33 protein-coding genes (2 of these 33 only partly in view) are annotated in these 57671 nt (G+C 40.8%); 16 read left to right on the top strand and 17 right to left on the bottom strand.

Annotation, left to right across the window (positions count from 1 at the left end):
• From topA to Bovatus_RS14120, 5 genes are all read right to left on the bottom strand, one after another.
• A protein-coding gene (gene topA, locus Bovatus_RS14140; RefSeq protein WP_052587840.1) for a type I DNA topoisomerase crosses the window boundary here: on the bottom strand, positions 1-1846 show its 5' portion. It extends 500 nt beyond the left edge of the window; 1846 of the gene's 2346 nt are visible here — the first part of the coding sequence; its start codon is at positions 1844-1846; its stop codon lies off the left edge, out of view.
• Positions 1847-2118: 272 nt separating this feature from the next.
• Entirely contained in the window at positions 2119-3840 is a 1722-nt protein-coding gene (locus Bovatus_RS14135) for a TonB-dependent receptor (protein ID WP_004296477.1), read from the bottom strand.
• Between the two features lie 20 nt (positions 3841-3860).
• Positions 3861-6878: a tetratricopeptide repeat protein gene (locus Bovatus_RS14130; protein ID WP_004296476.1), complete on the bottom strand. Its 3018-nt coding sequence runs from the start codon at positions 6876-6878 to the stop codon at positions 3861-3863.
• A gap of 23 nt (positions 6879-6901) precedes the next feature.
• The gene (locus Bovatus_RS14125; RefSeq protein WP_004296475.1) at positions 6902-8212 is read right to left on the bottom strand and encodes an ATP-binding protein; all 1311 of its coding nucleotides are present in this window, start codon (positions 8210-8212) and stop codon (positions 6902-6904) included.
• 755 nt (positions 8213-8967) lie between these two features.
• Positions 8968-9492, bottom strand: a complete 525-nt coding sequence (locus tag Bovatus_RS14120) for an NUDIX hydrolase (protein WP_004302478.1) — start codon at positions 9490-9492, stop codon at positions 8968-8970.
• Between the two features lie 213 nt (positions 9493-9705).
• Here Bovatus_RS14120 and ahpC point away from each other — a divergent pair, with 213 nt between their 5' ends.
• Positions 9706-10272 carry an alkyl hydroperoxide reductase subunit C gene (ahpC, locus tag Bovatus_RS14115; protein ID WP_004296472.1) on the top strand — a complete coding sequence of 189 codons (567 nt, stop codon included), beginning with the start codon at positions 9706-9708 and terminating at the stop codon, positions 10270-10272.
• Positions 10273-10356: 84 nt separating this feature from the next.
• Positions 10357-11907 (top strand): alkyl hydroperoxide reductase subunit F, encoded by a 1551-nt coding sequence (gene ahpF, locus Bovatus_RS14110; protein WP_004296471.1) that lies wholly within the window; start codon positions 10357-10359, stop codon positions 11905-11907.
• Positions 11908-12157: 250 nt separating this feature from the next.
• Here ahpF and Bovatus_RS14105 read toward each other — a convergent pair whose 3' ends face one another.
• Both Bovatus_RS14105 and Bovatus_RS14100 read right to left on the bottom strand, forming a co-directional pair.
• Positions 12158-12865 (bottom strand): LamG domain-containing protein, encoded by a 708-nt coding sequence (locus Bovatus_RS14105; protein WP_004296470.1) that lies wholly within the window; start codon positions 12863-12865, stop codon positions 12158-12160.
• Positions 12866-13052: 187 nt separating this feature from the next.
• Positions 13053-17000 carry a hybrid sensor histidine kinase/response regulator transcription factor gene (locus Bovatus_RS14100; RefSeq protein WP_004296469.1) on the bottom strand — a complete coding sequence of 1316 codons (3948 nt, stop codon included), beginning with the start codon at positions 16998-17000 and terminating at the stop codon, positions 13053-13055.
• A 370-nt stretch (positions 17001-17370) separates the two neighbouring features.
• On the opposite strand from Bovatus_RS14100, the gene Bovatus_RS14095 reads away from it, so the two are divergent.
• The 5 genes from Bovatus_RS14095 (at position 17371) to Bovatus_RS14075 (ending at position 26725) form a co-directional block, all read left to right on the top strand.
• Complete coding sequence (locus Bovatus_RS14095; RefSeq protein ID WP_004296468.1) at positions 17371-20331, top strand: SusC/RagA family TonB-linked outer membrane protein; 2961 nt, start codon at positions 17371-17373, stop codon at positions 20329-20331.
• Between the two features lie 20 nt (positions 20332-20351).
• Positions 20352-21986 carry a RagB/SusD family nutrient uptake outer membrane protein gene (locus tag Bovatus_RS14090; RefSeq protein WP_032844229.1) on the top strand — a complete coding sequence of 545 codons (1635 nt, stop codon included), beginning with the start codon at positions 20352-20354 and terminating at the stop codon, positions 21984-21986.
• A gap of 23 nt (positions 21987-22009) precedes the next feature.
• Positions 22010-23683: a BACON domain-containing protein gene (locus Bovatus_RS14085; protein WP_004296466.1), complete on the top strand. Its 1674-nt coding sequence runs from the start codon at positions 22010-22012 to the stop codon at positions 23681-23683.
• A 60-nt stretch (positions 23684-23743) separates the two neighbouring features.
• Positions 23744-24727 carry a glycosyl hydrolase family 18 protein gene (locus tag Bovatus_RS14080; RefSeq protein WP_004296465.1) on the top strand — a complete coding sequence of 328 codons (984 nt, stop codon included), beginning with the start codon at positions 23744-23746 and terminating at the stop codon, positions 24725-24727.
• A gap of 171 nt (positions 24728-24898) precedes the next feature.
• Positions 24899-26725, top strand: a complete 1827-nt coding sequence (locus Bovatus_RS14075; protein WP_004323115.1) for an endonuclease/exonuclease/phosphatase family protein — start codon at positions 24899-24901, stop codon at positions 26723-26725.
• 80 nt (positions 26726-26805) lie between these two features.
• Here the strand turns inward: Bovatus_RS14075 and Bovatus_RS14070 are convergent, their stop codons facing one another.
• The 10 genes from Bovatus_RS14070 to rbsK are packed head-to-tail and all read right to left on the bottom strand — an operon-like array spanning position 26806 to position 42577.
• On the bottom strand, positions 26806-27783 hold the full coding sequence (locus tag Bovatus_RS14070) for a fibronectin type III domain-containing protein (protein ID WP_004296463.1): 978 nt from the start codon (positions 27781-27783) through the stop codon (positions 26806-26808).
• 23 nt (positions 27784-27806) lie between these two features.
• A complete protein-coding gene (locus Bovatus_RS14065; RefSeq protein ID WP_004323116.1) occupies positions 27807-28814 on the bottom strand; it encodes a GRP family sugar transporter in 1008 nt (335 codons plus the stop codon).
• Positions 28815-28832: 18 nt separating this feature from the next.
• Complete coding sequence (locus tag Bovatus_RS14060; protein ID WP_004296461.1) at positions 28833-30353, bottom strand: alpha/beta hydrolase; 1521 nt, start codon at positions 30351-30353, stop codon at positions 28833-28835.
• A gap of 1 nt (position 30354) precedes the next feature.
• A complete protein-coding gene (locus tag Bovatus_RS14055; protein WP_004296460.1) occupies positions 30355-31953 on the bottom strand; it encodes an alpha/beta hydrolase in 1599 nt (532 codons plus the stop codon).
• Between the two features lie 12 nt (positions 31954-31965).
• Positions 31966-33513 carry an ADP-ribosylglycohydrolase family protein gene (locus Bovatus_RS14050; RefSeq protein WP_004296459.1) on the bottom strand — a complete coding sequence of 516 codons (1548 nt, stop codon included), beginning with the start codon at positions 33511-33513 and terminating at the stop codon, positions 31966-31968.
• Between the two features lie 6 nt (positions 33514-33519).
• On the bottom strand, positions 33520-35127 hold the full coding sequence (locus Bovatus_RS14045; protein WP_004296458.1) for an ADP-ribosylglycohydrolase family protein: 1608 nt from the start codon (positions 35125-35127) through the stop codon (positions 33520-33522).
• A gap of 12 nt (positions 35128-35139) precedes the next feature.
• Positions 35140-37104, bottom strand: coding sequence for an ADP-ribosylglycohydrolase family protein (locus Bovatus_RS14040; RefSeq protein ID WP_004296457.1), 1965 nt, complete (start codon positions 37102-37104; stop codon positions 35140-35142).
• A 59-nt stretch (positions 37105-37163) separates the two neighbouring features.
• On the bottom strand, positions 37164-38693 hold the full coding sequence (locus Bovatus_RS14035) for a RagB/SusD family nutrient uptake outer membrane protein (protein WP_004296456.1): 1530 nt from the start codon (positions 38691-38693) through the stop codon (positions 37164-37166).
• A gap of 15 nt (positions 38694-38708) precedes the next feature.
• Positions 38709-41642: a SusC/RagA family TonB-linked outer membrane protein gene (locus Bovatus_RS14030; RefSeq protein WP_052587839.1), complete on the bottom strand. Its 2934-nt coding sequence runs from the start codon at positions 41640-41642 to the stop codon at positions 38709-38711.
• Between the two features lie 20 nt (positions 41643-41662).
• Positions 41663-42577: a ribokinase gene (gene rbsK / locus Bovatus_RS14025; protein ID WP_004296454.1), complete on the bottom strand. Its 915-nt coding sequence runs from the start codon at positions 42575-42577 to the stop codon at positions 41663-41665.
• A 143-nt stretch (positions 42578-42720) separates the two neighbouring features.
• Here rbsK and Bovatus_RS14020 point away from each other — a divergent pair, with 143 nt between their 5' ends.
• The 9 genes from Bovatus_RS14020 to Bovatus_RS13980 form a co-directional block, all read left to right on the top strand.
• Complete coding sequence (locus tag Bovatus_RS14020; RefSeq protein ID WP_004323118.1) at positions 42721-43737, top strand: LacI family DNA-binding transcriptional regulator; 1017 nt, start codon at positions 42721-42723, stop codon at positions 43735-43737.
• A gap of 928 nt (positions 43738-44665) precedes the next feature.
• Positions 44666-48085, top strand: a complete 3420-nt coding sequence (locus Bovatus_RS14015) for a TonB-dependent receptor (RefSeq protein WP_004323120.1) — start codon at positions 44666-44668, stop codon at positions 48083-48085.
• 20 nt (positions 48086-48105) lie between these two features.
• Positions 48106-49839, top strand: a complete 1734-nt coding sequence (locus tag Bovatus_RS14010) for a RagB/SusD family nutrient uptake outer membrane protein (RefSeq protein WP_004296448.1) — start codon at positions 48106-48108, stop codon at positions 49837-49839.
• Between the two features lie 19 nt (positions 49840-49858).
• Positions 49859-50650 (top strand): endonuclease/exonuclease/phosphatase family protein, encoded by a 792-nt coding sequence (locus tag Bovatus_RS14005; protein WP_004310723.1) that lies wholly within the window; start codon positions 49859-49861, stop codon positions 50648-50650.
• A gap of 28 nt (positions 50651-50678) precedes the next feature.
• Positions 50679-52835 carry an alpha-N-acetylglucosaminidase gene (locus Bovatus_RS14000; protein ID WP_004296446.1) on the top strand — a complete coding sequence of 719 codons (2157 nt, stop codon included), beginning with the start codon at positions 50679-50681 and terminating at the stop codon, positions 52833-52835.
• Between the two features lie 8 nt (positions 52836-52843).
• Positions 52844-53986, top strand: coding sequence for a glycerate kinase family protein (locus tag Bovatus_RS13995; RefSeq protein ID WP_004323121.1), 1143 nt, complete (start codon positions 52844-52846; stop codon positions 53984-53986).
• 6 nt (positions 53987-53992) lie between these two features.
• Entirely contained in the window at positions 53993-55249 is a 1257-nt protein-coding gene (locus Bovatus_RS13990) for a GntP family permease (protein WP_004296444.1), read from the top strand.
• 14 nt (positions 55250-55263) lie between these two features.
• Positions 55264-56349: an acyltransferase family protein gene (locus Bovatus_RS13985; protein WP_004296443.1), complete on the top strand. Its 1086-nt coding sequence runs from the start codon at positions 55264-55266 to the stop codon at positions 56347-56349.
• Between the two features lie 6 nt (positions 56350-56355).
• Positions 56356-57671, top strand: partial view of an alpha-N-acetylglucosaminidase gene (locus Bovatus_RS13980; protein WP_004296442.1) — the 5' portion only. 868 nt of this gene lie beyond the right edge of the window; only the first 1316 of its 2184 coding nucleotides appear in the window; the start codon lies at positions 56356-56358; its stop codon lies off the right edge, out of view.

The raw sequence follows: 57671 nt of genomic DNA, 5'->3' as shown, positions 1-57671 counted from the left end.
CAACAGGACCGAAGCGACCAATCTTAACAGAAACAGTCTTGCCTGTTCCCGGTTCTTCTCCCAGAATACGTTCGCCTACTTTATGTTCCGTCTTGATAGCCAATGTGTTTTCTACAGACGGATGGAACTTATCATAGAAATTCTTCATGATAGAAGTCCATTTCACTTCTCCTTCTGCAATCTCGTCAAATTCCTTTTCTACACTGGCGGTAAAGTTGAAATCCAGAATGTCTGGGAAATATTCGGTAAGGAAATCATTTACCACAGTGCCGGTATCCGTTGGGAATAACTTCGCCTTTTCTGCACCGGTAATTTCAGTATGGTTTTCATCCTTAATCTGACAATCTTTCAATGTCATGACATTAAACTGCCGTTCTTCCCCGTCTTTATTACCTTTCTCCACATATTCGCGTTGTTGGATGGTAGAGATAGTAGGTGCATACGTAGACGGACGTCCGATACCCAGTTCTTCCAACTTGCGTACAAGACTTGCTTCAGTATAGCGTGGAGGACGTTGGGTGAAACGTTCGGTTGCGATGATAGGGCCGTGTTCCAACTTCTGACCTTTTTTCAGGGGAGGAAGCAGGTGGCTTTCATCTTCCTGTTCGTTGTCATCATCATAAGATTCACGGTATACACGCAGGAACCCGTCAAACTTAATCACTTCGCCGATGGCTGTAAACACGTCGCTGCTGCCACTTATTGTTATGGTAGCAGTTGTCTTTTCCAGTTCTGCATCTGCCATTTGTGAGGCAATGGTGCGTTTCCATATCAAGTCGTACAGTTTCTTTTCCTGTGCTGTTCCTTCAATGGATTGGTTTTCCATATAGGTAGGGCGGATAGCCTCATGCGCTTCTTGTGCACCCTTAGTCTTTGTTTCGAAATGGCGGGGGTGTACGTAGCGGTCACCCATCATTTTGATGATAGCGTCTTTACTGCCTGCTGTCGCAAATTCCGAGAGGTTGACAGAGTCTGTACGCATATAAGTGATGAATCCCGATTCGTATAAGCGTTGCGCGAGCATCATGGTCTGCGCTACGGTATATCCCAGTTTGCGTGCGGCTTCCTGTTGCAACGTAGATGTTGTGAATGGAGCAGGAGGCGTTTTCTTGACCGGGCGGGTAGTAATATCGTCGATGGCAAAGCTTGCTCCCTGACATGCGTTGAGGAAAGCTTTCGCTTCTTCTTTTGTTTTAATACGGCGAGCCAGTTCAGCTTTCATTTCCACCAGTTTTCCGTCCGTGTCCGGAACGAGGAATACGGCAGTGATGCGATAAGCGGCTTCCGTTTGGAAAGCATGTATTTCACGTTCACGTTCAACGATCAGGCGGACAGCGACAGACTGAACACGTCCGGCAGAAAGTGCCGGTTTCACTTTTCTCCAAAGCACGGGAGAGAGTTCGAAACCTACGATACGGTCCAGAATCCGTCGTGCTTGCTGTGCATTTACGAGGTTGAGGTCAATGTCGCGTGGTTGCTCAATCGCTTTTAAAATAGCGCTTTTCGTAATTTCATGAAATACGATTCGTTTTGTGTTTTCCGGTTTTAGTTTTAAGACCTCATACAGATGCCAGGCAATTGCCTCTCCCTCGCGGTCCTCATCGGATGCGAGCCATACGGTTTCTGCCTCTTTAGCTTCTGTCTTTAGTGTGCTAACCAGCGCCTTTTTGTCTGCCGGGATTTCGTAGCTGGGTTTAAAATCATTATTTACGTCGATACTGAAATCTTTTTTCTTCAGATCGCGTATGTGTCCGTAACTAGAAAGGACTTTGAAATCTTTCCCCAGAAACTTTTCAATCGTTTTTGCTTTTGCCGGAGACTCGACAATGACAAGGTTTTTCTGCATAATTCTTTCTTTTATAATGGCTTGTACCACAATATTCGGGGACAAAAGTAAAAAAAAAGATTCTCCCTACCTTATATTATAAGGAGAATTTAATAAAATCTTGAAATTTACATCTGTGAAGGTAAAGGCTAATATGGTAAATCTTAAAATTTGATTCAGGACGTTCGGTGGTATATATTAAAATGAAATAAGATGATATTTAATGCAATATGCCCATCTCGAATAGTACGGGATGGGCATATTGTGTTTTTATTATATTCTGTCTATTTTCCTTAGAATCGGAAACTCAATCCTCCTAAGAAATTGAATCCTTCCGTAGGATAACCTAAATAATATTGATATTTCTTGTTCAGCAGGTTATGTACTTGAGCATAAACGGATACTCCTTTGAATACATTATAGCTGGCTCCGATATGCAAATCATTAATTGCGGTCATTTTTGCATATTCTTTCACTTCTTTCCGGCTGATGTAATCATAACCTAGATTTATGTTAAGAGCAGAGATCGGATGAATACGTACATTGAAAGACATTTCACTGACTGGTTTCACAGCCAACAGATATTCCTCTGTTTTGCTGTCCCAATTACGGTAAGTATATTTAGCTGATATTCCGAGGATATCTTTGTAATCGTAACTGATTTCACCGCCAAGGTAGAGATTTTCTGTATTATCTTGAGCAAAAGAAAGGTAAGAACCTGAATGAATATTACTTGGGTCAAAACCTAAATAAGATAAGTCGTTCTTTAGATTCTGATAACCACCGAACACGTTGAACCAAAGTCCCGGATAAGGGCTTGCTTTGAATCCGATACTACCGTTGATTTGCTCGTAAGTATCATAAGGACGTTGTACGTATCCCAAAGTGGCAGTGGTATTTGCCTCCGGCAGTTCACCGTAAGGACAGATACTTTCTAATCTGCGGAAATCATTCAATTGCTTACCGCCGGTTGCTTTTGCATAAACAATGTAGCTATCAGAAAAAATATACTGTGCAGTGATATCGGGTGAGATACGGAAAGACTTGTCAAATCCGAAAGATAAATCTACATTGGCTCCGATATGCAGTTTCCAGTCATCATTATCCAGTTCGTAATATGGATTTAAAAGAAGCGTTGTGTAGTTTTTGAAGTATTCATCTCCGGTGGAAACATTCTTTGTATATCCGTTGTAGAGAAGATTGTTCATTTCCAAAGCGATAGTTATTAATTGTTGGTCGCCGATAGCTCCCGTGACATCGCCTTTGGTGCGTATGATTGTTTCCTTGATACCTGTATTGGCTTCAGATTCATTGAACATGTTATGTTGACGTTCATACATCAACAGATTTGTTTCTGCGTTGAAACGCAGTGGTGCAGTCTCATCAGTGAAATGAATGCCCGCATGGAAGTCACCGGATGTGAATTTCTGCTTGCTGTTTACGCTTTCCGGTTGGAAGTTGAAGTTGCTCAATCCGAAGTTTCCGGCAATATTTAAGTCCAGTTTATTAAATTGGTGTGTGTAATCTACATTTGCGCGTGTGCGATAATAAAATGCATTCCATTTTTCTCCATCTGTGAAGGGAAGAGTTAACTTACCATCCATTCCATCCATTTGGAAACGTACATTCAATTTGTCTTTCTGCGACAGACGGAATAGATAATTGGCAAGAATATCCAAATTGCCATAATTACCATATCCGGCACGTACATATCCCGGGGTAGTGCCGGGTTGAACTTCTTTTCCGGTATAGGGGCGCATCAGGCCTGCCGGAACGGAAGTGGCCGGAAAGAATGTTGTAGCATACTCTACTTCTTTCTTGCTCACTGTCGGTTCTTCTACTTTAGGCAGGACGTTTACTTTCGAGGCGTCCATAATGTCCGGGTTATATTCTTGTTCCACAACGACCGTGCGGGTCATTGTTGTATCCTTCGGTTGGGTGGTTTGGGCTTGAAGGCAGGATGGCATTGACATAGCCAATGCGAGTCCTCCTATTATATAATGAGATCGTTTCATACTTTTCTATTTTTTTATTCTCAATTCTCAACTTTCAATTTACTAAGTCTGCTTTCAATCATGCTTTCAATATCGTCATTCCCTTGATAATTCTGTTGCAGACTTAGCAGATATTGGCGTGCGTCCAGATCTTTACCCGTAGCATGATAGACGTCGGATAGAAGGATAAAACTGCGCGCTAGCCAATAAGCATGTGGCGTACTCTGTTCTATATAGTTGAGCAACTCTTTCTCTGCAGCGGCATATTCTTTTGCGTCGTAGAGGGATTGTGCAACCTGATATTTAGCTTCGGCACCGTAAGAGTTACGTGTGTCTTTGGCCAGTTCACGATAGTCTTCCATTGCTTTCTTGTCAGCCTTTTGCTTGGTATAGGCTTTAGCACGGTAATAAAGAGCTTCATTTCTTAGCTCCGGACTAAGTTTGGCTTCTGCAAGCAGGTCGGTAGCTGCATGGATGGTTTCTATGTCATCTCGCAATAGGAAGGCGCAACGCAGAATACCCGTTTCAGCAAGTTGGCGGCGCTCTACGTTGGTTGCTTTTTCTTTCAGCATTTTGTAGCTAGCCAATGCTTCAGCCATATTTTGCTGGTTGAATTGCACTTCAGCACGCAAGATCAGTGCTTCTTCTGCAAACGGATTGTTAGGATATTCCAGCAGTTTACCGGAATGGAGAAGAATCATATCATAATTTTTCTGCTCGTTTCCGATCAGGCAGAGATAATAATGTGCGTTCAGGCTGAAGGCTCCTTCCGGGAAAGTTTGCAGGTATTTGTTGAGGCTTGTTTTGGCTTCTTCCATTCTGCCTCGTGCATAAATCTTTTCTGCGGCGGCATACGTAAGCGAGTCTTGTTCGTTAGCATCGAAACGGATGTGTCCTGGCATGGCATTTGCTAAAGCAGCAAATTCGTCGATGCGGTTGAGATCCACATAAATAGATTTCAAATCACGCATGGCAAGGCGGGCTTCTTCACTACCCGGATATTTTTCGATAACCTGTTTGTAGGCTTCGATTGCTTGGTTGTAATCTCCTTTTTGGTAATATAATAATCCGATTTCGGCGGCAGCTTTCCTGCTGACCGGACTTTCAGGATATTTAGTAAGTAATTCTTTGAAAGAAGTAATGGCTTGATTGTTGTTGTCCATCAAAACATAGGAACGCCCTTTCTCGTAAATAGCGTTTACGGCATAAGGAGAAGCAGGGTACTTTCCTACCAGACGGTTCAGCAAGGTAATCTTACCGGTATAGTCTTTCTGCAGACCGGATACAAGAGCCAGCTGATAGAAAGAATAGTCTCCGGAAGAAGTATTCATCTGTTCGGCTTGCGAATAATACTGTTTGGCTTCTTCAAAGTTACGTACATGCAGGTGGCAGTCACCAATACGATTGTATGCATCGGCAAGTGCGGTTGCATTTTCACCTTTCTCCAGTTGAACGTATTTTTGGAAATAATTGCTTGCTTGCGTATAGTCTTTCCGGTGGAAAGCGATATACCCTAAGTTATAATTGGCAAGCGCATACATTTCGTTATTGGGTTGGGTGGTGAGTTGCAGATAAGCATTAAAATCACGTGCGGCTTCTACCATTCGGCTTAGACGGTAATAGGATTCTCCACACCAATAGTAAGCGTCTGCCTTGGTCTGACGATTGTATTGTCCGATGGCAATGGATTGGTTTAGATATTTCAGAGCTTGTTCGAAGTCGGCGTTAGCGAAAGATTGAGTTCCTAATTGGAACAGTATCTTCTGTTTGGCTTCCAATATTTGTGCGCTTGGTTTGGCAATCCGGTCGATTGATTTCAAAGCTGCATCGTAGCTACGTGTATTCATGTAAACTTCTACCAGGTAGCTGCTGACTTTTTCAGCATAAGGAGAAGTCGGAAATTCATTCAGGAATTTCTCGAAGGCAGTAACTGATTCACCGAAAGCGGAGAAAGAAGTCTCGTGCAGGCAAAGAGCGTAATTGTAAGCTGCCTGTTCCTTGATTTGCATATTAGCATTGGAGGCGGCTGCCTGTTCAAAAGCCATGCGTGCTTTGTTTTTCTCTGCCAGTTGCAGATAAGAGAGTCCCATGTGGAGATATGCATTTTGGGTAAGGGCATCGTTGTCAGTTGTTACCTTACCTAATGTTTCGGCTGCTTTGGAGTATACTTTTGTTTGGTAGTAGGAGAGTCCTAGCATATAAAGGGCATCCCGCCGGGGAGCTGAGCGATCCTTATTCAAGTAATTGTTGAATGCTTCTACGGCTTGGTGATATTGTCCGAAATGGTAATAGACATCTCCCAGAATACGGTACATTTCTGCTGCGTATTCATTATTCGGATAGGCTGACAGATAGTTTTGAGCTACAATCTGTGCTTTATCGTAGTTTTTGAGCTGCACATAAATTTCGGCTATGTAATAGGGGACGAGGGTTTTGTATTTTGAGTCGTCCTGTAAGGGGAGGAAGCCTTTCAACGCTTCAGTATAACGTTTTTGTGTATAGCGGATGTAGGAAAGATAGTAATCACAATCTTTGGCGTATTTGGGGCTGTTGGCACGCAAAGTTTCAAACCAGATGGCTGCTTCTCTTAGATTATCGGTTTTCAGATAACAGGTAGCCAGTTGGTAGGTGCAGTCGTCCCGTTCTTCATTACCTAACAAATCGAGGTCGGCAGAGTTGAAGAGTGCCAGTGCTTCATCATATTTTCCTTCGTAGAAATAGCAGGAGGCTAACAGCGCATAAATGCGGTTAGCGTATGGAGTATCAGGATAACGGTCAAGGTATTTGCGGAGGAGTTCGATGCGGTTTTTGTCTTTCAGTTCGTAAGCCGAACTGACTAGCATATACTCTGCGTCCTGAAGAAGGCTGGCTGCAGGCTTTTGTTTTACAAATGCTTTCAATGCCGGCAGAGCAGCTGCATAATTCTTTTCCTGGAAAAGTTCTTTCCCTTCTTTATAAAGGTTGTCAGTCGAAGTGAACTTGTCACCTGTCTGGGCAAATCCTATAATGGGCGTGCAGCAGATGGCGGCACAAATGAGTCTAGTAATTTCTTTTTTCATAATCGGGTGTTTATGCAAAAGTACTACATATCTTTCAATGAGAATCCTTTGAAAGTTATTTTATAATCATTTAATTCTTTATGTAAAGTTTCTCCTTTCTTTTCCAATGCCGGGATACTTATTTTTCTCGGATTTCTTTTTACTTCTCCGATAAGTGCTGTTTTGTTAAACCGGTTGAGGGCGATCAGGTCTATTTCATTTTCTCCGTTTTTGTCCCAATAGTTACCTACGTCGGTAACTTCTTCTTTTTCAGCGATAAGTTCACGGAAATATTTTTCTAACAATAGGCCGCTGTATTGTTCATAGTTCTTTTCTACATATTCTATCAGTAAATGGTTTTTCCCCATTTCCAGTACTGCGTTGTTTGAGAAAATAAAGCGAAACCAGAATCGTAGAAAATTGTCTTGCAGGCAATAACGGGTAGCACGACTATTAGGTTTAGCGAACATCGGTTTCACTTTTTTGATTAATGAATATTCATCCTCAAGGTTGGCTAAATAGGAACCGGTGTTTTTATTGATGATGGAATCAATCTCTCGTTGTGTTGTTTTTCCTTCTGCAATGAGAGATAGGATAGAAAAATAATTGGCATAGTCTTTCCCGAACTCGGAAATCAACATGTCTTTGCCTTCTGTCAGAAATGGTGAGCCTTCGGAAAGCGCATAATTTATCATGGCAGTTTTATTAAATGCTTTCGCTTCCATCAATAGGGTGATGTATTTGGCTACTCCACCTGTCAGCAAATACAAGCAAAGCAAATCTTCCGATGTGAATTGAGGGGCATGGTCTGCTAGAATCTCTTTGATAACGGTGGTGGTGAATGGATGCAGAGAAATTCGGGCGGTAAGGCGTCCGTATAGTGGCTTCTTGCGGTCTTCGAATATTCTTTTCATCATTGAATAAACGGAACCGCATACAATGAAATTGATTTTGGAAGTCGCGTGATATTGGTCCCAAATACGTTGTATATCACTGGCGATAGACGGATTGATATAGAGAAATTCTTGAAATTCGTCAATGATTAATGTGAAATTTTCCTTTTGGGAATGTTGCATCAGCAGTTCAAAGAGCTGTGCGAACTCTCTGATTTCTCCATAGATACGAATGCCAAGCGTTTCCTGAATGACAGGTTGATATTGTGCGCAAAGCAGGACTTCACTCTTTCTTGCTACAAATATATATACGAATCGGGTGTCTTTGACAGACTCTAAGAGTAGAGCTGTTTTTCCGATTCGTCGGCGTCCGGTCATTACAGTAAAGCAAGCGCTCGTTTGTGATTGCTTTTTAGCTGCATACAGTATCGCCATTTCTTTCTTTCGGTCGTAGAACTTCATATTATTGCTATCTTAATGGCGGTTAATTTAATGGCCATTAAATTAATGGTGGTTACAAAGATAACACAATATGTTGTATTTTGTTCATTTATAGTAATATAATATGATTGTTTAAGATTATGTGATAAATTACTTTGATCTATTTGGTTGAGATGAACTTCTATTTTACAAATACATCAATTGGCTACTGAAAAATGGCCCATCTTAAGAAAAGGAATATTTAAACGAGAATAAAAGGCGTAATTACTGGGAGGGATTGAGAAATATAAAAAAACGCAGAGATTTGTAGGTGCGAAATTCTTTCTTTTTGTTATAGGAGATGTTTGTCGATTAAATTGTAATGCTTTTCTTCTTTTTCACTTGTTGTGTAAACTGAAATGTGGTTAGAAACTGGCATTTTGTTGTTTGTTGCCTTTTCGATATTTGTGATGAAATAGAAGAAAAACGGTCTTAATTTTCCCTTATTTGTCTTCCTCACCGAGCAAAAGCTGCTTCGTCGGTGAGAAAGGAAGCGTTCCTCGGTGGGGAAGAACTCCTTGGTTTTAAACCAACGAATCTTTTCTTGATAGAAAAAGATGCATATTCGACTTGAATTTATACGGTATTAGCCTGTGATTTTGCATACAGTTGCATGTTTTTATGCATTTTATTCTCCAGATCATTATTTTTTTATCTGATGTTTTGGAGGAATATCTTAAAAATGGGACATAACTATAGATGAAATACTCTCAATCTATCAGGCTGATGAGATTATCTTAGCGGCATTGAGCTAGAAACAAGCTAAGTCCGCGACGGATAGAATCCAACCCAAAATCTTCCGGATGAATCTCGGAGAGAGGTAGGAAGAAAGAATCTGCTACATCATCCATGGCGGAGAAATGGCTCATGTCTTCTACAGTGCAGAGGAAAAACATATCGAGAGTATGTACAGGGAAACCTGAATAAACATAAATATTGGGAAGTGTGAACTGGTAAACGGCTTTTTTAACTTTCAGCCCTGTTTCTTCCAGTACTTCGCGAGCAACACCTTCTTCGCCTGTTTCATTCATATCGATGAATCCGCCGGGAAGATCGAGAGTCCCTTTGGCTGGCTCTTTAGCACGCCGGCAGACAAGCAGTTCATTTTTCTCATTCAAGATGAGTGCTACTGTGGCGGCAGAAGGATTGAAATAATAGACAAAGCCGCAATCTGCACATTTTTTAGATTTCTCGTTGTTAATCTCAAAATGAGAGGAACCACATTTAGGGCAATATAAGAATTGGTCAAGAGGATGTTCCATAATCGTATATATTTTCCAGTTTTTTTGTTTATGCATGCAAAGGTATAAAATGCTTTTATTAATTTCATCTATCACCGCATAGAAATATTCGATTGGGCTTTTTTTGCAAAGGCGGGGTTTCTGCCTTTATCTTTGCATCAGAAACAAAAAACAAAACGTTGTTTCTGATGTTATAAGTCAAATCAATTAATAACAATAAAAGCAATAAAGATTATGGAACCAATTTTAAATTCTCAACTTCCTGAATTCAGTGTTCAGGCTTTTCACAACGGAGCTTTCAAGACTGTAACCAACAATGACCTGAAAGGTAAATGGGCGATTCTTTTCTTCTATCCTGCTGACTTTACTTTCGTATGTCCTACTGAATTGGTGGATATGGCTGAAAAGTACGATCAGTTCAAGGCGATGGGTGTAGAGATCTATTCGGTAAGTACTGACTCTCATTTCGTGCACAAAGCTTGGCATGATGCTTCTGAAAGTATTCGCAAGATTCAATATCCGATGTTGGCAGACCCGACTGGCGCTTTGAGCCGTGCACTGGGTGTATATATCGAAGAAGAGGGTATGGCTTATCGCGGTACATTCGTTGTCAATCCGGAAGGAAAGATTAAAGTGGTGGAACTGAATGATAACAATATTGGCCGTGATGCAAGTGAATTGCTTCGTAAGGTGGAAGCTGCACAGTTTGTTGCTACCCATGACGGAGAAGTTTGCCCGGCTAAATGGAAGAAGGGTGAGTCTACCCTGAAACCAAGCATTGACCTGGTAGGTAAGATTTGATAGATCTTGATAATGGTGATTATGGGAGGCCGGTAACGAGAGACGCTGCCGGCCTTTCTTTTAAAAAAATGAAAGGAAAAAGATATGTTAGAATCTGCATTAAAAGAACAACTAAAGGGTATTTTTGCTGGGCTGGAGGCAAACTTTACTTTTGATATATCCGTATCATCCAGCCACGAAAACAAAACAGAATTATTGGAGTTGCTGGGAGATGTAGCGGATTGTTCCGATCATATCACTTGCTCGGTGAATGAGGGAGAAGCATTGAAGTTTACTTTATTAAAGAATAGTGATCGTACCGGAATCACATTCCGGGGTATTCCTAACGGACATGAGTTCACATCATTGCTTTTGGCTATCCTGAATCTGGACGGCAAAGGAAAGAACTTTCCCGATGAGGCCGTTTGCAACCGTGTGAAAGCACTGAAAGGCCCGATACATCTGACCACTTATGTTTCGTTGACTTGTACGAACTGCCCTGACGTAGTGCAGGCTCTGAATGCAATGACTACTTTGAATCCGGCTATTACGCATGAAATGGTAGACGGTGCGCTTTATCAGGATGAAGTAGATGCACTGAAGATACAAGGAGTACCCTCTGTCTTTGCAGATGGAAAATTGCTTCATGTAGGCCGTGGTGAATTTGGCGAATTGCTTGCCAAGTTGGAAGATCAATATGGTATTGACGAAACCAAAGCGAATGCAGAGGTGAAAGAATATGATGTGATTGTAGTCGGTGGAGGACCTGCAGGAGTATCAGCAGCTATTTATTCTGCCCGTAAAGGACTCCGTGTAGCTATCGTGGCCGAGCGTGTTGGCGGACAGGTAAAAGAAACGGTGGGTATTGAAAATCTAATTTCTGTTCCGGAAACGACAGGAAATGAACTTGCCGATAATCTGAAAACTCACTTGTTGCGTTATCCGGTGGATTTGCTGGAGCATCGTAAAGTAGAAAAAGTAGAAGTGGTTGGAAAACAAAAGCAGATCACTACCTCTGTTGGGGAGAAATTCCTGGCTCCGGCACTGATTATTGCAACTGGTGCAAGCTGGCGTAAACTGAATGTTCCGGGAGAAGCGGAGTATATCGGTCGTGGTGTTGCTTTCTGCCCTCATTGTGATGGGCCGTTTTATAAGGGAAAGCATGTAGCAGTAGTAGGTGGAGGAAATTCCGGCATTGAGGCAGCGATTGACTTGGCTGGTATCTGCTCCAAAGTCACTGTTTTTGAATTTATGGATGAGTTGAAAGCAGACAGTGTACTTCAAGAGCGACTTAAATCATTGCCGAATGTGGAAGTGTTTGTAAGTTCACAGACTACGGAAGTGATAGGAAATGGTGATAAGCTGACTGCCCTGCGCATCAAAGACCGCAAAACGGAAGAAGAACGTTTGGTTGAGTTGGATGGTGTATTTGTACAAATCGGGCTTTCTGCGAATAGCAGTGTATTCCGCGACATAGTGGAAACCAACCGTCCGGGCGAAATCATGATTGATGCACATTGCCGTACGAATGTGACGGGTATCTATGCAGCCGGAGATGTTTCTACGGTTCCTTATAAGCAAATTATTATCTCTATGGGCGAAGGAGCGAAAGCTGCGCTTTCTGCATTTGACGATAGAGTGAGAGGGATTATCTGATTGATGTATTCAGATATAAAAAGCACATAAACAAAATATTAGCAGGAGGAGGAATAACTCCTCTAAAAAATACCCCCGTTACAAATTTGTAGCGAGGGCTATTTTATATTTAGAGAGCATGACCTTCATCGACTACTCTATCCTGCGCATGGAGACAAATGTTCATGAATATCCGAGAAAGTGAAATGAACGTTGTTCTCATGGCATTAATTTTTTGGGCTTTTAAGAAATGTGTGTTAAGTTTATTTATTTAGTCATGATATGTATATCTGACGAAATCAAACAATCCGGAGTTTTCCTGCTGTGCCGGTTGGTCTCCAATAAATTTAAGATTCTCTACACTGCAAAAAATATGGAATGCAATGTCTTTCCCAAATTCCAGTTGAAGTTCATGTTTGGGCTCGTTGTCTATTAACCAGGTGATGTAATAGTTCCCGTTTTTTAATGTCAGATCAATTTCGAACAGATGCCATCCGGTCTTGATTACTACAGGAACGGAAGAAAAAGGATATGCCTGCGATGTCATATAAGCAATCATTTCGTCGGGAGTTGCATTTAACTCCTTGCGAACTTTATCTTTACCATATCCGACTTCAAAATCCAATTCATGTTGGTCGTCATGGTATATCCACGAACCCACGCTACATTGATCTCCTATTCCCATTTGCGGGATATGAGTACGCCAGGTATATCTTCCTGTTGTATAAATCCGTTCTACAGTATGAACCTTTTTCCGATCCACCGAGTTAGCCCGGGTAAAGATCCGTAAGTAACCATTCTCTAATATGCATTGATTATCCGGGTTGTTATCCTGATGTCCGTATTTCCATCCATCCAGATTGTTGAAGTTCCATTCTTTGTTTGGCGGATTTTTAGTACTGATGTCATTGGTCTGTTGCTGTGCAAAGCAAAGGCCGCAAATGCATATTAGTAACAGAGTTAAATAGTAGTTTCTCATAATAATTGAATTTAAGTGTATTCGTTTTCTATCAATTGCTTGCTGCAAAAGTAGTCGAATGCTTTATTCTACTCATCAGATTTTAGTCATTTCAAATCATGAAACGTCCAAATCTGCACTGGAAATCCTAATCGCTCTGTTCCGGGGAGTATAATTTCTATATAAATGATAAACTAAAGTGCTGAATCTACTCTGATTGTTGTTGGGTGGAACCATGTTGTGCTCTGAATTGAGAAGGAGTCATTCCTTTCATTTCTTTAAATAACGTACTGAAATATCGTTGATAAGTGAAACCTACCTGCTCTGATATTTCAGTAATGCTCATGCCAGACTGAGTTAAAAGAATGATTGCTTTGTCGATTCTTCTACGATTGATATAATCGTTTGCTCCCATGCCGGTCAGTTCCTTGATCTTATTATATAAGGATGTCCGGCTCATTGCCATTTGAGTAGTCAGGAATTTCACATCCAAATCTGGTTGAGACAGATTCTGATCGATCATTTCATTCAATTTGATCATAAATTGTTCATCCGCATTGCTGAAAGTGGCCTCTTGCGGAGACAGAATGAATTGATTGCCCCTGTATCTGGACTTAATATATTCACGATTTCTCATCTGGTTTTGGATCACGCTAAGGAGCATTTCCATTTCAAATGGTTTGGGTAAATAGGCATCAGCTCTTAATTTGTATCCTAACATCTGGCTTTCAGAATCGGCTCTGGCGGTAAGCAGGATGACAGGGATATGGCTAATATTCAGATTCTCTTTAATTTCCTTGCATAGCTGATAGCCATTCATTTGTGGCATCATTACATCACTTACTATAATGTCCGGTTGCTGTTGCTTAATAACTTCCAGTGCTACCAGTCCATTTTCTGCCTGATAGATCTTCTTGAATTTATCTTTAAGGGCACTTTTTAAGAATTCCCTTAAGTCCTGTTTGTCTTCTACAATCAACAGTGAATACCCTTGTAGAGAGAAAGCCTCGGATTCTATTTTCTCTTCTTCCTCCGGAGAACTTAAAAGTTCGTTGAGGTAGGAATGTTGAGGACATGATACTTCTTGTTCTTGTAGATTAGCCGGTATTTCATAAAAGAATGTGGCCCCTCTGTCTTTATTATTGAAAGCGCCCATCCTACCTCCATGTAAGTCAATCAACATTTTAGCATAAGATAAACCGATACCACTTCCTCCCTCATTATGTTTGCCTTGGTAGAAACGGGTAAAGAGCTTTTTTATATCTACATTATCCAATCCGATTCCCTGGTCTTGTACGTGTACTTGTATACTTTCATTTGTACGGATTGTTTTTATGACGATACGAGTCTGATTGGGACTATATTTCAAAGCATTCATAATCAGATTGGAAAGAACAACTTTGCATTTGGTGTCATCATACGCGATATATTGTATGCTGTCGTCAAAGTCGTATGTAATTTCAATTTCTTTGGCCTTCGATGCAGTTTGAAATGTTTCTGCCACTTCCTGTATCCACTTGTGCAAAGGATGCGAAGAGATGTGTAGCACTTCCTGCCCTACCTCCATTTTGCGTGCATCAAGCACGATGTTGATAATATCTTTCATCTGATTGGCCTGCTTGAATGCACCCTGTAGATATTCCGGTAGCTCGTCTTGCTTCACCTCTTTATTGAGAATTCGTTTCAGGGAAGCATAGATGAGTGTCAAAGGGGTGCGTAGCTCATGGCTGATATTGATTAAGAAGCGTATTTTCTCTTCATATATCTTCTTCTCATGTTCCCGCATCTCACGTTTCAGCCGATTTTCTTTTTTTCTTATCAAACTAAAGAAGACCATTCCTGCCACTAGAAATGCAAAGAAAATGCATAGTATAATAAACCAGGTAGATTTCCACCAAGGAGGTGAGACTATAATAGTTAAGATCTCTGTCGGCTGGCTCCATTCACCGTTGGAGGTGTCGCAGGATACGCTGATGGTATATTCTCCTGATGCTAATGTACCCAATTCGAGTGTCTGGAGATAACTCTCGATCACCATTTTGTCTTTTCCTGTGATGACATATCGGAAAAGGTGTTTTCGGAAGGAGTTCTTTTCGTCAGCAATCACTTTAATGTTGAACGATGAATGATTCCAGGGAATCGAAATACAGTTATTATTAACCTGTTTCAGAGTTGATTTACCATTCAGTTTTACTTCAAGTAGCTTGAGAATAGGAGACGAATTGCTTTCGAAAATAATATCCGTATTAATGCGTACCAGTCCCATAGTACCTCCCATATACAGATTGGGAGTACGAAGAGCAGGAATAGGGGTAAATATCAATTCGTTGGAAGGAACTCCATCGGATTCGTCCAGGATAACAAAACGTTTTTCGTTGATAATATACGCAAAGAACATGTTCTGTGCTCCTATCCAGACTTTTCCTTTTTTATCATAGGCAAGGCTGGATACACTGTTGAACAAGTTGGTATGTATTTTTTCTGTTTTTCCAGTCTGTTTATTATAGAAGAGCAGTCCGAAATTACTTCCTATCCAAAAGTTACCTTTATCATCCCGGCAGGCCGATGTGAAATCATCTCCCTCTTTCATATTGACTAATGAAGATAGTTCGTTAGTTTTGAAGTTTAGTTTAAACAGGTTATTGGTTCCCATTAGATACAGATGCGTATCGTCGGAATAAATTGCCTGCATAGCTATTTGGCGTTGAATGTCTATTTGGGGTGCGTAGAGAATAGATGTTTGCCGGGTATGCTTGTTATAGATATAGACTTTTGCTCCTAATATGTAAATATTATCTTTTGTAGCATATAGATTTACCAAATCACCGGATGAAAATTCTCTTTTCGAAATAGAGTCATTGATAATGGGAAAAGGTTGCATCTGTGCAGTTCTCTTATTAAAGGTAAATACCCCTTTATTAAAACATGATAATAAGAGCTCATTTTCAGAAAAATTTGTGATAGAGGTAACTTTCTCCCCGTATGTAGTAGGGTAATGATGAAATGTATTCGTTTTTTGGTCAAATGAGTTGATACCTCCTCCGTCTGTTCCAATCCAAAGCAATGTATCCTTATCTTCAAAGATGCTAACCACGGTACGTTCGCTAATTCCATTGAGATTGTTCAGTGGAACATCTTTATAGGTTTTGATGAACACTTTCTTAATGGCGAATAATCCTCCGTGTATACTGCCTATCCATATATTGTCCATCTGATCTTTATACAGCCGGTAGATAGAGTTATTCGGCAAGGATTGTTCATCATCGGAAATATGTTTAAGATGAGAGAACTTCATAGTCTGGAAGTCAAGTATGTTGATACCTCCTCCGTCAGTAGCTATCCAAAGTTGGTTGTCTTTTTCAAGAAAATCAAAAATGATATCGTTGTTGAGCCCGGAATTTTTGGTGGATAAACTGAAAAGCCTTTTCCCCTCTTTCGAGTAGCAGGCTATTCCTTTGCCATAGAATGATACCCAAAGCCGGTTTTGAGAGTCAACAAATATGGTGTTTATCTCGCGCTCTTTTACAAATGGACATCGATACATTTTCTTTTTTGTCAAGTCGTACATCCAAAGCCCGTCTTTTTTACTGCTGGTTATCAGCACATCGGGACTCCACTGAAAGATGCGATTGATACATTTTAACTTGTCTCCATCGATGTCGGGGAAGATTGTCGTAATACTTTTATCCGTCAGATTGTATTGGTATAAAGTTTCTTCTCCTCCAAACAGGAAATTGTCACCTATTTGAAGATAAGACCAAGCGTTAAATGGCTTCCCGTTATATTTCAATGGCTGAAACTGATTTTCTGCTTTATTGTAGATGGCAATTCCTTTATTGGTAGAAACGTATAAATCGCCTAAACGATCCTCTGTAATAAAACGAATGAAATTGTCGGGCAATGAGTTGGGCTGCTCCCGGTCATGAAAATAACTTTTCAGTTCAGATTGGTCATAACTATTTAACCCCCATTTGGTACCTATCCATATTACTCCTAAATGATCTCTGTAAATGCACTGCACTCTTGATTGTGACAATCCCTGTTCCAAAGAAATTTGTCTGAAGTAGTAGTCTTGTTGTTCAGCCTTGGTAGAAAGAACAAAGAATAATATCCAGATTAGAAAAGAATACCTCTTTAGTACGTGTGCTTTTGACATAGTTATGTTCTTTTGATAGAGCAAATATAAAAGAAGTTATGAAACTGTACAATAGATTTCATCTTCTTTTGTCCACAAAGCTCATTAGATAGCTCGAAAGGATATTCAGAATGATCCTTTTGAACAGTAGCGGACTAATTATGGATGTTATTTGATCTCTATTTCCATGCTTTGCGCCTATATTTGCACAGTTAACACTAAATACGAAACGTATTAAACCTTAAAAAAAAGACTATTTACTATGAATACATCCTAAAACTGTAGAATGAAGAGGTGGCGGAGTAATGTTGGGAACATTTTGAATGCCTTGACTTGTATCTAAAATTCCTAAAAATCTAATATTATTATATTCTAACTAAATGAAAAGTATATGGATAATCTAAGAAAAACGCTTGGCTGCTTGCTACTATTTCTTTTTGCAGCAGTTACATCTACTTATGCACAGGTTGCAAAGCAGTATTCGGGTACTGTTACGGATGCCGACAGCAATGAACCTATCATCGGTGTCAACGTAACTCTTAAAGATGCACAAACTGGTACCGTAACGGATATTTCCGGAAAGTTCTCGATTAGTGCTCCTGTTGGCTCTACACTATCATTCTCTTATATCGGATACGTGACTAAAGAGGTTAAACTGGGAACGAATACCAGTTTGAAGATTACAATGCAGGAAGATCAGAACCAATTGAGTGAAGTAGTGGTCATTGGCTATGGTGCAGTGAAAAAATCAGATATAACAGGTGCTGTGGCTTCTGTTTCTTCCAAACAATTTAAGGATCAGCCGGTAAAGCGGGTGGAAGATATTCTGCAAGGACGTACTGCAGGTGTGGCAGTGACGAGCGTAAATGGTTTACCTGGTGGTACAGTTAAAGTTCGTGTTCGTGGTACTACTTCTCTTAATACCAGCAATGACCCCTTGTATGTCATCGATGGCATTATGTCTGGTGGACTAGATGTAAATCCTGCTGACATTCAATCTATTGAAGTTCTGAAGGATGCTTCGGCAACGGCTATTTATGGCTCACGCGGCGCTAATGGTGTGGTATTGGTAACTACTAAAAAAGGGGTGGAAGGTAAAGTGCAGATTTATGCAGATGTGGCTATAGGCGTATCGAACATCCTTAAAAAATATGACTTACTGAATGCTTATGAATATGCGACTGCATTAAAGGAGTATAATGGTATCTCATTTGCAGATGATGAGATGGAAGCCTATAAGAATGGCTCCAAAGGCATTGACTGGCAGAATTTGATGTTGCAGACCGGTATTAGTCAGGACTATAAATTAGGTATTTCGGGTGGAACGGCTAAAAATAAGTATCTTATTTCAGCCAATGTACTGAATATGACAGCCATGACCATCACGACCAAGTATCAACGTGCACAGTTGCGGATAAATTTGGATAATGAACTCACCAAGTGGTTGACACTTTCTACCAAAATTAATGCTTCACGTACTCACAGTCATAATGGGGGTATTGACATTATGAACTTTCTGAACTATTCTCCTACGATGGAAATGAAAGATCCGGTAACGGGCGTTTATAATATGGACCCTTATAATTCAGTAAACGGAAACCCTTATGGTGCACGTGTCGCAAATTATGGTGACTCATACGTGTATGCTTTGAATACTAATATGGATTTGACTTTCAAAATAATGAAAGGGTTGACATTGTCTGTACAGGGTGCTGCTAATTACTCTCATGTTCCGAGTTACTCTTTCACCTCGTCATTAGCAAAACCCGGACAAATTAGTGGTATGGAAAATGCGAGCAGGATGAATCTATTCTGGCAGAATACCAATAATGTGACTTATAACACAAGTTTCGGCGATCATCATCTGACTGCAACAGCTGTATTTGAAGCAAGTGGTGCCGAAGGCAGAAATCTAAAATTGACCGGAAGTGATTTAGCCAATGAGTTTGTTGGTTATTGGAATGCAAAAAATGCAAAGACACGCGATGGAGAGAATGGCTATTCCGCAGAAGCTATTGTGTCCGGGCTTGGTCGAATTATGTACAATTACAAAGGGAAGTATATGCTGACAGGTACTTTCCGTGCCGACGGTTCATCTAAGTTTCAGAAGAATAATAAGTGGGGATATTTTCCGTCAGCAGCTGTTGCTTGGGATGTTGCTAAAGAAAACTTTATGAGCAAACAAAACATTGTCCAGCAATTGAAACTAAGAGCCAGTTTTGGTGTTGTTGGTAATCAAAGTATCGGTGCTTACACAACATTAGGTATGTTGGCTCCTACAAATTATGACGGTTATGGTAGCGATGCAATCCATACCGGTTATTGGACTGGAAATCTCGCTACACCGGATGTAACTTGGGAAAGCACCTATCAGTATAACATAGGTTTGGACGCCAGTGTTTTAGACGGTCGCTTGAGTTTTACAGCCGAATGGTTCCGAAAGGATACTAAGGACCTGTTGCTTCGCAAACCTGCTCCTCAGTATAACGGAGGTGGCTCTTTCTGGGTCAACCAAGGTGAAGTTAGAAACTCTGGTGTTGAATTCACCATTACAGCTACTCCTTTGACAGACAAAGATATATTTGGTTGGGAAACATCGCTGAATGCATCTTATTTAAAGAATAAGATAATCGATCTGGCAGGTAGTGATTTTATCGTTGGGGAGAATTATACAAGTATTGGCGGTGGTCCCATTCAAATTAAAAAAGTAGGGTATCCGATTGGCTCTTTCTATCTTTATGAATGGGCAAACTTTAATGACCAGGGCGCCAACTTGTATAAACATCAATCTAATGGAAGTTTGACAACCAATCCGGGTGCTGACGATCTGGTTACTAAAGGGCAGGCCGAGCCTAATTGGACTTTCGGATGGAATAATACATTCACTTGGAAAAACTGGACGCTCAATCTCTTTATCAATGCTGCATTAGGACAAGATAGACTGAATGTAAGCCGCTATGCGATGGGATCTATGACAGGTGTATATCGCTTCATCTCTTTATCCGATGCTTATTACAAAAGTTGGGATAAAGTAGCCAATAAAGCAGATGCTGTGTATGCAAGTCATAAAAATTCAGATAATAGAAACTATCCTGATTCCGATTTCTGGCTTGAAGATGCATCATTTGTGAGACTGAAAAATATAAGCCTTACGTATAATATTCCTAAGAAGATAACGAAAGTAGCCGATATTCAACTGTCGGTCAGTGCTCAAAACCTGTTTACATTAACGAAATACACAGGTATGGACCCAGAAGTGTACAGTGAATCCGATTATGGCTTTAATGGTGTGGATATGGGATCTTATCCTGTTCCAAGAACATTCACTTTTGGTATGAAACTTAACTTTTAATCTTTTAACTATACATGGATATGAAAACAATATATAGAATATTCAAATCTGTCGGACTAGCATTGATAGCACTTTGGATGGTGTCTTGCCAGGATTTACTGACAGAAGATCCTAAGGGGCAGTTGGCGGTAACTAATTTCTTTAATTCAAAAGGTGATCTGGACTTGGCTCTGAATGGAATGTATTCCAAAGTTGCGAGTGATATGTATGCAAATATCTGGGCAGGTTTCGAATCAGTGATGGGTGATGATATTTCTACACACCCTGCAGCTAATAAACAGGGGTTGCGTGAGGTAGATACTTATAATGTTTCGGACAATAACACTTGGGTGACTGAATTGTGGGGTGCTCGTTGGAGATTGGTAAAAGCTGCTAATTTCATTATAGATAATGCCGGACGAACTCCGGAGGTGAGCCAGGAAGAGAAAGATGCAGCCATTGGACAAGCTTATTATTGGCGTGCCTATTCTTATTTTTACTTTGTAATGGCTTGGGGAGAGGTACCTATGGTTGTGAAAGATGAAATCAATTACAACATGCCATTGGCAACCGTTCCTGAAATTTACGAGCTGATTGTATCTGATCTGAAAAAGGCAGAAACAATGGTCCCTGCTAATTATACTAAAGAACCCTACGCAAGAAATGGGGTAAACATTGCTGTTAGTCAAGGAGCTGTAAAAGCAACATTGGCTTATGTGTATATGGCAATGGCGGGATGGCCGTTGAACAAAGGAACAGAATATTATCAACTGGCCGCTGCAAAGGCAAAAGAAGTAATCGATGCTGCGAAGAAAGGTACTTACTACTACAAATTATTACCTGATTATAAGCAAGTATATTCGATGGAGTATAATAAGAATAATCCTGAAGTGTTGCTTGGCGTTTACTATAATTTGGGAATAGATGCACTTACCAATGCCCCTTTAGCTGATTTCCTGGCAGACTATGCTTATGGTGGCGGTGGATGGGGAGATACGAACGGAGAAATTAAATTCTGGTATGATTTCCCGGAAGGCTCACGCAAAGATGCATCTTATTTCCCGAAAATCATATTGAAGAATGAAACTAAGTTGCGTGATTGGTGGGAAGACCCCAATCCGGAAGCGCCACGTGTGGTTGTTGCTCCCTGTTTCATGAAGAAAGTAGAAACGACCACTGGAGAAGAATTCGACTATACGAATCCGAAGATTTCGATGAATCAGAATGGAGAAAAGACGCATCAGATTATTCGCTTGGCAGAAGTATATTGCTGGTATGCCGAAGCCGTAGGTCGTTCAAAAACAGGCAGTATCACGGAAGCTGTCAACTTATTGAATGAGGTACGCAATCGTGCCAATGGATCTGTTGTTGCAGACCGGGATATCTATAAGACAACCATGTCGTATGATGATCTGGCAGAAGCTGCCTATAATGAACATGGCTGGGAAATAGCCGGATATTATTGGGGAAATATTGCCACTAGAGCAAGGGATATGTTTCGCATGAATCGCATTAAAGATCATTTTGAATACAGAAAATTAAATCCGGAGATTGAAGTGGCTCCCGGAGTCTTCAGGAAAGAAGCTGTTTCCGTATCTGGTACGTGGAATGACAGTAAAATGTATCTTCCCCGTCCTTTTGTAGATTCGTCTATTAATCCGAATTTGAAGAACTGAATGAAACAATAAAAACAATCATTATGAAACTAAGATATTTATATTTAGCAATAGGTGTATTATGTAATGCCTCTTTAGTATCATGCGGTGATAGCTTCAAAGAGAAAACAGAGATTGTTGCATGCGGAATCTCCACAAATGCTTTAACATTCGGAGTCTCCTCTACTGAAGTTCAGACTGTAGATATTACGTCAGAAGCAGCTTGGGAAGTTGCAGTGGATCAGGCAGGTGGTAATTGGCTTACTGTTTCTCCTTTGGAAGGAACTGGTAATGGTACGTTAACAATTGCTGCTGATAAGAATAACGGCCCAAAACGTAGTGCAACCTTGACCATAGCGGCGAAAGGTGCTGAACTTCGAACCATCACAGTTATTCAGGATGGCTATAAAGGAACCATTTATAATTACGGTGACTTTACTGGATTGCAAAAGACGGGGCTTGTGGCAGGGATCAATCCGATCACTATCGTAGATAATGACGAATGTGAAGATGGAAAAGCGTTAAGAATCTATACCCGGGCAGGTGAAGAGTATGAAGGTACTAATGGGGACCGTTTCAAGGTGCAGACAACAACGCAATTCGGATCAGGTCGTTATGAATGGAGGATATATGTCCCTAAATTCGGAATGAATGACCGGGCCAGTATTGGAGCATTTTTATATTTTGACGATGGGCATGAATTGGATTTTGAAATTTGTTCCGGTACAGCTGCAGACCGTGCAGCACATAGTGCCGGACCAGATGATATGCTGTGCCTTGTGACTAGTCAGGCTAATCCTTTTTTCTCTGAATTCACGCCTATTAAGGGGGATGCTTGGCATACGTTTGTATTGGATTTGAAGTTAGAAAATAAGAAATATCTGGCGGAGTGGTCGGTTGATGGTAAAGTTTTAAAGAGGGCACAATTAGATTATGGTGAAGAGGCTTATTTCCGTGCTATATCTAGTGTCGAGAATCTTTATGGTATGGGCGATCATGCGGCAACTCAAGAAAATTATGCCTTATTTGATTATCTTGAATATGTTCCTTATGATTATTCAATGAAGCCGATTATCGAAGGTCAGCTTCCTCCCGAACCAGAGGGAACAACAGTGAAGTGGGACTTTGAGGAAGCTGGTTTTGTTCCTGTTGGATGGACTAACAATGGAGGAACGATTGCGGATGGAAGTTTGAATCTATCTAACGGGAATAACTTCGTTTATGGTCCGGAGATAGGAGCTGGAAAATATACATGGGAAATAGATGTTCCTTTGGTAGGGGTAGGTGAAAAATGGTTGGCAGGTGGTAATATCGCTGCAACTAATGCTGAAGAAAGGTCATTCTCTATGTTTGTTTTCTCGGGTACTGAAAATGATCGTGCGGCTTGTACGGTTCCTCCTGTTCCTGGTCAGATGCTGGTACGTTGTTATACGGAAGCTATGGGAGTTTACGGTGTACCTATTGATCCGGGTAAACACACTTTGACTATTGACCTTAGACTTAATGCAGATGGTGCATATTGGGCGGCATGGATTATAGATGGTGAAGTGGCGAAAACATTTACTACTTGGTATACTCCGGCACAGTTTAAATTTGGATTCTCAATGATGACCTTTGCTGATGGAGGTGGCTGGCAAGGAGATAAGCCTACTGCAAAGACATATACAGTCAAATATGACTATATAGAATATAAGAAGTATAATTATGATGAAGAATAACAGTTTACTTTACATTCAATGAGGTATTTAAGTATAATTGGAACAGCTATATGCTGTGTAATGTTGGTAATGACGAGTGTTTCCTGCAAGCAGGAAACATTCTCTTCCACCACCCAGGAGAAGAAAGTAGCTCCTTGGTATGTCTATATAGATGGAAGCTCTTTTAAGGATATAGAGCCAGTGAAAGAGATTATTAGTTCCATTAGCGTTTTCGGGAATCCTCCGAAATCATTTATCGATGAATGTCATCAGAATCATATCGAAGTATATCAGGCTGTAGGTGGGAATGAAGAAACGATTGATACGCCACAGAAAAGAAAGGCGCTTGTTGAGAAGTATGTAAGTGATTGCAATGCAAACGGATATGATGGAATAGATCTTGATCTCGAACATTTGAACCCTGATATTCAGGATGCATATACCGAATTCCTGAAACTGGCTTCAAAAGAACTCCATGCTGTTGGAAAGAAATTAAGCCATTGCGTTAGTTTTTATCCGGCTTTGTATCAGGATAACGAAACTAAGATGTTTCACGATCCGGCAGTTTTGAATACTACTTGCGACTTAGTTAGAGTGATGTGTTACGATATGTATTTTGCACCTGGGATAGATAAGCCCGAGCTCAAACATAGGGATGATTGTATGGGCATTGGACCTACGTCTAATTATCTATGGACTAGAGAGGCGATGCTTTTCTGGATGAAACATATTCCAAATGATAAATTAGTGATGGCGTTGCCTGCTTATGCAAATGATTATGCTGTAACTGGCGGCATCAAAGGAAGGCAGATTTACCAATCTGTGCCTGACAGTATAAATGGAATTTTGCCTTCTCCTATCTGGTTATGTTATGAAAAGGTAAACATGTATCTGTATGATGGTACTGATGGTAATCGGCATCTGTTTTATGCAAGTGATGCCAGAAGTACGGAAGCGCTACTTGAACTAGCTGATGAACTGGGAATCTCTCAAATCGGTTTTTGGCACTTTAATAGCGTAGATCCGCAAATGTGGGATACTGCCGCAAAGTGGCAAAAGAAATAATAAGATAATAAATCGACCTTGTAAATAATATAGCTTTATTCTCATCCCCCCATTTAGAGAAAAGTTATTCTTAACAATAAGAGGCCGCAAAGGTATGAATCCGTATCTTTGTGGCTTTTTATTTTTTTCTTACCTTTGGGGGACTTAACATAACCCCCAAAAATGAAGAACATGAAAAAGATCTTTTTACTCATTTTCGTCATTCTATTTATTTTTCCGGTACAGGCTCAACATACATTGAGACTGATGACTTATAATATTAAAAATGCGAACGGCATGGATGATATTTGCAGTTTTCAACGGGTAGCCAATGTGATAAATAATGCTTCTCCTGATGTTGTGGCTATACAAGAGGTAGACAGTATGACCCGTCGGAGCGGGCAGAAATATGTGCTGGGTGAAATAGCTGAACGTACACAGATGCATGCCTGTTTTGCACCTGCTATAGAGTTTGAAGGAGGTAAATATGGAATCGGACTGTTGACAAAGCAAGTTCCGCTACGTTTACAAACTATCCCTTTACCTGGTAGAGAAGAGGCCCGCACCTTGATTCTGGCAGAATTTGAGGATTATATTTATTGTTGTACTCATCTGTCATTAACGGAAGGAGATCGCATGAAGTCCCTGGAAATAGTGAAGTCATTGATTGCTTCCTATAAAAAGCCTCTTTTTCTAGCCGGAGATATGAATGCTGAACCTGAATCCGATTTCATCAAAGAATTGCAAAAGGATTTTCAAATACTCTCCAATCCGGAAAAGCATACTTATCCTGCTCCCGATCCAAAAGAGGCCATTGATTATATTGCCGTGTCAAAGCAAAACGCTACCGGATTTGCTGTCATATCTGCGAAAGTAGTTAATGAGCTAATGGCTTCCGACCATCGTCCCATACTTGTGGAATTGCGTACCGCTGAAAAGGCAGACAAGATATTCCGTACTAAACCTTATTTGCAGAATCCTGTGGGTAATGGCATTACTGTGATGTGGGAAACAACCGTTCCTTCTTATTGCTGGGTGGAATATGGCACAGATACTACCCGGCTGGAACGTGCGCGTATGATTGTTGACGGTCAGGTGGTCTGCAATAACAAGCTGCATAAAATACGTATAGATGGCTTACAGCCCGGACAGAAATATTATTATCGTGTGTGTTCGCAAGAGATGTTGCTTTATCAGGCATATAAAAAGGTATTTGGAAATACAGCACAATCGACCTTCAGTGAATTTACTCTTCCTGTTGCTGATACAGAGTCTTTTACCGCTATTGTTTTTAATGATTTGCATCAACATACCAATACTTTCCGTACTCTATGTAAACAAATACAGGATGTTAAGTATGATTTTGTTGTTTTCAATGGTGACTGTGTGGATGATCCTGTGGATCACGAGCAGGCAACCACATTTATCAGTGAACTGACCGAAGGAGTGTGTGGCGATCGCATACCGACTTTCTTTATGCGTGGCAACCATGAAATCCGCAATGCCTATTCTATCGGTTTGCGTGACCATTTTGATTATGTGGGAGATAAAACTTATGCCTCTTTTAACTGGGGAGATACCCGTATCGTCATGTTGGATTGTGGAGAAGATAAACCGGACGACCATTGGGTATATTATGGCTTGAACGATTTTACTCAATTGCGTAATGAACAGGTTGATTTTCTGAAAAAAGAACTGTCTGCCAAAGAATTCAAGAAAGCAAAGAAACGTGTCCTTATTCATCATATTCCGCTTTACGGTAATTATGAAAAGAATCTCTGTGCAGATCTGTGGACTAAATTATTGGAAAAAGCACCTTTTAATGTCAGTCTGAATGCACATACCCATAAATACGCTTACCATCCGAAAGGGGAACTGGGTAATAATTATCCAGTTATTATTGGTGGAGGATATAAGATGGACAGTGCTACGGTGATGATTCTGGAAAAGAAGAACGATGAATTGAGGATTAAGGTGCTGAATGTAAGGGGAGAGGTTTTACTGGATATAACAGTCTAAAGTCTCTAATAACTTTATAATTCATGGAGGTGCGCCAGACTTCTAGACACACCTCCATGAATTAGTTATTTCATAAAGTGCTATTCGGAGAAATATGTATAATAGAAATTCTCTATATATCCGTCATAGTTTTTGCTTTCCTCTTTGATACAACTATTTTCGTCATATTCGAATGTGTAAGTAGCTGTACTGGATGAATGTTGCCAACCACTGCTCGTATGGCAATTAGCCGAAGCTTTTCCAAAGAGACCAGTTTCAACCAGCCAACGACTAGCTCCACTGCTTTCCGCATAGATGCAATGTGCTCCGCTCACATTAGGCACGGCAGAATAGGTCTGAACCTTAAACTGCTCTACTCCATCTGAAAATCTGGTCCATTGCATAATATTTCCATTTTCTATGGTGATGTTAGATGCAATATTGCCATTCTTTTCAACTTTGGTCATGTAGCCATTCTCATCATAAGTATATTCGTAAGTGTTGGAACCATCTACAAAAGTTGCAACATAACCTTGGTCATTTAAAGTCATGTTATATGCGTTCTTACCTGTCACTGTGATATTATTTCCGTCATAAGCAAAGAGCCATTCTCTATCCAACTCTCCTTCATATAGCCTGTAGACACGTTTAACCGTACCATTGTCATTATATTCGTAATACCATTTATCCCAGTCGTCCGCAAAAGTGGCTATCCGATAAACTGTTACTTCAGAGGTTGTTGTAAAAGTGATTTCTGCATAGTCTGAATCTTCAAAATAGATTGATCCGGTTTTTTGAGCTTTTACTTTGAATGTATAACTTTTTTCCGGCTCTAAACCTGTCAGTTGAATTGTATTTTGGTCAGTACTTTGTTCACTACCGTTGTTCAAGCTATAAATATAAGCTGTTGCGTTTCCTATGGCTTTCCATGTAATAACAGCAGAACTCTCTTTTACATCAGGAACAGTAACTTCCGGTTTATCCAGAATGTTTGTACTGGGATGATTGTCGTCATCACTGCAAGCAGTCGTACCTAGTACTACTGCCAGCATGGCTAATAAGTAAAAATACTTTTTCATGTTGTTCTATTTAAGGTTAATAATTAGTTTCCGGCAACTACTATCATTCCCAAACCAACCAGGAAGAAGATAAACATCAAGGCCAGTAGTTGATTAACAGATTTCGTTGAACCTTTAAATTCTTTCCAGATAAATACTCCCCAAATAGCGGCAATAAGTGGTGCGCCTTGTCCTAGTGCATAAGATACCGCCGGACCAGCTTCTCCTGATGCGATATAGCTGAACGCGGAACCAAGTCCCCATATCGCTCCACCAAGCATTCCGCATATATGAGTTTTCGTGTTTCCTTTAAAGTATTCGGAGTAGCTGACTTTTTCTCCGACAAAAGGACATTTCATTACTAATGTGTTGAAAACAAAATTGCTTAGTAATACGCCTATTGAAAAAACAAAGATGGCAGAATAAGGAGTCATCATTCCTATAGCAGGAGAATTGAAGTTTTCTACGTCCATACCTTTCACTACGAACCTGTAGAACAAAGACATCAGTACACCGGCAATTAATGCAATGATAATTCCCTTTTTGTTGTTTTTCCTGCTTTCTTCTCCCTTTTGCATTTTTCCGGAAGCCACTCCATTGCAAATGATAGCAATAACAATGAGAGCTACACCGCCAAATAAAAGCAAAGGATTACCAGTTGGAATTCCCAGATAATTGACGATTACCCCTAATACCAATGCAATGCCAACTCCTAAAGGAAAAGCAACAGACATACCAGCCAAGGAAATAGACGCTGAAAGAAGAATGTTTGAAGCATTAAATATTACGCCCCCCAAGATAACCCAACCAATGCTGTCTCCTGATGCTTGTCCCAGATCTTCCAGGAATGAACGTCCGGTATCTCCATGACTACCCATTGTGAAGCCTAGTAAGATGGTGAACAATACCATTCCAATCACATAATCCCAATAAAAAAGTTCATAACGCCAATTTTTGGAAACTAGTTTTTGGGTATTACCCCAGGAACCCCAACAAATCATGGTTACGATGCAGAATATAACTGCCAATAAATAACTGTTTACTGTGAACATACTATTAGTATTTAATTGTTAAACATGAATTCTGTTATTTAAATATAGTATCCAATCTTCCCAATAAGTGAAAACATTGGCTTCTTTACATTTTCTTGACCGGAACTCATGTTCCAGGTCCGATTCTTTCAAAAGGATATGTATATTACTACTAAAACCATATTCTTTTGATTCGGGGAGTATCTCTATCCAGCATCTGGGATATCTTTTGTAAGAGTTGACTGCTTTTATAAGATTTTGAGCATCATTTTCGTTGCCGATGGCATTTACACAGACTATGCCGGTAAACAAATTTTCTCCCTGAATGGCTTCTATACCTTCTTTGATATTATCTCCCAAAGTGATTAAAGCCCGCATACGTTGGGAACCTCTGATGCCGGAGAGTTGCTTTTCTATATCAGAAATTGTTTCTGACAGGTCTGTGTTAGCTTTTACGAAACAAAGAACAGCAGGCCATGTTTTATTCTCATCTACCATTTGATGAAACTGACTGACGAGAACCTTTTGCTGTTGTTCGTTAATTTCTCCCTGTACATAGATAATAGGATATTTTCTTGTGCTTCCTTGAGCCTGTTCCGGATAATAGACCGTTGCATTGGCTGTTTGGATAAACGGAGTCTCATTCGGAAGACTACTCTCACTATTTCCTGACCGCTTTCCATTGAAATATTCGTTTATGAATCTGAATGCTTTGGGCAGTGCAGTATTCCAGCAGGTGAAATCATGTCCTCCTGAACGTACTTCCCATTCATGAGGTATTTGTCTTTCCAGTAATAATCGGTGCAGTTCTTCATTACTTTCGCAAAGAGTACCTTCTTTATCTCCAATATCCAGCATGATGCCAAATCCTTTTAAATCGGAATTGCGGAGGGTGGAAAGAATGTGGTAGGGTGAATGTTGTTTATAGTAACTGGTTAGGCGCTGCTTACCATTCTTTCCCACTCCTCCGAAAATCCGTCCCCATTGATTGTCCCATCCTTTTTGTGGCCCTTCTTCTATGTATTGTTTTTCTGTACGGATGGATGGCGATAACGCAACGACAGAGCCGAATAAGTGGCGGTTGCGCAAACTAACGGATAATGCTCCGAATCCTCCCATAGAGAAACCAATGATCGAGCGTCCATTAATATCCTTGCGAGTACGATAGTTGTTATCTATATATGGAACCAGTTCTTTGATAAAGAAAGTTTCATAAAGGGAACTGCCATCATAAGTGTCACTGTAATAAGACAGGTAACCGTCAGGAATAACCATAATGAAAGGTTGAATCTTTCCTTCTTTTATCATTTTATCCATTACACGGGCAACGTTGCCGTATTCGAGCCAACTGGTATAATCACCTCCTATTCCATGAAACATGTATAAGACTGGATATTCTGTTTCTGAATGTTCATAACCTTCCGGTAAGATAATGGAGTAGGAGACTTCTTGCTTTAGGGACGGACTGTAAATACTCATCCCTTCTTTTTCTATGGGAAGTGCCCAAGCTCCATCTATACCTGATAGAAATAGGATAATATATAACAGTATCTTCTTCATATTATTTCTTTATTAACTGTTCACCAATATAATAACTCATTGAATAAATACCTGTTTGGGCGGACTGTTCACTATCCAGCCCGTTTCTGACACGATATTGCACCGGAGCTTCTGCACCTCGCAATCCATTGAACAGAGTAAAGATGCTATTGTAGTTGCTGCCTTCGTCTGTTATGTCCAAATAATAGATTTTGGCACGATTCTCGGCAGAAAGGTTGATAATATCTGCGTCTTCTGCAAAGAAAAAGTTGATAGCAGGGGCATTGCCTGTTGACTGATTGTATAAGTAATCAGCTTCTGAACCGTATGTTAATCCTAATCTGAAATCTGCATTGCTTTCCGTATGAACCGTCTTTTCCACAGCATCGGTAATAGCTGAAAAATTTGTTTCATTTAGAATCATTTCTTTCACATTAAAACCTGCAATTATCATACGTTTGATTTGCATAAGAGAATCTAATGCCACTGCTACCTTCTTTGTTGTAAGATCAACATTACCTTCTCCTTTGCTGTAATAAAGAACTTTGTAAGTTAGTTCGGAATTGTAGTCATCCGGTAACCATAGTTCGATATTGGAATTACCTACTTTTATGTTTTTATTAGTAGCATGTAATTCCTCTGTGAATTTTTTCAGAGTTTCCTGCGGATAGTTTTCTCCTTTGAATGAACGTTCGATAAAAGGCAGTGCCTCTTTCATGGATTCACGCCAATAACTGTCAGTATGGGCACCGTTTCGTACACGATATTCGTGCTTGATATTTTTGTCCCGTAATAGAGAATGTAATTCACCGTTTCCTGCATATAGTCTTTCTTCATCATCACCGCAGTCTATGTAATACCGTACTGTTTGAAATGTGGAACTTGGTTTATCCTTGAAAAAGTGTAGCGGACATTGGCTTTTATAATAGCTTGTCAGCCTGCCTGTTCCTGTCTGGCCGCTTCCTCCGAAGTTGTTTCCCCATTGAAGATTCCAACCGTCTTGTGACAAAGAGATGTATTGTTCATCTGTATTTAGAGAGGGACTTAATCCTATTGATACCGAGAATGTTTCAGGATGTTGCGATGCTATACTTAATGCCCCGAAACCTCCCATAGAGAATCCGGCAACAGCTCTTTCCGTCTTACTGGCTGTTGTTCGGAACCGCTTATCAATCAGGGGTACGAGTTCATTAATGAACATATCCATATAGTTGAACTTTCCGTCATAGCGGTTGCAAAAATAAGTGTTGAAACCTTCCGGCATGATGTAGATCAATGGGCGAATACTACCATTGCTGGTTTGCGCATCAGCTATGCTTTGAATATTCAGACCTGAAGGTCCCCATGAACTTTGGTTTCCTCCCCAGCCATGTAGAAGGAAAACTACTCCATATTTACCCGTACTTTCCGATAGATACTCTTGAGGCAGTAATACGGAATATTTGATTTCTTGTCCTAATATTTTGCTGTAAAAACTTTGATCGGGATTATAGCGTTTGGTAAACAGTTCCGGTGTATCGGTCTGTTCGCCTTCGGACGGATTGTTATCATCAGACGAACATGATGACAATCCGTAGGAAAATAATAATAAGGCTAATAATAGGAGTAGTTTTCTATTCATGGCTTCTCTCTTTTATTTATAAGGATTGATTGGCTCTGCCGGTGTGGATGAATAAACCACCATGTCTTTACATTGAACGGCATATTTTTCATTCGGATTAATCCATTTAATAACCAGTTTGTGAGGTCCTTCCTCTAAATCATAATTATAGAAAATGTCATACTTTCTTTTTATGTAGTCATAAGGCATTTCTATGGTTTCTACTTTCTTGCCGTCAATGTAGGCCTCCAGGATGGCGATGTAATTGTCATTACTATCTTTAACATCTTGCCTGATCATCCCCATTAAAACAACTCCCTTGCCATTGAACTCAAATGTTTTTTCTGTACCGAGATCATATTTGATAACTCTTCTTTCAGAAGGATATAAGCCTTCAAAAGAAACTTCCCATGCTACGGTTTTTGGCTTCTGAATCGTGGTATAGTATTTATCTCCTTTTATTTTTCCTCCGTTTGCTTTTAATACATCACTCAATAGTTTGAGATTAATGTCGTATACAGAACTTAAAGAGATATCTGTGTAAGGGAACTTAATATTTTCACATCTTTCGAGTGCCGGTTTCCAGTATTCGGGGATAGCCTTGTAGCCTTGTATGACTCCAAGAATTCCTGCGGCAGTTGCCGGGTTACAGTCGGAATCTTGTCCGCAACGAGTGGCTATATCCATTGTTTTGAAAAAGTCGCCGTTGCCATATAAAAGTCCCATCACACAGTAAGCCGCATTGATAGTGGCGTCAATGTTAAATGCATTGAATACCCCTTCCGGGCAGCCAATCTCAAAAGCATGCCGGTTTTCTATTTCCAGCCAGCATTTACGCCAGTCATCGGGATATTGTTTCCAATATTTAATAACGTCTGTGATGCAACGGTGAAATTTACTTTGTTCGGGTATTGTTTTAAGAGCTTCCGTGACAATTGTATAAATGTCGTTATTTACGTAAGCCAATGCATACATTGCTCCCATGTATACACCTCCATACCATCCGTCGCCGTAGTTCATGATATGCCCTATCTTGTCCGAAAAATTGGAGGCGGTATTTACCATCCCCGGACATATCATTCCAATGAAGTCTGCTTCAATCTGGAAATCAATATCGTCAGCGTGCGGATTATTTTTCCAATGTCCCGATGCTGGTGGCATAATACCGTGCAATATGTTATATCTGGCTGCCTGGTTGGCATGCCATAATTTGTAATCTGCGTTTGCAAAGGCTTTGGCAAATGATTCGGCAGGGGCATTTATCCCTTCTTTTTGCATTACTTCCAGAAAGGTAAGATCCATATATACATCATCATACAATCCCGGATCTTCTGCAAAGATGTCCTTGCAATAGTCATCATACCAGATTATTGGAGTTTTCTCATGAATGATCGCTCCTCTGTATTTAAATTCTGTAGGACCGCCATAGGTGCATCCTATGGTTTGTCCGGCCCAGCCTCCTTTAATTTTGTCGAGCAGTACCTCTTTACTTATTTCAACTGTTTTTCCATATTCTATTTGTGCCATTCCCGATATGGAAAAGGTAAATAGTAGAATGATGTTAATCAGGACTTTTTTCATCTTAACTTATTTATTAAAGTAAAATCTATCATGTTCTTTTTTCTCTGAATAATACATTATGTCGTTGATACGAATAATGTAGTCTTTTTTGCGGTTCAACCATTTCATTTTAACGTGGTGTCTTCCTTCTTTCATGAGGTATTTCCAGGCTGGTTCTACTTTGCGGTCTGTGTTTCTCATGGGTAAAGCTGCTACATGGTCCAGTTCTCCGTCAATCCATATTTCCACTTTAGCAACGTAAGGGTCATTGGGCTCTGCCAATCCGAACACCTCGGAACCGATGTGGCGTGTAGATACACGATTGATATAATCGGGAGTAATACTTCTTGTGCAGCAAATGTTGCCCCAGATAACAAATCCGTTACCATTGAAATCAAATTCAAATGTATCTGTCAGGAAGCAGTCTTTGCGTTCTCTATAAAGTGGATAGGTGTTTTCGAAATTTTGTTCTAAAGGAAGTACATCCGCCTTTTTGATTGGAATTTCTATCTCCCCACCAGATACTTTTCCACCTGTTTTGACTATGAGTTGTTTAGCTTGATCGAAACTCATTTGGTATGCTTTTGCCAACGACATATTCGTTCCTTCAAATGTAAAGTCTTCTACTTCTTTCAAAGGGTTTAACCAGAATGAAGGGATTTTATCATACCCATACATGACGCCGAGTACACCGCCGACTGTAGACGGATTACAGTCAGAATCTTGTCCGCAGCGTGTTGCAATATCGATAGAGTTGGTGAAGTCTCCTTTACCGTAGAGCATAGCTAATGCTACGAAAGCGGAATTGAGCTTGGCGTCAATATTAAAGTTTAGAAATACGCCTTTGGGACATCCTACATCGCAGTTCCATTTTTCTTGCAGGAAGTACCAGCAATCTTTCCAGTTGTCCGGGTGCAAAGAATGGAAATTGATTACATCCTGAATACATTGATGGAATGTACTCTTTTCAGGTATGGCAGAGATTGCGGTTTTTAGAATCGCTTCAGGACTTTTTTCATAGAAAGCGGAGCTATAAAGAGCTGCTACGAAAGCACCGCCATAAAAACCGTCACCGCTATTCATAATGTGGCCTACTCTGGAGGCGATATCCAATGCTTCCGGCAGCATTGCCGGAGCCATCAGACCAATGAAGTCTGCTTCGATCTGGAAATCCAGATCGTCTGCATGTGGGTTATTCAACCAATGACCGGAAGCCGGTGGCATGATACCTTGGCGGATATTATATCTGCCTGCTTGGTTAGCATGGGCCAAATGATAATCAGCGAATGCAAATCTTTTGGCAAGTTCTTCTTGTGAACAATCCAGGCCAAGTTCATCAAATGCCTCAACAAACGTGCAATCGTTATAAATATCATCGAACAATCCGGGCTTCTTTTCCCACCAATATTTTACGTAACCTTCCGCCCAGGGGATTGGCTGGTAATCTTGAATATAAGTTCCCGTGAACTTAAACTCTGTAGGTGCTCCGAAAACAACACCAATGGTTTGTCCGGCCCATCCTCCTTTAATCTTATCTAAAAGTTCTTTATCAGATAACTTTAAAGTTTTTACAGGCTGGGCTTGTACGTTGAGAGCAAAAAGCCCTATAATACATATCGTAATTATTTTCCTCATTCTTCTCCTCCTTTATTTCTCATAAACTCCCAACTCGGTGATAGAGATGAATGATGATACATTCTTTGTGTATTTATGCCAGTGTTCCTGCACTTTTGCATCCATTAGTACGCGTATTCCCTTGGTTTCTACTGCCGGGAATTCCAAAACATATTGTGCAAACGGAGGTTGGAAAAATACAATATCGGTTTCGGGAAGTGCCGGAGTTGATTTGAATTTACCTACGTCATACCAATGTCCGTCATTTCCAAGATATTGAATGTTTAGAGAAGTAAACCATCCTCCGAACTCTTCCAGACAGCCCATATCTAAAACAAGCATATTGATGTTATGCTCTTCTTTCCAACCGTATCCGAAATAGTCTATTTTAGGCAGATTACTTTTGGCCGCTAATGAATAAAATACAGATCCTACGCCATCTTTGACTCCGTCATTAATTACTTCTACATTTGTTGCGTACATCGGTTTTCCAAAGGTAATCCAGCAAGAATCGAGTACTTCTTCGTTTAGTTTGCGAATATTTGCGTAAATAGTGTCAGCCTTGGGGGCTATATTCTTGGTTTTAACCAATAACTCAAAGTCTTTAGTAATTGAGTTCTTGTTATTTGCGCTTAATTGAAGGGTAATTGGATATTTGCCGGCTTCTGTAGGAGTTCCTGCCAGTTTACCGTTTTGGAATGTAACTCCTACCGGAAGTTTACCTTTTACCAGTTCCCATTTGAAATCAGCGTTTGTTCTGCAGGCAAATGAGTAATCGGTAGGCTGTCCGATTTCCAAGTCCGGATTCGGACCGATACAGAATTCCATAGGGGGGATGAATTGTGCTTTGGGGTTAACATATACCATATCACCCTTTACTTTTCCTCCTTTGGCACAAACCAGTTCGATTGCTTTGTTGTAAGTACGTTCAATCATGTCTTCAATGGAAGCATCGGGCATATCAAACCTGGTGATATTGATATACCGGTCGTTGAAGGGTTTTTCCCATCCTTCGATAGGTTTAGTCAAACTTTCGGGAAGAGACTTTGCACCATACATTACTCCTAGAAGTCCGGAGATAGTGGCTGCCTGATTGTCGCAGTCAAATCCCATTGCACAGCTTAAATCCAATGTCCGTTGGAAATCTCCTTCGCCATACAACATAGCCAAAATCCCGCATAATCCGTTCAGATTAGCATTCCAGATTGTTTTTGTCATGGCTGGTTCATCTATGTAATATTTTTTAGCCATGATTTGACGTGCTTTTACCCAATCTTTAGGATATTTGTCATATAAAGCAATCATCTCTTTTACAGCTATCGCATATCTGTCATCAGCAGGTAGTTCTTTCAAGGCTCGTGTAATCAGTTTGCGGATATCCTTGCAGAAAAAAGCGTCAGCGTACATTGCACCATATAGGACAGTGGGAGATACCGCCCACGAATCGCTTGTGATACGGGCCGCCCAATCACTTTTTCCTGCAGCATATGAAATCATTCCCGGTGCTGTATACGCCCATATCTCGTTAATCAATTGAGGGTCGATCTGATACCAGTGCGGATTCAGATTTTCGTCACCTGTGAACGGAGGGGTGAATCCAAGATGCATTAATCCGAGTGCAGCCCTATTGGCTAGCCATACACGGTCACGGATATGATACATCCATCCTTCGCGCATATTGGCATAAGTAGGTTCTACACCATATTTCTCCATTAATAGTAAGTAGATATACTCAACATCAGTATCGTCATCAGAGAATGCACCGTTATACTTCTGCAATTTATCTATGTTTTTAGTGTAACCGAATGGAAATCTGGATTCCGGGGCAGGTTCATCTACAAACTTGTTCTCAAAAGGAAGTCCATATATATTTCCTACCATTTGCCCGATCCAAGCTCCAGCTATTTTGTCTTTTAACTCTGTCTTTGAAATTTTCTGTGCAGAGATAAATAAGATGTTGGTAATTAAAACAAGTAAAAAGATGATTGGTTTTTTCATACTTATCAGGGTTGATTTGTTGGAAGGTACACTTTTCTATGTGAACCTTCCAATTGTGGTTAATAATCTTTGTTTTGAGATAATTTTGGATTTGCATTTAAAATATCCGTAGGAATTGGAAATACATTTCTAAAAGTTTCTGAACTTTGGTCAGGGTGTGCCCAATATTTTTTCAGATATTTTCCGAAACGTATCATATCTTCATGGCGCCATCCTTCCCATGCCAGTTCTCTGCCTCGTTCTGCATAAAGTTCATCAACCGTCAATTGGCTTGTAGTATATGCATCAAGCCCTGCTCTTGTACGAATCTTCTTGAAGTCTGCCAGTTGGATGGCCTCACTTGTTCTGTTTTGTCGTACCAAAGCCTCTACATACATTAATACAACATCGGCATAACGGAAGATGGCAAAGTCGTTGTCCATACTAACTGTATATTCTTTTAAAGAACCATCAGTCTGGTAATGCCATTTCCAGCAGCGTGCACCGTCGTATGTGCCACGTCCTCCGTTGCTATTGTAATATTTTTCTTCGGGGAAGACAGGAGTATATTCGAAACCAAGATCCTTTCCGCTTAGGTCTACTTGAGGACCGTATAACCAGCTCTGACTTCTGCGAAGATCTTGTTCTGCGTATGTTTGGAAAAAGTCCGGTTGGCAGAGAAAACCCGACCATGGGGCTGCCGGAATATTAAATGTTGCTTGTGATGCAGCTTCCAATGTCAGCGTATGCAAATAAAATGAGTTACTGTCACCGCTAGTATATACTCTGTCATACAGGATTACAAAGATATTCTCCTTAGAATCTTCATTTTTTATATCAAAATTAGTAGAATAAGAGTCTTCAATGCTGTAAGCACCTATATCCATAATATCTTTACAGGCTTTCTCTGCTTTGTCATACATTGGAGTACCGAACCATGCTTCTGCATTCAGATACATTTTCGCAAGAATGCAATAAGCGGCAGCTTGTGTGGCCCGTCCATAATTAGTATCTGAAGGCTCCCTGTCTAGGAACTCGATATTGTCATTAATTTCTTTTTCCAGATAGTTGAAAATATATTCACGACTTTTTTGTTCCGGGTATCCGGTTTCCGTGTAGTCAGTTGTGAAAGGTACGTTTCCCCAACAAGAAATGGCTTGATAATAGTAGAAAGCACGCAATATTTTCATTTCAGCTATAATCTTCTCTTTTCCTTCAAACTGGATAGGTGATAATTCCGTTTCGTAAATAATTTCATTACATGCAGCAATACCATTAAATATCCAGTTCCATCCCCTTGTCAATAATTTATTTGCAGGTGGAATTTTATTCGTCTGGATTTCTTCATAACGTCCATTGCTGTACCAGGAACCACCACAAGCGGGAACGGCACATTCATCAGAAGCTTGTAAAAGCAATGTCCATAAACTTTGTTCGGAATTGTATCCTTGTAATTTCGTATACGCTCTACCTGCATTGGCTACCAGTTCTTTCTCATTTTTAAAGAAGTCATTCATCGCTACTCCTGTGTATACAGTTTCGCTAAGATCGGTACATCCGTATAATAATATACAGATAACGAAACTTAATATTATATTTGTCTTTTTCATGGTAATCTTATTTTTTTAGAATACTATATTAACTCCAAAAGTAAATTCTGTTGTACGCGGATAATAGCTCAAACTTTCCATACCGGGTTCCAGTCCGGAAAGAGCAACTTCTGGGTCGACACCAGAATAACCGGTGATACAGAATACATTCTGTGCAGTAAGAGACAATCTTAGTCTTTTTATCATTTTGGATGTGAAATCCCAAGTATATCCAAAGGTTACATTATCCAGTTTTAAATAAGAAGCATCCTCTATATATTTGGAGGAATATTTATAGGTCGTACTTGTGAAATTCGTTTGAGATAACCAGTTTGATGAGATATTTCTAAGTCCGATGCTGCTTAGATTTTCATATTCCATCGCATAGTTGTTCAGAATTTCTCCGCCGATAGATGCACGCAGTGAGAAACTCAAGTCGAATTTCTTATATCTGAAGGTATTACTCCAGCTAAGAGTGGCATCCGGATAAGCACAGCCAATTTTTTCCCATTGTTCTTCCGGTACGGAACCGTCTGCATTTTGTCCTAGCAATACATCTTTTCCATCTGTATCAGTTCCTAACCATATAGGACCATAGAAAGTACCCAATGACTGTCCTTCTATCAGACGTTGAGTGTAGCAGGCAGCACTTGTAGACCATCCCACTTTGTATGTTCCGTTAGTGAATTCATCATTGGTGAATTTCACCAATTTGTTTTTATTGTGCGAAACGGTAAGTGAGGTATTCCATGTAAAGTCCCTAGTGTTAAAAGGTGTACCGGATATTGTTAATTCAACTCCTTCATTAGTAACTTTTCCAACATTCGTAAACAAGGTATTATATACATAAGGAGGTGTTGGCACGATGTAGTCATATAGCAAGTTTGATGTAGTCCGTTTGTAATAATCAAAAGTGAACGAGAGGTGGTTGTCAAACATTGTCATATCGACACCAACGTTGAACTCTGCTTTTTTCTCCCATTTTAGATCCGGATTTGCATTACTTGCAGGTTGATAAGTATTGATCCATTGGCCATTGTAATAGAATTTACCGGCTGTAGTCATCATCATCAAAGATTTGTAGTTTGAGAAATCCTGGTTACCGGTAACTCCGTATCCGGCTCTCAATTTTAAATCATCGATCCATTTGACATTCGAGAGGAATTTCTCTTTATTTATACGCCAACCTACGCTGACAGCCGGGAACCATCCCCACTTATTATTGTCACCGAAACGGCTGGAGCCATCACGACGTAGTGAAGCAGACAAAAGATATTTATCATCGTAGTTGTACATAAAACGTCCGAAGAATCCGATATATGTATTATCTTCTTTATTGGACGACATGCTGGCTTTGCCTTCAGTTAGATTCGTTCCTGTTCCGATGTTATGAGTCTGGTTGTCATCGAAGTCGAAACCGGAATTTGTCATGGATGCAGATGTGCTGTAAGTATACTGGTATGTATATCCGAGTAATGCCTGAATGGAATGTTTTCCGAAAATATTCGAGTAATTTAAAGTAGACTCATATTGTGTATCGTTTTCCTGATAGTTTTCAATATAGGCTTGCCCGTTTGTTCCTATTAAACTTGGATAATAATGTGTGTAGTATTCACGTGTCTCATATTGTTCCTTGTCGTATGAAACAAAGTTCTCCCATTTTAATCCTTTTATAGGCAATATGTTTAGAGTAGCACGAATATTTGCACCATAATTATCATTCTTACTTTCCATGTTCCTTTCGTTAATGATCGCTACCGGATTGTAATATTCCATTGCTTTGATACGGCTATATCCTCCGGCATCCGGATCGCTGTCGTCATAAACAGGCTCTGTTGGATTATGGGTAAATGCCTGCATAAAAGCACTTGTAGAGGAAGGGCTGTATTTGCGATGAATGATATTCAGGTTATAATCCAAATCGACCCATTTATCTAATAATGACTGGCGAATATTGGTACGTGCCATTAGCTTTTCGGAGCTATTATGCTTTTGCAAGCCATCGCTCTTTTCATAATTGAAAGAAGTGTGGTGTGAGAACTTCTCGGAACCTCCGGATATAGACAAGTTGTGCTTATGGCTGAACGGAGTTTGTGTAATTTCTTTAAACCAATCGGTATCACTGTCAAAAATATAACTTTCCAATTCTGGGCGATATTCCTTGATAACAGATTTGTATTCGCTTGCCGATAAAGGTTTTGCTCTGCGTGAAACGACTCCCACGGTGAGTTGCCCATCATAAGAAACTTCCGTTTTGCCACTTCTTGCACGTTTAGTTGTGACGATGATTACTCCATTCGTACCTCTTGTTCCATAAATAGCAGCTGCCGAACCATCTTTTAATACGTCAATTGATTCCACTTCCTGAAAATTGATATTTCTGATATCTGCACCTGCCACCCCATCAATAATAATTAATGGACCTTGGCCTGCGGAAAGTGTGTTTGTTCCGCGAAGTAATACTTCATATTTGGCTGTCGGATCAGCACCGTTCGGGTTGATAATTTGTAATCCTGCCACTTTTCCTTGCAACATTCCCATAGCATTGGTGAATGTTCCGGGATTGAGGTCATCTTTCTTCATGCTGGTAACCGATCCTGTAAGCTCTTTCTTTGTGGTAGAGCCGTAGCCGATTACTACAACGTCATTAAGCACTTTCGAGTCTTCGCGCAGGTGTATTACAAGCTGTGTCTGATTTCCTACTTGTTGTTCAACAGTTGCATAACCTACATAAGATATAACCAATACATCAGAAGGATTCGCTTTTACATTGAAGGTTCCATCAACTCCTGTAATAGAACCATTTGTTGTACCTTTAACAAGGACACTGGCACCGATAATGGGTTCATTTGCTTCATCGAGGACTGTACCTCTTATTGCCTTCTGGGCAATAGCATCATTGCTCATCAAAGAAAATACTATTAACAACATACTTGTCAATAGACCGTGGATTGAACATTGTTTTATCATAATAACAGAATTAAGGATGATTATTGTATTTCTTTTCTCAAAGGTATAGATACTTGTGCTCCCATTCTGGTAACAGAAATAGAAGAGGCTTTACTTGCAAATATAATTGCATCTTTTAGATTTTTGCCCTCAGACAGAGCTACGCACAATCCGCCGCAGAATGTATCTCCGGCAGCGGTTGTGTCTACTGCTTCTACCTTGAAGGCTGGAATGTGGATAAACTCATTGTTTTCATAGGCGAGAGCTCCTTTGGCTCCCATCGTAATAATGACAGTTTTTATGCCTTTCGAACTAATATAACGAATCGCTTCTTTTGCCGATTCATCATCTGTAATGTGCATTCCCGAGATGATTTCAGCCTCTGTGACATTAGGAATAAGAATGTCGACATTGGCTAATAAATCGTCAGGCAGTTGTTGGGTAGGGGCAGGGGCGGGATTTAATATAACGGTAATTCCATCTTTTTTAGCCATTTTGGCTGCATAAGTGACACTCTCGATTGGAGTTTCCAACTGCATAATGACGATGGATGCCTGTTTGATGGCAGGTTCTGCATTTTGTATGTCATCAATAGATAAAGTCCCGTTGGCTCCGGAAGCAACAACAATACAGTTTTCCCCTTTTTTGTCGACATTGATAAGAGCTACTCCTGATGGTTCCTGCGGGGTAATTCCTACATAAGTAGTGTCGATCTTTTCTTTGTGAAACATTTCCAAGGTTTCATTTCCAAAAATGTCATTTCCTATTTTACATATGAAAGTGACATCTCCTCCTAGTCTTGCAGCAGCTACGGCTTGGTTAGCTCCTTTGCCGCCATGATTCATTAAGAAGTTTCCTCCCAGAATTGTTTCTCCTGGTTTTGGTAGACGGTCTGATTTGATAACCATATCCGTATTACTGCTACCTATCACTACGATTTTCTTCTTTGTGTCCATATAATGAGTATTAAGTATTAAGGCGAATTGAATCGTAAACGATGCGCAATCGTTTGCGCAAATATAGAAATTTTTTTCAAAACAAAATATTTTTCTTGCTTTTTTCTCAAATAAAATGTTATTTTTGCAAAAAACAACCAGTAATGAAGAAAACTCTGATTGATGTATCAAAGAAAACTGGGTACTCTATCTCTACGATTTCCAGAGTGTTAAATGGGAAATCAGAGAAATATAGGATCAGCCAGTCTGCTAAGGAGGTTATTTTGCAGTCCGTTAAAGAATTGGACTATCAGCCTGATATAGTTGCGCAAAGTTTGCGCAACAACACGACATATACTATAGGCCTTCTTGTACCACACATAGATAATCCTTTTTTTGCCAATATAGCAAGTGTTGTCATCCGTGAAGCACAACGTTATAATTATACTGTCATGCTTATCGATACCCTGGAAGATCCTATTCAGGAAAATAAAGCTATTGATTCGCTTCTGTCACGTAAGATAGACGGAATTATTTTGGTTCCGACTGGTGAAAACCCTTCTAAACTCGAGGAGATTAGTACTAAAACTCCGATTGTGCTAATTGACCGCTATTTTGAGAAGCATAATTTGCCATACGTAGCTACTGATAATTATGTAGGAGCCTATCAGGCAACGAAATTATTATTAGAATCGGGGCATAGTAAGATTCTCTGTATTCAGGGGCCGGATATTTCTATAACAACTAAGGAACGTGTGCGCGGGTATCTTGATGCGCTTCGCGAAGCTGGTTATCAGGATAACGCAATGATAAGAGGAAATGAGTTCTCGATTCAGAATGGTTATATTGAGACTAAGTTGGCTCTGAACTCTACTACAAAACCTACTGCTATATTTGCGTTAAGTAGTACAATTCTTTTGGGAGCCGTCAAAGCATTAAATGAGCATAAAGTGAGAATTCCTCAAGATATGTCTATCATTTCGTTTGATGATAACTTATATCTGGACTATCTAAATCCTCCTATAACTCGTATTGCACAATCACTGGAGAATATTGGCATTATTGCTGTAAAAATGTTGATGCAGAAGATTTTGGAAGAAACTGAACTACATTCGGAGATTCTTTTGAAACCTAATATTATAAAACGGGATTCGATAAAGGTGTTAACTGATAGAAAGTAGTATTTTAGATAATAGAAAAAATCGGGCTTGAACAATGTCAAGCCCGATTTTTTACATATTAATACCGTTTCTTATGCTGCCGGATCTGGTGCTTCACCACCGCCTTCATTTCCACCTTCTCCGTTGCCTTCATTTCCATTGTCAGGCGTACTTGACACCATTGCCTTTTGACACCAACTATATGAATTTATAAGTATCAAGAGTTCTGGGCTCAGTTGTAATTCTTGGGGATTGGGGGGATTTGATTCAGGGCAATCACATCCCTAAAAATTGATTCATTCCGGTACTATTTTGAGCTAAATTCATAGTTACAAGGACTAATCTAACGCAATACAGTTTTTAGTAATTCTTCTTAGAACTATTATTTTCTTCGTTCCCTAATGAGTTTTCGTTCCACTTAAGTGGAGCGATAGTTCAACTTAAGTGGTTCTATCGTTCGACTTAAGTAGAACGAAAACTGAAGTGCAGATCTAATTATTATTTATAAAAGCCAGGAAACTAAATACAGTATTAAGACAGGTTATCTCTTACTGACTATTGGAAGCTACTGTTTAGTTCATTTCCGTACCGGAATGAATCTATTTTTAAGGGTGTGATTGCCCTGAATCAAATCCCCTAAATTTTCAGATTGAGCCGGGTTCTGGTGGAATCACTCATATGTGAGGTGGATGTTGCTCATTCTTTTTCAGGTAAAGACACTAATTTATGCATTAAATGAGAAAATACGATATCCCCCCTTTATATTTTCTTTTAAAAACGATACCTTTGAAGTGTTTTCTTTCTTTTTTATCAAGTATGGATTGATTTCCGGCAAGTTCTCCTATATTTCCCGAATTAATATTCATTAACTTATTTGCCGTAATACTTTTTAATACCTCTTGTGTATTAGCTAATAGATATTGAACTATTAACTTTAAAGACTAATATTATGGAAAAAGATTCTCCTTTTTCATCCACCGGCAGAAGGTGTATTGTAACCCTAATGTGCATATTTGTCACTGCTTTTGTTTATGCACAACAGCAAAAAATATCGATTAGTATCAAAGAGCTTCCTCTTAAAGAGGCTATCAGTCAGATAGCAGAGAAGGCATCGATGAATGTAGCCTATAGCAAAGAATTTGTGGATACGAGTAGGAAAGTGTCATTGGAGGTAAAAGACACAGATGTAAACAAAGCACTAACTCTTTTGCTAAAAGGGACTAACATTGGGTTCCGTTTCCTGGATGACAGTATTTTATTTTATAATAAAGAATATCAAAATAAAACTGAACCTATTGATTCGCAAGGAGAGAAGAAGGAACTGTATGTGAAAGGTAAAGTTACTGACGAGAATACGGAACCGATCATCGGAGCCACCGTATCGGTAAAAGGATCGACTACAGGTACAATCACCGATATCAATGGTCAGTATTCCATCAAGGTACCCTATGGAAGTACACTTCGGTACTCATACGTCGGCTACCGTGAAGAAAGCGTCATAGCGAAAGCAACGACAATAAACGTGGTGATGAAAGAGAATGCTGTCAGCCTGGAAGATGTAGTAGTTGTAGGCTACGGCGTGCAAAAGAAAGTGAATGTAACAGGTGCCGTATCTATGGTTAAAGCGGAGGCTATTGAGAACCGACCTATTACTAACGTAACTACAGGGCTACAAGGATTGTTGCCTGGAGTTAGTATCGTTTCCTCTTCGGGGCAGCCGGGTGCTGTGCCCAGCATCAACATTCGTGGTACGGGAACCATCAATAGTAGTACAGCACCTTTGATCTTGATTGACGGAGTAGCCGGGGGAGACATCAACTTATTGAATCCTTCGGACATCGAAAGCGTATCAGTACTGAAAGATGCCGCCTCATCAGCTATTTATGGAGCACGTGCCGCTAACGGTGTTATTCTTGTAACGACTAAAAAGGGAGAAAAGAAAGAGCGCGTAGTATTCCAATATAACGGATATGCCGGATTCCAGACTCCCACAGCATTGCCCGAACTTGTTAATGGAAGGGAATACATGGAACTCTCCAATGAAGCCATGAGTGCTGCCGGATTTTCCAAGCCCTATACACAAGAGGCTTTCGATAAATATGATTCGGGATTGTACCCCAACGAATATTCCAATACAGACTGGATTGACGAAATATACAAAAGCCGGGCTTTTCAAACGGGGCATAATGTAAGTGCACGGGGTGGAAGCGAGAAAACCGGATTTTTTATGTCGTATGGTTTCCTGGATCAGGATGGACTGGTTGTAGGTGACGGATATAGTTCCAAAAGACATAATGCGCGTATCAGTGTAAACACGGAGGTGTATGATCGTCTGAAACTGACTGGACAGATGAGCTATGTCGATTTCTATAAAAAGGACTTAGGTTATAGCGGCACATCAGGAGTATTCCGCCTGTCACAGCGTATGTCTCCGTTACTTCCCGTCATGTGGCAAATTCCTGATGAGAATGGCCGGATGGTAGATAGTGAGAACTGGTCGTACGGTTCGGTACGTAACCCCTTGCAGGTAGCCTATGAGTCGGGAATGGAAGAACGGAAAACACGTGTGCTCAATGGTATTTTCAATGCAGATCTCAAAATTATAGACGGACTGAACGTAGGTATGCAGTACTCTGCTAATATATATACCCGCCAGGTGGATGAGTTTAACCCGAAGATGTTGTCTTATTACTCGGACGGTAGCCCGTTGAAAGCAAATGAAGATGCCAAGGACTATATCTCACAAAGCCATCTTGACGTTATGACCCAAACGTTGCAATTCACCCTGAACTTTAATAAGACCATAGGACGCCACGAGTTGGGAGCATTGTTGGGATTTTCGCAAGAGTGGGAAAATAGAAGTACGTTGGGGGCTACGCGTGATAATGTGATGGTTGAGGATATTCACGTTATTAGTGCCGGAATGATTAATTTTATGAATAGCGGAACAAAAGACGAGTGGGCTTTGCGTTCTTACTTTGGTCGTGTCAACTATGCTTTTGACGGTAAATACCTGTTTGAAGCTAACCTGCGTGCCGACGGAACTTCAAGATTTGCCAAGGGCAATCGTTGGGGATATTTTCCATCATTCTCGGCAGGATGGAACTTCTCACGTGAAAAATTCATGGAGTTCGCTACTTCGGTATTGAGCTCGGGTAAGCTGCGTGCTTCCTGGGGTGAGTTGGGAAATCAAAACATTCCCGGTAATTACTACCCCTACTTGTCACCTATCATAACCGAAGAGTCTTATCCTATCGGAGCTTCTAATACACCTGTTATGGGACTTTGGCAAAACAAAATCGGTAATCCCGACATCAAGTGGGAAACCATCCGCATGCTTAATTTCGGAGTAGACCTTAGTTTTTTGAACAATAGACTGAATGTGGACTTTGATTGGTATAAGAAAGAAAATATTGATGCATTGGTTCGTCCCGATGTTCCGGCTATTGTCGGGGTTTCCAGTAGTAACGTAGGTTATGTCAATCTTGGTAAGATTGATGTCAAAGGATGGGAACTTAATCTGTCATGGCGTGATAAGATCGGAAATGTAAATTACAATCTCGGGTTCAATCTGTCGGACGCTCGTAATAAGATTACCGATTTGGGTGGAACTCCGGAGTCGCTGACCAGTACGGCTTCCGGTTCGTATCGTCGGGTCGGTGATCCGATAGGTGCTTTCTATGGTTATCTGACTGATGGGCTGGCGCAAGTGTATGACTTTGAATCAGTGAATACAACTACAGGTAAGTACCAGAAACCAAAATTTCCTCTTGTTGCATCACAAAACGGCATTGTACAGCCCGGAGATATTAAGTATCGGGACATCAGTGGTCCTGACGGCGCTCCCGACGGGGTAATTGATGACTACGACAAAGTGGTGTTTGGCGAGAAAGAGCCCCATTACACCTATGCAATCAAGGGTGGTTTAGAATGGAAAGGCATTGATTTCAGTTTCTATTTGCAAGGAGTAGGCAAAGTTGCCGGTTACCTTGAGGATGAGGCTCGGCATGCGTTTATCAATGACTACTCAATCCCTAAAAAAGAGCATCTTGACAGATGGACGCCTATGAATCCAAATGCTTCTTATCCCAGACTTTATCAGTCGCAGGAGCACAATAGGCTCTTCAGTGACTACTGGAAAGAGGATGCATCGTACTTGCGCCTGAAGAATATTCAGATAGGTTATCGTTTTCCTGCCCGGATGGTGGCACCTCTTGGCATTAATAGTCTTAGAGTATATGCTTCGGCAGATAACTTGTTTACTAAAACCGATTACTTCGGAGCTTATGACCCTGAAGTGAGGACCACCAGCGGAGATGTCTATCCGCAAGTAAAAACCTATGTTTTTGGATTATCAATAACATTCTAACCTATTAAACGACTATAAAGATGAAATACTCAAAATACTTTTTAATCATTGCTTTCTTTGGTATAGTTACCTCATGTAGCGATTTTCTGGATAGAACGAACCCTAACGAGCCGGACAATGTAACATTCTGGGTAAATGAAGATCAGCTTAAAAATGCCTTGCCTCCCTGTTACGAAGCTTTACAAAAAGACTATCTCGTGAATTGGAGTGAATCGACGGCCGAAACTGTTATGTGGGGGAATATTACTAGTGGACTAAGTAAGGTTTCCGGAGGCAAGCACTCTTATACTGACGGCTTCCCCTTCACTACCTATTGGACAGGAGCATATAGCTATATTTATCGCTGCAATAATTTTCTGGACAACTATAATAAAGCGCAGGTAGCTCAAAATAAGAAGGACGTTTATGCCGCAGAAGTAAAAACCATCCGGGCGCTTATGTACTTTTACCTTACGGTGTTTTGGGGTGATGTACCTTGGGTAGGAGAAGTCATCCAGCCCGAAGATGCATATATCGAACGTACTCCCAGAGAGAAAGTCATTGACCAGCTCGTCGAGGATTTGAAATGGGCGGCAGAGCGCATGCCTGAAGAAAGGTATACAGGCGACAAACTGGGAAGACTCGACCGCTGGGGCGCTTTAGCCATATTGGCACGTATTGCCTTGCAAAACGAAAGATGGGAACTGGCTGCAAAAACGAGTGAATATATCATCGAAAACAGTCCCTATGGCCTGTATGAATACGAAAAACTATTTCATCACGAAGGGGATGTCGAGAATGATCCGAAAAATATCGAAGCCATCGTATATAGCCTTTTTGTACCCGAAATCCGTACACAAAGTCTGCCCAATGAAACTTGCAGTCCGACGGACTATATACGCCTCAATCCAACGAAGTCGTTAGTGGATGCTTATCTGTGTACAGACGGTAAACCGGCAAAAACCGGATTGGAATATTATAAAAAGACCGGTGTGCAGACCTCATCGTTATACAAGTCGCCTGAAGAGCATTATGTGGATTATTTCCAGAACAGAGATCCTAGAATGAAGATGACTTTATATGCTCCGGGTGACAAATGGCCGGGAGGAGATGACGGTGATCCTGATACGGATAAGGCCAACGAGATATTTAATCTGCCTCGTTTTGCTTCATTGCAAGATAATAACCGTGTGGGGGCAAATAGCCGTACAGGTTTCTATCTGAAAAAGTATAACGATATTGATTTGGCCGGCTCAAGTGTGGGTGGACATGGGAATCTCAATGTCATCCGCTTTGCCGAAATCTTGCTGATTTATGCCGAAGCCACTTTCGAACTACAAGGTAAGAAACTGACACAAACACAGATTGATTACTCCATCAACAGACTTAGAGATCGTGTGAATATGCATCGTATGAACCTTGACGAACTTAGCGCATGGGGGATGGATCTCGAAACCGAATTGAGAAGAGAACGTCGCATTGAGTTGGCAGGTGAAGGAACAAGATACGCCGATGTGATGCGCTGGCGTGAAGGCGAACTTCGCTTTGGACGTGCCATCACCGGTCCCAGCCTGAAAGTTTGTATGAACGATTTGGGTGCCAACCCATATCCCGATACCGGAGTAGATGAGTTTGGTGATGTTATCTACGAAAAGTCTACCGCGGAAGGCGGCGCGCGTTACTTCGACGCAACGAAACATTATTTGTGGCCCGTGCCTAATCCCGAGCGTCAGAAGAACCCTCTGTTAGGACAAAATCCGGGCTGGGAAAAGTAATCATTTAAAAATAGAAATCATGTATTCAATGAAGAAATATTTATTATTGTTTTTATGCCTGACTTTGGGCGTTGCCTATGCGCAAGATACTTTACGGGTGCGGGTAATGACCTATAATTTGAGATTTGGCGAACTGGCATCTTTAGAGGAACTTGCTCATCACATCAAATCCTTCAAGCCTGATTTTGTGGCGCTTCAGGAAGTGGATAGCAAAACAGACCGTAAGCGTACCCCGCATCAGAAGGGGAAGGATTTTATATCCGAACTTGCCTATCATACAGGGATGTTTGGGCTTTACGGAAAAACGATTGATTATTCTACTGGTTATTACGGTATTGGGATGTTAAGTAAATATCCATATATTTCTGTCCAAAAGATAATGCTGCCCCATCCGGTCAAAGAGCATGAGAGACGGGCCATGCTGGAGGGATTATTCGAAATGGGTAATGATACCATTGTTTTTACCTCTACACATCTGGATGTCAACTCTCAAGAAACAAGGGCGGAGCAAATAAAATTTATTACCGGGCATTTCAAAAATTATAAATATCCTGTAATTTTGGGAGGTGATTTCAACGCGCGTCATTACTCCGAGGCAATACGTGGTATGGATAGCTGGTTTGCTGCAAGCAACGATGATTTTGGAATGCCGGCATGGAAACCTGTGATTAAGATCGATTACTTGTTTGCTTACCCGCAAAAAGGATGGCGTGTGATTAGCACACAAACTGTTCAGTCGCTTTTGTCAGACCATTTACCGATTATTACGGAATTGGAATATGTGAAAGAAGCATCGAAGAAAAAATATTGATACTCACTTATAACATTTATGATTTTCTATGATACATACAATAATCAAGTATTTACTGATTTCAACAACGCTTTTTTTCTGCTCATGCCACAAGCCTAAGACGGATATTATCACCCCCGCCAAACAGTTAATAGAACGTCAGATTGGGGAAAGAGCACAGTCTATCCACTTTGAATATATCGAACCATCCGACGGTAAAGATATATTCGAAGTGATAGCAAGCGACGGTCGGCTTACCCTAAGAGGAAGTAGCTCCGTTGCTATCTGTTACGCTTTTCATACGTATATGAAAGAAGCTTGCAAGAGTATGAAAACATGGAGCGGTGAACATATAACATCGATGATGCCGTGGCCCGATTATGAATTGTATGAACAAGTCTCCCCTTATGAGTTGCGCTATTTCCTTAATGTTTGTACATTCGGCTACACTACCCCTTACTGGGACTGGGAGCGTTGGGAAAAGGAAATTGACAGGATGGCTCTTTATGGTGTAAATATGCCCTTGGCTACCGTGGCCAGCGAAGCCATTGCGGAACGGGTATGGCTGCGTATGGGATTGAACAAAGAAGAAATCCGTGAGTTTTTCACTGCCCCCGCACACCTTCCCTGGCATCGCATGGGCAATCTGAACAAGTGGGACGGTCCCTTATCTGATGCATGGCAACAGAACCAAATCGCTTTGCAGCATCAAATCCTGACCCGTATGCGCGAGTTGGGTATGCAGCCCATAGCACCTGCGTTTGCAGGTTTCGTGCCGGAAGCATTCGCACAGAAACATCCCGACACACAATTCCGGCACATGCGGTGGGGTGGTTTTGATGAAGAGTACAACGCCTATGTATTGCCACCGGATTCACCTTTTTTCGAAGAGATAGGCAAACTGTTTGTCGAAGAGTGGGAAAAAGAGTTTGGAGAAAATACGTATTATCTCTCGGATAGTTTTAATGAGATGGAGCTGCCTATCGATAAGGAAGATAAAGAAGCGAAATATAAGTTATTGGCCGAGTATGGAGAAACGATCTATAAATCAATTGCAGCCGGAAACCCGGATGCCGTTTGGGTTACACAGGGATGGACATTCGGATATCAACATTCATTCTGGGATAAAGAATCGCTTAAAGCCTTGTTAAGCAATGTACCTGATGATAAAATGATTATCATTGATTTGGGCAATGATTATCCGAAATGGGTGTGGAACACCGAGCAAACATGGAAAGTACATGATGGGTTTTACGGAAAGAAATGGATATTCAGCTATGTACCCAACTTTGGTGGGAAAAACACCATGACAGGAGACTTGGACATGTATGCTAGTTCCTCGGTCAAAGCGTTACGTGCCGCAAATAAAGGTAACTTGATTGGGTTCGGTTCTGCCCCTGAAGGACTCGAAAACAATGAGGTTGTTTACGAACTGTTAGCCGATATGGGATGGTCATCAGATAGTATCGACCTGGACGATTGGATGACGATATACTGCGAGGCCCGTTATGGAGGATATCCCGATGCTATGGAGGAAGCTTGGAAACTTTTTCGGAAGACAGCATATAGCTCTTTATATTCATACCCCCGTTTTACCTGGCAAACTGTAATTCCCGATCAACGGCGGATCAGTAAAATTGACCTTAGTGATGATTACTTGCAGGCTATACGTTTGTATGCTAGTTGCGCTGACGAACTGAAAAGCTCTGAATTATACAGAAACGACCTCATAGAGTTTGTTTCGTATTATGTAGCGGCTAAAGCTGAAAATTTTTATAAGCAGGCCTTGAAAGATGATTCGGAGAATCGTGTTCTCGCAGCGCAACGTAATCTGCAACAAACTGTTGATTTGTTGATGGACGTTGACAGGCTGTTGGCCTCTCATCCTTTATATCGATTAGAAGAATGGGTGGAACTTGCGCGCAATAGCGGAACAACTCTTCAGGAAAAAGATGCTTATGAAGCAAATGCCAAACGCTTGATTACAAGTTGGGGTGGTATTCAGGAGGATTATGCTGCCCGTTTCTGGAGCGGGCTGATTAAAGACTACTATATCCCTCGTATACAGCTCTATTTTACAAAAGACCGGAATAAAATCCGAGAATGGGAGGAGCAATGGATTACATCTCCCTGGATCAACAGTACGACTCCGTTTGATGACCCGGTCGAGGCTGCATTGAATTTAATAGAGAAAACAAATAAGTGATAGCTTTTATGAAAAAGATTGTATTGGCATTCGACTCGTTTAAAGGTTCGGTCGGTTCTTTTGAGATAGCAAAAGCTGCCGAAAAAGCGATTCAGGAGGAATTACCCGACTGTCAGATTATACGTTTCCCCATAGCTGATGGCGGCGAAGGGACTACAGAAGCTCTATGCTCTGCCCTTCATGCTCAAACGGTGTCATGTCGGGTGCATGATCCATTCATGAAGCCAATTGAAGTATCGTATGGCATCGTAAACAATGGTGCGATGGCTATTATCGAAATGGCCTCGGCCTGCGGTCTGCCATTGATTGATTCAAATCGAAGAAATCCCATGAAGACTACGACTTATGGAGTTGGAGAAATGGTTGCTGACGCATTAAAACGCGGGTGTCGGGAATTCATTATCGGGATCGGCGGAAGTGCTACGAATGATGCGGGAATAGGTATGCTGAAGGCTTTAGGTGCACGCTTTTTAGATAGCGGAAACGGTGAGTTGGAGCCTGTCGGCGAAAATCTGATAAAAGTTCATCAAATAGATATTTCCCAATTAAATCCGGCATTGAAGGAAAGTCATTTTACGATCGCCTGTGATGTTAGTAATCCATTTTTTGGAGAAGAGGGTGCGGCCTATGTATATGCTCCCCAAAAAGGGGCAAATAGTTTGCAAGTGATAGAGTTGGACAATGGGTTGCGGCATTATGCACAGGTGATAAAGGAATATACAAATATGGATATATCACAGCTTCCCGGTGCTGGAGCAGCCGGAGGAATGGGAGGCGGCTTGCTTCCGTTTTTGAATGCAGAATTGCAATCCGGAATAGAAGTTATATTGAAAACGCTTCGTTTCGAGGAGGTCGTCCGACAGGCAGACCTGATACTGACCGGAGAGGGGAAACTGGATCGCCAGACTGGTATGGGAAAGGCGTTGGACGGAATTTTACGTGTCGGTGAGAAATGTCAGGTTCCGGTGATAGCGTTTGGGGGAGCGGTCGAAGCCACCGAAGCGCTTAATAGGATGGGGTTTACTGCCGTACTGCCCATTCAACCTTTTCCGGTAACACTTGAAGAGGCGATGCGACCGGAGTTTACGAAAGAAAACATAGAGAGAACGGTGCGACAGGTGGTGAGAATCATAAAACAATTTACTAAATAATACTCAATGACAGCGATAGGCGCATTAATCGGGCTTTCATTATCCATACTGTTAATCATAAGAAAGCTTTCTCCGACATACAGTCTGATTATCGGAGCGATAGTCGGAGGGTTGTTGGGAGGACTATCTTTAAATGAGACTGTTACGGTGATGACCGAAGGGGTGAAAGAGGTCACCCCGGCGGTATTGCGGATTCTGACAGCCGGAGTCTTGTCAGGCATATTAATACAAACCGGAGCTACCACGGTCATCTCCAATGCGATTATAAACAAAATGGGTGAAAAACGGGTATTTATGGCATTGGCACTCGCAACGATGTTGCTTTGTACGGTAGGCGTCTTTATTGATGTGGCTGTGATAACCGTTGCGCCGGTGGCTCTTTCAATAGGCAAGCGTCTAAACCTGTCTCCATCTGTATTGCTTATTGCTATGATCGGGGGAGGTAAATGTGGAAATATCATATCACCTAACCCGAACACCATTATAGCAGCCGGAAATTTTAATGCAGATCTATCGGCTGTAATGTTTGCCAATATTTTGCCGGCAGTGATCGGTTTGTTTTTCACTGTTTTTGTTATTGTCCGTCTGATGCCTCAAACAGTGAAAAACAAAAAAACGATGATGCAAACAGAGGATAAAGAGGAAGAGAGAAATCTGCCTTCGTTAAGAACCAGTCTGATTGCTCCTGTTGTTACGATTGTTTTATTGGCATTACGTCCTGCGGCAGGAATCAATATCGATCCTTTGATAGCGTTGCCGGTAGGTGGTTTATGTGGTGCTATCTGTATGAAACAATGGAAAAACATTCTTCCGAGTATAGCGTATGGACTGCAAAAGATGTCTGTGGTAGCTATTCTGTTGATAGGAACCGGAACTATTGCCGGCATCATAAAGAACTCTTCTTTGAAAGACTGGATTCTTACAGGATTGGATCATGCTCATATTAGTGATGCATTGATTGCTCCTATATCAGGCGCGTTGATGTCGGCGGCTACCGCATCGACAACAGCCGGAGCAACACTGGCTTCTTCTTCGTTTGCTGAAACGATATTGGCTATAGGCATTTCTGCGGTTTGGGGGGCAGCTATGATTAATTCCGGAGCTACAGTTCTTGACCATTTGCCACATGGCTCGTTCTTTCATGCGACAGGAGGCGTATGCGAACTCAACTTTAAGGAACGTCTGAAGCTGATACCTTATGAATCGCTTATAGGGATAGTGTTAGCTGCCGGAACGACTATTTTATATATAATAAGTAATTAAAAGAATCAAATATTATGAATCCGAACAAACGGCTACTTTCGCTTGATGTACTTCGGGGTATTACTGTTGCCGGGATGATCTTGGTCAACAATACAGGAAAGTGCGGGTATAACTTTGCCGCTTTTGCACATGCCAAGTGGGATGGCTTTTCGCCGGCCGATCTGGTATTCCCGATGTTTATGTTCCTGATGGGGATTTCGACCTACATCTCCTTATGTAAGTATAACTTCCAGTGTCGACCGGCGATTGCGAAAATCATAAAAAGAAGTCTCTTATTAATATTTATTGGTCTGGTTATGGAGTGGTTCATTACAGCAATAGATAGTGGTAACTATTTTGATTTGAGTCAGCTCCGGTTGATGGGAGTTATGCAACGGCTTGGGATTTGTTATGGTATTACAGCCTTATTAGCTGTAACAATACCGCATAAGCGGTTTATGCCATTAGCCATCATTTTGCTGGCTGTTTATTTTATTTTTCAGTTATTTGGAAACGGATTTGAGAAAAGTGCGGATAATATCGTCGGCATGATTGATTCGGCTATTTTAGGATCTAACCACATGTATCTTCAGGGCCGCCAGTTTGTCGATCCCGAAGGGATACTTAGTACGATTCCTGCTGTGTCTCAAGTGATGATCGGTTTTGTTTGCGGAAAGATAATCATTGACATTAAAGACAATGACCGCCGGATGCTGAATCTATTTCTTATAGGTACCACTCTGTTGTTTGTCGGCTATTTGTTAAGCTATGCCTGTCCTTTGAATAAACGTTTGTGGTCTCCTTCGTTCGTTTTGCTTACTTGCGGGATTGCGGCATTGTCATTGGCATTGTTGCTCTATATCATTGATGTGAAGCAGAATAAAAAGTGGTTTTCGTTTTTCGAAGCATTTGGAGCGAATCCGCTTGTAATTTATGTGTTTAGTTGCATAGCCGGAGGATTGCTTGTGCATTGGCATATCCATACGGCTGTATTCAATAATTTGCTTAACCCGTTATTCGGAAATTATTTCGGTTCATTTATGTACGGTGTATTTTTCCTGTTGTTCAATGGGCTGTTGGGATATATTTTGTTAAAAAGAAAAATCTATATAAAATTATAAATCAGAATGAAAAGAAAAAGTGTATACACGTGTCTGGTTATGCTGCTTATGTCGTTGGCTCTTCAGGCTAAAGACAAAGACGTAGCTGTTGCGGAAGCATTATTGAAACGTTTGCTGCCGTCATACATCGAGAGTTTTCAGTTTCAAAAGTTAAAAGGAGAGAAAGACTGCTTTACGATAGAGTCCGTAAAAGATAAAATTGTAATCGGTGGAAACAACGCCAATTCAATGGCGATGGGACTGAACCATTACTTGAAATATTACTGTCTCACTACAGTGTCATGGTATGCGGATATAGCCGTTGAAATTCCTGAAGAATTGCCGATGGTTGGTGAGAAGGTGGTTTCGGAAGCGAGAGTGGATACTCGCTTTTTCCTGAATTACTGCACGTATGGTTACACGATGCCTTGGTGGCAATGGAAAGAATGGGAACGTTTTATTGACTGGATGGCCCTTAATGGTATAAATATGCCTTTGGCAATTACCGGACAGGAAGCTGTGTGGTATAAAGTTTGGTCGAAAATGGGAATGTCGGACATCGAAATACGCTCTTACTTCACGGGACCGCCGTATCTGCCCTGGCATCGGATGGCTAACATAGATCGCTGGAACGGTCCGTTGCCGATGGAATGGCTGGAACACCAGGTAAGCTTGCAAAAAAAAATACTCGCACGTGAGCGTGAATTGAATATGAAGCCCGTATTACCAGCCTTCGCCGGACATGTACCTGCCGATTTAAAACGGATTTATCCCGAGGCTGATATTCAACATTTAGGCAAATGGGCAGGCTTTGCTGATGCATACCGTTGTAATTTTCTGAACCCTAACGATGCTTTGTTTGCGAAAATTCAGAAGCTATTTCTTGATGAACAAAAAAAACTTTTCGGAACCGATCATATTTATGGTTTAGATCCTTTCAATGAGGTTGACCCGCCCAGTTTCGAACCCGAATATTTGCGGAAGATAGCTTCGGATATGTACGCTACATTGACGGCTGCCGATCCCAAAGCCCAATGGATGCAAATGACGTGGATGTTTTATTTTGATAAAGATAAATGGACTTCCGAGCGAATGAAGGCTTTGCTGACAGGAGTGCCACAGAATAAAATGATATTACTTGATTATCATTGTGAAAATGTTGAATTATGGAAAAGAACAGAGCATTTTCATGATCAGCCCTATATTTGGTGTTATCTGGGCAATTTCGGGGGAAACACGACTTTGACAGGTAACGTCAAAGAAAGTGGCGAACGACTTGAGAATGCTCTCATTAACGGTGGAGGTAACCTTAAAGGAATCGGCTCTACGCTGGAAGGATTGGA

Origin of the sequence: Bacteroides ovatus (assembly GCF_001314995.1) — a bacterium.
In the GTDB taxonomy this organism is placed as follows: domain Bacteria; phylum Bacteroidota; class Bacteroidia; order Bacteroidales; family Bacteroidaceae; genus Bacteroides; species Bacteroides ovatus.
Note: the sequence above shows the minus strand (reverse complement) of the source record. Positions and strands in the feature narration are given on the sequence as shown.

Bases quoted from the DNA above. Each gene is read 5' to 3' on its own strand.
- Bovatus_RS14135 (WP_004296477.1), bottom strand. From the start codon at position 3,840: ATGAAACGATCTCATTATATAATAGGAGGACTCGCATTGGCTATGTCA.
- Bovatus_RS14130 (WP_004296476.1), bottom strand. From the start codon at position 6,878: ATGAAAAAAGAAATTACTAGACTCATTTGTGCCGCCATCTGCTGCACG.
- Bovatus_RS14125 (WP_004296475.1), bottom strand. From the start codon at position 8,212: ATGAAGTTCTACGACCGAAAGAAAGAAATGGCGATACTGTATGCAGCT.
- Bovatus_RS14120 (WP_004302478.1), bottom strand. From the start codon at position 9,492: ATGGAACATCCTCTTGACCAATTCTTATATTGCCCTAAATGTGGTTCC.
- ahpC (WP_004296472.1), top strand. From the start codon at position 9,706: ATGGAACCAATTTTAAATTCTCAACTTCCTGAATTCAGTGTTCAGGCT.
- ahpF (WP_004296471.1), top strand. From the start codon at position 10,357: ATGTTAGAATCTGCATTAAAAGAACAACTAAAGGGTATTTTTGCTGGG.
- Bovatus_RS14105 (WP_004296470.1), bottom strand. From the start codon at position 12,865: ATGAGAAACTACTATTTAACTCTGTTACTAATATGCATTTGCGGCCTT.
- Bovatus_RS14100 (WP_004296469.1), bottom strand. From the start codon at position 17,000: ATGTCAAAAGCACACGTACTAAAGAGGTATTCTTTTCTAATCTGGATA.
- Bovatus_RS14095 (WP_004296468.1), top strand. From the start codon at position 17,371: ATGGATAATCTAAGAAAAACGCTTGGCTGCTTGCTACTATTTCTTTTT.
- Bovatus_RS14090 (WP_032844229.1), top strand. From the start codon at position 20,352: ATGAAAACAATATATAGAATATTCAAATCTGTCGGACTAGCATTGATA.
- Bovatus_RS14085 (WP_004296466.1), top strand. From the start codon at position 22,010: ATGAAACTAAGATATTTATATTTAGCAATAGGTGTATTATGTAATGCC.
- Bovatus_RS14080 (WP_004296465.1), top strand. From the start codon at position 23,744: ATGTTGGTAATGACGAGTGTTTCCTGCAAGCAGGAAACATTCTCTTCC.
- Bovatus_RS14075 (WP_004323115.1), top strand. From the start codon at position 24,899: ATGAAAAAGATCTTTTTACTCATTTTCGTCATTCTATTTATTTTTCCG.
- Bovatus_RS14070 (WP_004296463.1), bottom strand. From the start codon at position 27,783: ATGAAAAAGTATTTTTACTTATTAGCCATGCTGGCAGTAGTACTAGGT.
- Bovatus_RS14065 (WP_004323116.1), bottom strand. From the start codon at position 28,814: ATGTTCACAGTAAACAGTTATTTATTGGCAGTTATATTCTGCATCGTA.
- Bovatus_RS14060 (WP_004296461.1), bottom strand. From the start codon at position 30,353: ATGAAGAAGATACTGTTATATATTATCCTATTTCTATCAGGTATAGAT.
- Bovatus_RS14055 (WP_004296460.1), bottom strand. From the start codon at position 31,953: ATGAATAGAAAACTACTCCTATTATTAGCCTTATTATTATTTTCCTAC.
- Bovatus_RS14050 (WP_004296459.1), bottom strand. From the start codon at position 33,513: ATGAAAAAAGTCCTGATTAACATCATTCTACTATTTACCTTTTCCATA.
- Bovatus_RS14045 (WP_004296458.1), bottom strand. From the start codon at position 35,127: ATGAGGAAAATAATTACGATATGTATTATAGGGCTTTTTGCTCTCAAC.
- Bovatus_RS14040 (WP_004296457.1), bottom strand. From the start codon at position 37,104: ATGAAAAAACCAATCATCTTTTTACTTGTTTTAATTACCAACATCTTA.
- Bovatus_RS14035 (WP_004296456.1), bottom strand. From the start codon at position 38,693: ATGAAAAAGACAAATATAATATTAAGTTTCGTTATCTGTATATTATTA.
- Bovatus_RS14030 (WP_052587839.1), bottom strand. From the start codon at position 41,642: ATGATAAAACAATGTTCAATCCACGGTCTATTGACAAGTATGTTGTTA.
- rbsK (WP_004296454.1), bottom strand. From the start codon at position 42,577: ATGGACACAAAGAAGAAAATCGTAGTGATAGGTAGCAGTAATACGGAT.
- Bovatus_RS14020 (WP_004323118.1), top strand. From the start codon at position 42,721: ATGAAGAAAACTCTGATTGATGTATCAAAGAAAACTGGGTACTCTATC.
- Bovatus_RS14015 (WP_004323120.1), top strand. From the start codon at position 44,666: ATGGAAAAAGATTCTCCTTTTTCATCCACCGGCAGAAGGTGTATTGTA.
- Bovatus_RS14010 (WP_004296448.1), top strand. From the start codon at position 48,106: ATGAAATACTCAAAATACTTTTTAATCATTGCTTTCTTTGGTATAGTT.
- Bovatus_RS14005 (WP_004310723.1), top strand. From the start codon at position 49,859: ATGTATTCAATGAAGAAATATTTATTATTGTTTTTATGCCTGACTTTG.
- Bovatus_RS14000 (WP_004296446.1), top strand. From the start codon at position 50,679: ATGATACATACAATAATCAAGTATTTACTGATTTCAACAACGCTTTTT.
- Bovatus_RS13995 (WP_004323121.1), top strand. From the start codon at position 52,844: ATGAAAAAGATTGTATTGGCATTCGACTCGTTTAAAGGTTCGGTCGGT.
- Bovatus_RS13990 (WP_004296444.1), top strand. From the start codon at position 53,993: ATGACAGCGATAGGCGCATTAATCGGGCTTTCATTATCCATACTGTTA.
- Bovatus_RS13985 (WP_004296443.1), top strand. From the start codon at position 55,264: ATGAATCCGAACAAACGGCTACTTTCGCTTGATGTACTTCGGGGTATT.